This is a genomic window from Actinoplanes sp. NPDC024001 (assembly GCF_040638955.1).
Classification (GTDB): domain Bacteria; phylum Actinomycetota; class Actinomycetes; order Mycobacteriales; family Micromonosporaceae; genus Actinoplanes.
Genome location: NZ_JBEZZB010000057.1, coordinates 1 through 55,743 on the forward strand (window position 1 = coordinate 1; position 55,743 = coordinate 55,743).

General features: G+C 71.9%; 47 protein-coding genes and 1 pseudogene. 30 read left to right on the plus strand and 18 right to left on the minus strand.

Annotation, left to right across the window (positions count from 1 at the left end; genetic code table 11):
- Nucleotides 1-41: 41 nt before the first annotated feature.
- Together AB0F81_RS22640 and AB0F81_RS22645 are read right to left on the minus strand one after the other, a co-directional pair.
- Complete coding sequence (locus AB0F81_RS22640; RefSeq protein WP_360200304.1) at nt 42-1,613, minus strand: right-handed parallel beta-helix repeat-containing protein; 1,572 nt, start codon at nt 1,611-1,613, stop codon at nt 42-44.
- Nucleotides 1,610-3,184, minus strand: a complete 1,575-nt coding sequence (locus AB0F81_RS22645; RefSeq protein ID WP_360200306.1) for a pectate lyase — start codon at nt 3,182-3,184, stop codon at nt 1,610-1,612. Before AB0F81_RS22645 ends, AB0F81_RS22640 begins: the two co-directional genes overlap by 4 nt.
- 262 nt (nt 3,185-3,446) lie before the next feature.
- Between AB0F81_RS22645 and AB0F81_RS22650 the strand changes: the two genes are divergently transcribed.
- Nucleotides 3,447-4,616: a right-handed parallel beta-helix repeat-containing protein gene (locus tag AB0F81_RS22650; RefSeq protein WP_360200308.1), complete on the plus strand. Its 1,170-nt coding sequence runs from the start codon at nt 3,447-3,449 to the stop codon at nt 4,614-4,616.
- A gap of 110 nt (nt 4,617-4,726) precedes the next feature.
- Entirely contained in the window at nt 4,727-4,999 is a 273-nt protein-coding gene (locus AB0F81_RS22655) for a hypothetical protein (RefSeq protein WP_360200310.1), read from the plus strand.
- A 2-nt stretch (nt 5,000-5,001) separates the two neighbouring features.
- Here the strand turns inward: AB0F81_RS22655 and tcuA are convergent, their stop codons facing one another.
- Entirely contained in the window at nt 5,002-6,450 is a 1,449-nt protein-coding gene (gene tcuA / locus AB0F81_RS22660) for an FAD-dependent tricarballylate dehydrogenase TcuA (protein ID WP_360200312.1), read from the minus strand.
- A gap of 71 nt (nt 6,451-6,521) precedes the next feature.
- Here tcuA and AB0F81_RS22665 point away from each other — a divergent pair, with 71 nt between their 5' ends.
- The 4 genes from AB0F81_RS22665 (at nt 6,522) to AB0F81_RS22680 (ending at nt 10,434) form a co-directional block, all read left to right on the plus strand.
- Complete coding sequence (locus tag AB0F81_RS22665) at nt 6,522-7,511, plus strand: tripartite tricarboxylate transporter substrate binding protein (RefSeq protein WP_360200314.1); 990 nt, start codon at nt 6,522-6,524, stop codon at nt 7,509-7,511.
- Nucleotides 7,512-7,740: 229 nt separating this feature from the next.
- Nucleotides 7,741-8,157 carry a tripartite tricarboxylate transporter TctB family protein gene (locus AB0F81_RS22670; RefSeq protein WP_360200316.1) on the plus strand — a complete coding sequence of 139 codons (417 nt, stop codon included), beginning with the start codon at nt 7,741-7,743 and terminating at the stop codon, nt 8,155-8,157.
- A 1-nt stretch (nt 8,158) separates the two neighbouring features.
- Entirely contained in the window at nt 8,159-9,652 is a 1,494-nt protein-coding gene (locus AB0F81_RS22675; RefSeq protein WP_360200318.1) for a tripartite tricarboxylate transporter permease, read from the plus strand.
- Entirely contained in the window at nt 9,649-10,434 is a 786-nt protein-coding gene (locus AB0F81_RS22680; protein WP_360200320.1) for an NAD(P)-dependent oxidoreductase, read from the plus strand. The genes AB0F81_RS22675 and AB0F81_RS22680 overlap by 4 nt, the downstream gene beginning before the upstream one ends.
- Nucleotide 10,435: 1 nt before the next feature.
- Here AB0F81_RS22680 and AB0F81_RS22685 read toward each other — a convergent pair whose 3' ends face one another.
- Nucleotides 10,436-12,133 carry an ABC transporter ATP-binding protein gene (locus AB0F81_RS22685; protein WP_360200322.1) on the minus strand — a complete coding sequence of 566 codons (1,698 nt, stop codon included), beginning with the start codon at nt 12,131-12,133 and terminating at the stop codon, nt 10,436-10,438.
- Between the two features lie 112 nt (nt 12,134-12,245).
- Here AB0F81_RS22685 and AB0F81_RS22690 point away from each other — a divergent pair, with 112 nt between their 5' ends.
- Nucleotides 12,246-12,806, plus strand: a complete 561-nt coding sequence (locus AB0F81_RS22690; protein ID WP_360200324.1) for a helix-turn-helix domain-containing protein — start codon at nt 12,246-12,248, stop codon at nt 12,804-12,806.
- Between the two features lie 13 nt (nt 12,807-12,819).
- Here AB0F81_RS22690 and AB0F81_RS22695 read toward each other — a convergent pair whose 3' ends face one another.
- The 4 genes from AB0F81_RS22695 to AB0F81_RS22710 are packed head-to-tail and all read right to left on the minus strand — an operon-like array spanning nt 12,820 to nt 17,480.
- Nucleotides 12,820-14,112, minus strand: coding sequence for an SGNH/GDSL hydrolase family protein (locus AB0F81_RS22695; protein ID WP_360200326.1), 1,293 nt, complete (start codon nt 14,110-14,112; stop codon nt 12,820-12,822).
- A 45-nt stretch (nt 14,113-14,157) separates the two neighbouring features.
- Nucleotides 14,158-15,930, minus strand: coding sequence for a hypothetical protein (locus tag AB0F81_RS22700; protein ID WP_360200328.1), 1,773 nt, complete (start codon nt 15,928-15,930; stop codon nt 14,158-14,160).
- Between the two features lie 54 nt (nt 15,931-15,984).
- A complete protein-coding gene (locus AB0F81_RS22705; protein ID WP_360200330.1) occupies nt 15,985-16,596 on the minus strand; it encodes a DUF5701 family protein in 612 nt (203 codons plus the stop codon).
- 14 nt (nt 16,597-16,610) lie between these two features.
- Nucleotides 16,611-17,480 carry a virginiamycin B lyase gene (locus tag AB0F81_RS22710; RefSeq protein WP_360200332.1) on the minus strand — a complete coding sequence of 290 codons (870 nt, stop codon included), beginning with the start codon at nt 17,478-17,480 and terminating at the stop codon, nt 16,611-16,613.
- Between the two features lie 62 nt (nt 17,481-17,542).
- On the opposite strand from AB0F81_RS22710, the gene AB0F81_RS22715 reads away from it, so the two are divergent.
- Nucleotides 17,543-18,178, plus strand: coding sequence for a TetR/AcrR family transcriptional regulator (locus AB0F81_RS22715; protein ID WP_360200334.1), 636 nt, complete (start codon nt 17,543-17,545; stop codon nt 18,176-18,178).
- Between the two features lie 794 nt (nt 18,179-18,972).
- On the opposite strand, the gene AB0F81_RS22720 is transcribed toward AB0F81_RS22715, so the two are convergent.
- Nucleotides 18,973-20,352: a cellulase family glycosylhydrolase gene (locus AB0F81_RS22720; protein ID WP_360200336.1), complete on the minus strand. Its 1,380-nt coding sequence runs from the start codon at nt 20,350-20,352 to the stop codon at nt 18,973-18,975.
- Between the two features lie 476 nt (nt 20,353-20,828).
- On the opposite strand from AB0F81_RS22720, the gene AB0F81_RS22725 reads away from it, so the two are divergent.
- From AB0F81_RS22725 to AB0F81_RS22745, 5 genes are read left to right on the plus strand one after another with little or no spacing between them, the layout of a single operon-like run.
- Nucleotides 20,829-22,538: an ABC transporter substrate-binding protein gene (locus AB0F81_RS22725; protein ID WP_360200338.1), complete on the plus strand. Its 1,710-nt coding sequence runs from the start codon at nt 20,829-20,831 to the stop codon at nt 22,536-22,538.
- A 3-nt stretch (nt 22,539-22,541) separates the two neighbouring features.
- Complete coding sequence (locus AB0F81_RS22730) at nt 22,542-23,528, plus strand: ABC transporter permease (RefSeq protein WP_360200340.1); 987 nt, start codon at nt 22,542-22,544, stop codon at nt 23,526-23,528.
- A gap of 13 nt (nt 23,529-23,541) precedes the next feature.
- Entirely contained in the window at nt 23,542-24,504 is a 963-nt protein-coding gene (locus AB0F81_RS22735; protein WP_360200342.1) for an ABC transporter permease, read from the plus strand.
- Nucleotides 24,501-25,385, plus strand: a complete 885-nt coding sequence (locus AB0F81_RS22740; protein ID WP_360200344.1) for an ABC transporter ATP-binding protein — start codon at nt 24,501-24,503, stop codon at nt 25,383-25,385. Before AB0F81_RS22735 ends, AB0F81_RS22740 begins: the two co-directional genes overlap by 4 nt.
- Entirely contained in the window at nt 25,382-26,188 is an 807-nt protein-coding gene (locus AB0F81_RS22745; protein WP_360200346.1) for an ATP-binding cassette domain-containing protein, read from the plus strand. The genes AB0F81_RS22740 and AB0F81_RS22745 overlap by 4 nt, the downstream gene beginning before the upstream one ends.
- Nucleotides 26,189-26,361: 173 nt before the next feature.
- On the opposite strand, the gene AB0F81_RS22750 is transcribed toward AB0F81_RS22745, so the two are convergent.
- The 4 genes from AB0F81_RS22750 to AB0F81_RS22765 all read right to left on the minus strand — a co-directional run bounded on the left by AB0F81_RS22750 (nt 26,362) and on the right by AB0F81_RS22765 (nt 31,938).
- Nucleotides 26,362-26,934 carry a hypothetical protein gene (locus tag AB0F81_RS22750; RefSeq protein WP_360200348.1) on the minus strand — a complete coding sequence of 191 codons (573 nt, stop codon included), beginning with the start codon at nt 26,932-26,934 and terminating at the stop codon, nt 26,362-26,364.
- A gap of 572 nt (nt 26,935-27,506) precedes the next feature.
- A complete protein-coding gene (locus tag AB0F81_RS22755; RefSeq protein ID WP_360200350.1) occupies nt 27,507-28,361 on the minus strand; it encodes a fructosamine kinase family protein in 855 nt (284 codons plus the stop codon).
- A 226-nt stretch (nt 28,362-28,587) separates the two neighbouring features.
- The gene (locus AB0F81_RS22760; RefSeq protein ID WP_360200352.1) at nt 28,588-29,790 is read right to left on the minus strand and encodes an ROK family transcriptional regulator; all 1,203 of its coding nucleotides are present in this window, start codon (nt 29,788-29,790) and stop codon (nt 28,588-28,590) included.
- The gene (locus AB0F81_RS22765; RefSeq protein WP_360200354.1) at nt 29,791-31,938 is read right to left on the minus strand and encodes an alpha-galactosidase; all 2,148 of its coding nucleotides are present in this window, start codon (nt 31,936-31,938) and stop codon (nt 29,791-29,793) included.
- Nucleotides 31,939-32,046: 108 nt separating this feature from the next.
- Between AB0F81_RS22765 and AB0F81_RS22770 the strand changes: the two genes are divergently transcribed.
- The 4 genes from AB0F81_RS22770 to AB0F81_RS22785 all read left to right on the plus strand — a co-directional run bounded on the left by AB0F81_RS22770 (nt 32,047) and on the right by AB0F81_RS22785 (nt 36,608).
- Complete coding sequence (locus tag AB0F81_RS22770) at nt 32,047-34,518, plus strand: glycoside hydrolase family 2 protein (protein WP_360200356.1); 2,472 nt, start codon at nt 32,047-32,049, stop codon at nt 34,516-34,518.
- A gap of 4 nt (nt 34,519-34,522) precedes the next feature.
- Nucleotides 34,523-35,368: a substrate-binding domain-containing protein gene (locus AB0F81_RS22775; RefSeq protein ID WP_360200358.1), complete on the plus strand. Its 846-nt coding sequence runs from the start codon at nt 34,523-34,525 to the stop codon at nt 35,366-35,368.
- A 79-nt stretch (nt 35,369-35,447) separates the two neighbouring features.
- Nucleotides 35,448-36,242 carry an isocitrate lyase/phosphoenolpyruvate mutase family protein gene (locus AB0F81_RS22780; RefSeq protein ID WP_360200360.1) on the plus strand — a complete coding sequence of 265 codons (795 nt, stop codon included), beginning with the start codon at nt 35,448-35,450 and terminating at the stop codon, nt 36,240-36,242.
- Nucleotides 36,243-36,326: 84 nt separating this feature from the next.
- Nucleotides 36,327-36,608 carry a hypothetical protein gene (locus AB0F81_RS22785; protein ID WP_360200362.1) on the plus strand — a complete coding sequence of 94 codons (282 nt, stop codon included), beginning with the start codon at nt 36,327-36,329 and terminating at the stop codon, nt 36,606-36,608.
- Nucleotides 36,609-36,664: 56 nt separating this feature from the next.
- Here AB0F81_RS22785 and AB0F81_RS22790 read toward each other — a convergent pair whose 3' ends face one another.
- Entirely contained in the window at nt 36,665-38,209 is a 1,545-nt protein-coding gene (locus tag AB0F81_RS22790) for a serine hydrolase domain-containing protein (RefSeq protein ID WP_360200364.1), read from the minus strand.
- Nucleotides 38,210-38,523: 314 nt separating this feature from the next.
- Between AB0F81_RS22790 and AB0F81_RS22795 the strand changes: the two genes are divergently transcribed.
- The 4 genes from AB0F81_RS22795 to AB0F81_RS22810 all read left to right on the plus strand — a co-directional run bounded on the left by AB0F81_RS22795 (nt 38,524) and on the right by AB0F81_RS22810 (nt 43,863).
- The gene (locus tag AB0F81_RS22795) at nt 38,524-39,726 is read left to right on the plus strand and encodes a hypothetical protein (protein WP_360200366.1); all 1,203 of its coding nucleotides are present in this window, start codon (nt 38,524-38,526) and stop codon (nt 39,724-39,726) included.
- A 94-nt stretch (nt 39,727-39,820) separates the two neighbouring features.
- The gene (locus AB0F81_RS22800) at nt 39,821-41,689 is read left to right on the plus strand and encodes a PAS domain-containing protein (protein ID WP_360200368.1); all 1,869 of its coding nucleotides are present in this window, start codon (nt 39,821-39,823) and stop codon (nt 41,687-41,689) included.
- 72 nt (nt 41,690-41,761) lie between these two features.
- Nucleotides 41,762-42,817 (plus strand): pectinesterase family protein, encoded by a 1,056-nt coding sequence (locus AB0F81_RS22805; protein ID WP_360200370.1) that lies wholly within the window; start codon nt 41,762-41,764, stop codon nt 42,815-42,817.
- A gap of 65 nt (nt 42,818-42,882) precedes the next feature.
- On the plus strand, nt 42,883-43,863 hold the full coding sequence (locus tag AB0F81_RS22810; RefSeq protein ID WP_360200372.1) for a lipoprotein: 981 nt from the start codon (nt 42,883-42,885) through the stop codon (nt 43,861-43,863).
- Here AB0F81_RS22810 and AB0F81_RS22815 read toward each other — a convergent pair whose 3' ends face one another.
- Nucleotides 43,864-44,526, minus strand: coding sequence for a PaaI family thioesterase (locus AB0F81_RS22815; RefSeq protein ID WP_360200374.1), 663 nt, complete (start codon nt 44,524-44,526; stop codon nt 43,864-43,866).
- Nucleotides 44,527-44,662: 136 nt separating this feature from the next.
- Here AB0F81_RS22815 and kstD point away from each other — a divergent pair, with 136 nt between their 5' ends.
- Nucleotides 44,663-46,291, plus strand: a complete 1,629-nt coding sequence (gene kstD, locus AB0F81_RS22820; protein WP_360200376.1) for a 3-oxosteroid 1-dehydrogenase — start codon at nt 44,663-44,665, stop codon at nt 46,289-46,291.
- Nucleotides 46,292-46,303: 12 nt separating this feature from the next.
- Complete coding sequence (locus tag AB0F81_RS22825; protein WP_360200378.1) at nt 46,304-46,735, plus strand: SRPBCC family protein; 432 nt, start codon at nt 46,304-46,306, stop codon at nt 46,733-46,735.
- A 3-nt stretch (nt 46,736-46,738) separates the two neighbouring features.
- Here the strand turns inward: AB0F81_RS22825 and kstR are convergent, their stop codons facing one another.
- Nucleotides 46,739-47,356 carry a cholesterol catabolism transcriptional regulator KstR gene (gene kstR, locus AB0F81_RS22830; RefSeq protein ID WP_360200380.1) on the minus strand — a complete coding sequence of 206 codons (618 nt, stop codon included), beginning with the start codon at nt 47,354-47,356 and terminating at the stop codon, nt 46,739-46,741.
- Between the two features lie 101 nt (nt 47,357-47,457).
- On the opposite strand from kstR, the gene AB0F81_RS22835 reads away from it, so the two are divergent.
- From AB0F81_RS22835 to AB0F81_RS22860, 6 genes and pseudogenes are all read left to right on the plus strand, one after another.
- The gene (locus tag AB0F81_RS22835; protein ID WP_360200382.1) at nt 47,458-48,528 is read left to right on the plus strand and encodes an acyl-CoA dehydrogenase family protein; all 1,071 of its coding nucleotides are present in this window, start codon (nt 47,458-47,460) and stop codon (nt 48,526-48,528) included.
- Complete coding sequence (locus AB0F81_RS22840) at nt 48,509-49,651, plus strand: acyl-CoA dehydrogenase family protein (RefSeq protein ID WP_360200384.1); 1,143 nt, start codon at nt 48,509-48,511, stop codon at nt 49,649-49,651. Before AB0F81_RS22835 ends, AB0F81_RS22840 begins: the two co-directional genes overlap by 20 nt.
- A gap of 6 nt (nt 49,652-49,657) precedes the next feature.
- Nucleotides 49,658-50,479 (plus strand): annotated as a pseudogene (locus tag AB0F81_RS22845) (OB-fold domain-containing protein); the annotation flags it as partial.
- A gap of 36 nt (nt 50,480-50,515) precedes the next feature.
- Nucleotides 50,516-50,866 carry a MaoC/PaaZ C-terminal domain-containing protein gene (locus AB0F81_RS22850; RefSeq protein WP_360200396.1) on the plus strand — a complete coding sequence of 117 codons (351 nt, stop codon included), beginning with the start codon at nt 50,516-50,518 and terminating at the stop codon, nt 50,864-50,866.
- Nucleotides 50,863-52,008, plus strand: a complete 1,146-nt coding sequence (locus AB0F81_RS22855) for a lipid-transfer protein (protein WP_360200386.1) — start codon at nt 50,863-50,865, stop codon at nt 52,006-52,008. The genes AB0F81_RS22850 and AB0F81_RS22855 overlap by 4 nt, the downstream gene beginning before the upstream one ends.
- A 132-nt stretch (nt 52,009-52,140) precedes the next feature.
- A complete protein-coding gene (locus tag AB0F81_RS22860) occupies nt 52,141-52,719 on the plus strand; it encodes a hypothetical protein (RefSeq protein WP_360200388.1) in 579 nt (192 codons plus the stop codon).
- A gap of 46 nt (nt 52,720-52,765) precedes the next feature.
- On the opposite strand, the gene AB0F81_RS22865 is transcribed toward AB0F81_RS22860, so the two are convergent.
- Entirely contained in the window at nt 52,766-53,953 is a 1,188-nt protein-coding gene (locus tag AB0F81_RS22865) for a macrolide family glycosyltransferase (protein WP_360200390.1), read from the minus strand.
- A 102-nt stretch (nt 53,954-54,055) separates the two neighbouring features.
- Between AB0F81_RS22865 and AB0F81_RS22870 the strand changes: the two genes are divergently transcribed.
- A complete protein-coding gene (locus AB0F81_RS22870) occupies nt 54,056-54,628 on the plus strand; it encodes a TetR/AcrR family transcriptional regulator (RefSeq protein WP_360200392.1) in 573 nt (190 codons plus the stop codon).
- Nucleotides 54,629-54,699: 71 nt separating this feature from the next.
- Here the strand turns inward: AB0F81_RS22870 and AB0F81_RS22875 are convergent.
- Nucleotides 54,700-55,743: FAD-binding protein (locus AB0F81_RS22875; RefSeq protein WP_360200394.1), on the minus strand; the 1,044-nt coding region annotated here is incomplete at its 5' end.

Here is a 55,743-nt window from a genome sequence, read left to right on the forward strand (position 1 = left end):
GGAGCGGGCGGGGCGGCCGCGGCCACCCCGCCCGCTCGCGATCAGCCGCTGATCCGGCCCGCGCCGGCCTGCGCCGTCACGGTCGCCTTCACCTGCGAGCACGCCTGAGCCGAGTACGGGTAGGAGACCGCCGGTACGCTGCCGCCGCTCTGCCCGGTCCCGGAGTTGACGAAGCAGTTGTTCCGGGCGACCAGCCGCCCGTCGGAGGACGAGCCCTCACCGAGGTGGAACGGGTCCTCGACGTTCTCGAACGAGTTGCCCTCGACGATCACGCCGGCGTTCTCGGTGGACGCGATCCCGTAGTTGCCGGTGTCGTTGTAGTGGTTGTTGTAGACGTGCACCTGGTCGCCGAAGCGCACCCGCGGGTTGCGCTGCTCGGTCGCGTCGAACCAGTTGTGGTGGTAGGTGACCTTGAGCCGCCCGATGTCCTGGGCGCCGTTGTCGTCGTCGTGCCCGAGCAGCATGTTCTTGTCGGTGCCGTCGGCGTGGTTGTAGGAGATCGTCACGTACGACGAGCCGCGTTTGACGTCCACGCCGCCGTCCGAGCCGGTCGTCCAGGTGTTGTGGTCGATCCAGATGTGGTGGCTGAACATCTGCACGTTGATCGCGTCGTCCGGCCAGCCGCTGAATCGCAGGTTCCGGATGATCACGTTGTGCACCGCGTTCGCCGGCGGGCTCGTCACCGAGGAGATCGGCAGGCCGATGTTCAGGCCGCCGCCGGTGATGGTGGCGCCCGAGCCCGCCCCGATGATCGTCTTGTCCGAGCTGACGTCGTGCATCGGCCCCGGCAGTGAGATCGTGCCCTGCACCCGCACCACCAGCGGGCCGCTGCGGGCGATCGCCTCGATGAAGGCGGCCGCGCTGCTCACCGTGACCGTCGGCCCGCCCGCGCCGCCGGAGGTGCCGTTCTGGTCCCAGGCGTTCACCGAGGCCCAGCCGTCGGCGACGTTCGGCTGCGGCGGCGGCTCCTCCGAAGGCGTGGCCGACGGTGTTCCGGAGGGGCCGGGCCCGGCCCCGGTGGTCACCAGCACGTCGTCGAAGTTGGCGCTGGTGTAGAAGGTGGCGAGGCCGACCCGGCCGCTGGCCCACCGGGCGTCGGAGGCCTCGGTGAACAGCGTGCCGTTGACGTATCCGCGCAGCGCGGACCCGGCCACCTCGAGCTTGAGCGTGTACCAGGTGCCGGCTGACACGGTCACCGGCGCGGTGTCCAGCGTGGCCGACGATCCGTTGTCGAGGCGCTTGAGCTCGACGGTGTTGTTGGAGCGCAGCGCCAGGTAGTAGTAGCTGGTGCTGCTCTGCACCCGGGCCAGGACGGCCGCGAAGCGGTTGCTGCCGTTGAAGGCGGTCGGCTTGACCCGGGCCTGCACCGCGTAGTCGGTCCAGCCCGGCGTCCCGGTCAGCGCCCGGGCGTCGCTGCTGGTCCCGCCCTGGCGGTAGACGGCGGAGCCGTCGGTGGTGACCGACCAGCTGCCCCCGTTGGTGGTCCAGCCGGACGCGTTGCCGTCCTCGAAGTCGTCGCCGAGCAGGGTGGCGGCCCGCGCCCCGGTGGCGGTCAGGCCGAGCACCAGCACGGCCGCGGCCAGCAGTGCCCACAGTGCGTGTCGTCGTTTCATCGGAACACCCCCGCGCCGGCCGTGACGATGGACTTGATCTGGTTCGGGTCGTCGAGCGTGTAGCTGTAGTAAGCCGACGCCTCCTGCACGGTTCCGCTGCAGTCCGGTGCTCCCGACTCACCCGCGAAGACGTTGTTGCGGGCCACGCACCGCCCGGCCGGACCGGCGTACGTGTTGGTCACCGGCTCCTCGACGTCTTCGAAGTAGTTGCCCTCGACCAGGCAGCCGGCGTTGTTCTGGCAGGCCACGCCGGTGTCGGTGTTGTAGACGAAGTAGTTGTTCCAGACGTGCACCGGCTCGCCGAAGCGGACCCGCGGGTTGCGCTGCGGGGTGCGGTCGAACCAGTTGTGGTGATAGCTGACCTTGAGCCGCCCGGTGTCCTGCGCGCCGTTGTTGTCGTCGTGCCCGAGCAGCATGTTCTTCGTGTGGTGATGCGTGTGGTTCCAGGACACGGTCACGTACGACGAGCCGCGCTTCACGTCGATCAGCCCGTCGTAGCCCTGGGCCAGGTCGTTGTGGTCGATCCACACGTGGTGCGAGAACATCTGCACGTTGATCGAGTCGTCGGTGGCGCCGCGGAACGTCAGGTTCTGGATGATCACGTTGTGCACGGCGTCGGCCGGCGGGCTCGTCACCGACGAGACCGGCAGCCCGATGTTGAAGCCGCCCCCGGTGATCCCGGCGGTCGAGCCCACCCCGACGATCGACTTGTCGCTGGTCACGTCGTGCATGCCGGCGGGCAGCGCGATGGTGCCGCTGACGCAGACGGTGAGCGGCCCGGGCGTCGCGATCGCGGCCAGCAGCTCGGCGGCGGTGTCGACGGCCACCCGCGGTCCGCTCGCGCCGCCGGTGGTGCCGTTCTGGCCCCAGGCGTTCACCGTGGCGAAGCCGGTGGGTGTGCCGGTGACCCGGCAGTCGCCGGGCGGGGGCGGGGTGGTCGGCGACGGGCTGGGACCGGGGCCCGGCGCCGTGGTGTCCACCACCACGTCGTCGTACGACGCGCTGGCGTACCCGGTGACCAGCCCGATCCGGCCGGAGCCGAACGTGGCGTCGGTGGCCTGGAGCACCTGCGCGCCGTCCACGAACCCGGTCAGCGTGGCGCCCCGCACGCTCAGCGCGAGCACCCGCCAGCTGCCGGTGGCGCCGCCGGTCGCGGCGGTGCCGAGGACCGTCGCCGTGCCGCCGGAGACCCGCTGGAGCTGGGCCGTGCCGCCGCCGGTGAGGACCAGCGCGTAGTACTGGCTCGTCGAGGTGGCGCGAGCCGCGATGCCCACCGTGCGGTCGGCCGCGGCGTACGCGATCGGCCGCACCCGGGCCTGGACGGTGTAGTCGGTCCACCCGGTGCTGCCGGCCAGCGCGCGGGCGTTGGCGCCGGTGCTGGACTGGCGGTAGGCGGGGGAGCCGTCGGTGACGATCGACCAGGTGCCGCCGTTGCGGGACCAGCCGGTGGCGTTGCCGTCGTTGAAGTCGTCGCCGAAGAGGGTTTCGGCGTGTGCCGGGCCGGCGGCCGCGAGAGCGGCCGCCACCATCGCGCCGGTGGCGGCGACGGCGATCCATCCGATGCGTCTCATGGGGTCTCCATGCGAGAAAAGGCGGAAAGGAAGCGCGCGATAAATGATCGCTTAATGGCGCTGTAACCTGGGGCCGACGATAAATTCGTGCATCAAACAGCGTCAATGCTTTTCGTTTGCAGGATTGTTGCAGTGAGGTGGCGTTGACACCGCCCGGCGTCCCGGCGTAGGTTGCGGCGGAAAGCGCATTCCCCCATGTAAGAGCGCCGTCCCCCAAGCCAGGAGTCAGCTCATCATGATTACCCGCGGCGGACGCCGTAAAATGCTGCCCACAGCACTGATCGGCGCGGTATTGCTGGCAATGATCCCCACGCCGGCGACCGCTGCCGAGACGACCGTCTACGTCGCCACCAATGGCAACGACGCGAACTCCGGAACCCTCTCCGCGCCGCTCGCGACGATCCAGAAGGCGATCAGTGTGGTCCCGGCCGGTGGCACCGTCGCGGTCCGCGGCGGCACCTACGCGCTGAGCGCCAACATCCAGATCACCCGCAGCGGGACCGCCGGCGCGCCGCTCACCCTCACCAGCCACGCCGGCGAGAAGGTGATCATCGACGGCGAGGCGCTGGCCTACACGCCCGGCGCGGTCGGCTCCACCATCCCCAGCGCCCAGCGCGGCGCGATCCACATGCGGGCGTCGCACTGGCGGCTGATCGGCCTGGAGATCGTCCACGGGCCGTACGGCGTCTACTGCAACGGCTGCAACAACAACACCTTCGAGCGGCTGACCACCCGGGACAACTACGAGACCGGCTTCCAGTTGCAGGGCGCCTCGGCGAACAACCTGATCCTCAACCTGGACAGCTACGGCAACCGGGACCCGCGCAAGAACGGCGAGAGCGCCGACGGCCTCGGCATCAAGGAGGGCAGCGGCACCGGCAACGTGGTGCGCGGCGCCCGGCTGTGGAACAACGTCGACGACGGCTTCGACGCCTGGGCGTTCAGCTCACCGGTCACCATCCAGAACACCGTCGCGTACGGCAACGGCTACAACCGCTGGGGCATCCCGAACTTCTCCGGCGACGGCAACGGCCTGAAACTCGGCGGCAGCGGGGGCACCGGCCCGGCCGCGAGCCACGCCGTCACCAACACCATGGCCTTCGGCAACGCGGCACACGGGTTCACCGACAACGGCAACACCGGCAGCATCACGATCAACCGCAGCACCGCGTACCAGAACGCCAAGACCGGCTTCGACGTCGACGGTGGCTCCACCTCCCGGCTCACCGCCAACCTCGCTGTCGGGAACAAGACGGCGGTGGCGCTCGGCTCCTCGACCGCCTCCGGCAACTCCTGGAACCTCGGCGGCACGTGGACGCTGCGCAGCACCGACCCCGCCGTTGTCACTGGTCCGCGCGCCGCGGACGGCTCGATCCGGTCCTCGGACTACCTGGTGCCGGCCAACGGCGCCGCGGTCGGAGCCAAGATCTGACACCTAGGGGTCTCCCCGATTCGGGCCGTCCGTCGGAATCCCGGAGGCGATCTGTGGTGCGGGTGGTTCACGCTGAGGCGGTAATCACCCATAGATCGGAGTTGATCGTCATGCGAAGCCAGATGCTCGCCGCCCGCGCCTCCGCCCTGTTCGCCAGCACCCTGCAGAGCGGCTCCCGCCCCACCGGCTCGGCCGTCGACGCCGCCATCGCCGAGGCCGTGCGCGCCTGCGGTGGCACACGCGGATGCGTGGCCGCGATGGCCGCGGCCTACGGCGACTGCCCGGAGACGGCGGCACCCCGGATGCGGTGGGCGCGCAGCGTCGTGATGACCGTCTACGGGTCTCGCCGGCCCGAACCGGAGAGGGAACTGGTCGCGGCTTGACCTCAGGCCAGTGTTCCGGCCCGGCGGCCGAACACGGCGCCCGCGGTCAAGCCGGTGCCACCGGGATAGTTGCCGCTGAACAGCCCGCCCAGCATCTCCCCGCAGACGAACAGGCCCGCAAGGGCAGACCCCGATCCGGTCAGCACCCGGCCGTGCTCGTCGGCCCGCAACCCGCCGAACGTGAACGTGATCCCGCAGGTCACCGGGAAGGCGTAGAACGGCGGCGTCCGGATCGGCAGCGCCCAGTTGCTCTTCGGCGGCTCGGCCCGCGAGGCCCGGCCGTCCTTCACCGACGCCTGGAACGGCACCGACTCGTCGATCCCGGCGTTGAACTCCTCGACGGTGCGCGCCAGCTCAGGTGTCTCCAGCGCCGCGGCCAGCTCGTCGATCGACTGCGCGATCACCACGCTCGTGCCGGGCGCGTCGTACTCCTCGGTCCGCAGCATCGGCCGGATCCCGGCGTCGAAGATCTGGAACGCCAGGCCGCGCGGCTGGCGCAGGATCTCCCCGCCGTACTTCGCGTAGGTGTAGTTGCGGAAATCGGCGCCCTCGTCCAGGAACCGCCGCCCGTCCACGTTGACCACGATGCCCAGCGGGTAACTCTGCCGGGTCAGCCGGTTGGTCAGCTCGCGGTCGCCGGAGGCCGCGGCATTCGCGTCCCACGCCACCGCGTGACACGACGACCAGTCGCCGCCGCGTGCCGCACCCGCCGCCAGCGCCGCGCGCAGCATGTCCCCGGTGTTCAGCGGGGTGCCGCGGACCAGCGCCCGCTCCCATCCGGCGCCCAGGTGCTCGCGCCGCCACTGCGGGTTCGCCTCGAAACCACCGGCCGCCAGCACCACCGACTCGGCCTCGGTCACCCCGGCCGTGCCGTCCGGGCCGGTCCAGTGCACACCGCGCACGTGGCCGTTGTCGATCAGCAGGTCACCGCAGCGGTAGCCGTACCGCACGTCGACGCCGGCCGCCGCTGCCGCGCGGGTGTGCTGCTCGATCAGCCCTTTCCCGCCGCCGGTGCTGCCCACCGCCAGCCCGCCGAAGAACACGTGCCGGCCGTGCTCGTCCGGATAGGACTGCCGCTCGTACATCAACCGGAACCGCAGCCCCAGCCCGTGCAGCCAGTGCAGCGCCGGCCCGCTCTCCGCCGCCAGCGCGGCGGACAACCCGCGGTCCGCGCGCCCGCCGGTCACCTCACGCAGATCCCGCACAAACTGCTCTTCCGGGTACGGCGCAAGCACCGTCTCCGCCAACCGCGGGTCGGGGTCGAGCATCCCCGCCACGTCGTCCAGCCCCTGATGGGCGATCCGGAACGCGCCCGCCGTGTAGTAGCTGTTCCCGCCCGCCTCGTCCGGCAGCCCTCGCTCCAGCAGCACCACGTCGCGTCCCCGGGCCGCGGCCGCGTGCGCCGCACTGAACCCGGCGTTGCCTCCTCCGACCACCACGACGTGCGCCATCTGCCCTCCGGGTCAACAATGCGAATGTAAAGGGGGCTCGGCTGTACCGCACTCGGAAGCGGGGTGGACCGATGCAGCGCTGGCGACCGGCCGCGGTGGCGCCCTGGGTGGCGGCGGCGGTGAGCACCCTGCTGCTGCTCCTGACCACACCGTGGAGCGACGAGACCACCGACTTCCTCGACGGACGGCAGCTGCGGCTGATGGCGCCCGCCGCGCCCGGCGGCGGCTGGGACCAGACCTCCCGCGAGATGCAGACCGCGCTGCGCGAGGTGGCCGGCCGCACCGAGGTCTACAACGTCGCCGGCGCCGGCGGCACCATCGGGCTCAGCCAGTTCGCCCGCTACGACGGCGACCCCACCCAGCTCATGGTGATGGGCCTGATCATGCTCGGCGCGATCGAGAGCAACGACTCGCCGGTCACCCTGGACAGCACCACTCCGCTGGCCCGGCTCACCACCGACTACGAGGTGGTCGTGGTGCCCGCCGACTCCCCGGTGAAGAACCTGAACGACCTGGTCGCCCGGATGAAGCAGGACCTCGGCGCGGTGTCGTTCGCCGGTGGCTCGGCGGGCGGCGTCGAGCAGATCCTGGCCGGGCTGATCGCCGACGCGATCGGCGCCGACCCCGGCGGCGTCAACTACGTGGCCCACTCCGGCGGCGGCGAGGCGCTGTCCACGCTGCTCTCCGGCCGGGCCACCGCCGGCGTCTCCGGCGTCTCCGAGCTGGAGGGCCAGATCGAGGCGGGCACGGTCCGGCCGGTCGCGGTCTCCAGCGCCGAGCGGTTGCCCGCCCTGCCGGACGTGCCGACGCTCAAGGAGTCCGGCGTGGACGTGGAGCTGGCCAACTGGCGCGGCGTGGTCGCCCCGGCCGGGATCAGCGCCGCCGACGAGCAGGCCCTGGAGGACCTGGTGCTGCGGATGACCCGCAGCGAGGCCTGGCGCGAGACCCTGGAACGCCGCGGCTGGGGCGACGCTACCCTGACCGGGCCCGAGTTCGACACGTTCCTCCAGACCGAACGCCAGACCGTCACCGACGTCCTGGTCAAGATGGGCCTGGCATGACGACCGACAACGCCGGCCGCCCCGCGCCCGACCCCGCCACGCCACGCCCGATCCCGCTACACCCGGCGTCACCGCACCCGATCCCGCTACACCCGGCGTCACCGCACCCGATCCCGCCGCACCCGGCGTCACCGCACCCGATCCCGCCGCGCCTGATACCGGCGCGCCCGACCCCGCCGCGCCGGAGACGCTCAGGCAGGCGCGAGCGTCCGCGCTGCTGGGCCTGCTCATGGTGCTCGCGGCGGTCGTGGTCCTCATCGACGCCGCCAATCTGCGCGAGTCCGACGACGCCCTCGGGCCGGCCGCCGCGCCCACCCTGATCGGGATCCTGCTCGGCGTGCTCGGCGCCGGTCTGGGTTGGCAGGGGGCGCGCGCCCTGCGTACGCCGCAAGCCTTTGACCTTGACCGGCGGCGCCTCTGGCGCCTTGCCGCGATGGTGGCCCTGCTGATCGCGTTCGCCCTGGTCCTGCCGCTTCTGGGGTACGTGGTGAGCTCCGCGGCCCTGTTCACCGGGGCGGCGCTGCTGCTCGGCGCCCCGCATCCGGCGCGGGCTGCCGCCTACGGGTGGACCCTCGCCGCGCTCGTGTTCCTGATCTTCGACGTGGTGATCGGGCTCAGCCTGCCCGCCGGACCGTGGGGGTTCTGAGATGGACGCCCTGCTGACCGGTTTCGCCGACGCCCTGACCCCGGCGAACCTGATGTGGGCACTGATCGGCGTCACCATCGGCACCGCCGTCGGCGTGCTGCCCGGCATCGGCCCGGCGCTCACCGTGGCCCTGCTGCTGCCGATCACTTTCCGCCTCGAACCGGCCGCCGCGCTGATCATGTTCGCCGGCATCTACTACGGCGGCATGTATGGCGGCTCCACCACCTCGATCCTGCTCAACACACCCGGCGAGAGCGCGTCCGTGGCAACCGCCCTGGAAGGCAACCGGATGGCCCGCGCCGGCCGGGGCGCCGCCGCCCTCGCCACCGCCGCGCTCGGCAGCTTCGTCGCCGGCACCATCGGCACCGTCGCGCTCACCGTCGCCGCACCCGCGGTCGCCGACATCGCGATCGGTTTCGGTCCTCCCGAGTACGTCGCGCTGATGGCCGTCGCGTTCGTGACGGTCAGCGCGCTGCTCGGCCCGAGCCTGCTCAAGGGCGCGTCGAGCCTGGTCGTCGGCGCCGCGATCGGGCTGGTCGGCATCGACACGCTGACCGGTCAGGCCCGGCTCGCGTTCGGCCTGCCGTCGCTGCTCGACGGCATCGACGTGGTGATCGTCGTGGTGGCCCTCTTCGCGCTCGGCGAGACCTTCGGGCACCTGGTCGCCGGCACCGGCGCGAGCCGCGTCGAACCGGTCCGCGGCGCCGCCGTGCTCTCCCGCGCCGACTTCCGCCGCTCCTGGCCGGCCTGGCTGCGCGGCACCGCCATCGGCTTCCCGATCGGCAGCCTCCCCGCCGGCGGCGCCGACGTGCCCACGTTCCTCAGCTACAGCCTGGAGAAACGCCTCTCGAAGCACCGGCACGAGTTCGGTCACGGCGCCATCGAGGGCGTCGCCGGCCCGGAGTCGGCCAACAACGCGGCGGCGGCCGGCGTGCTGGTCCCGCTGCTCACCATCGGCCTGCCCACCTCGGCCACCGCGGCGGTCATCCTCACCGCCTTCCAGTCCTACGGCCTGCAGCCCGGCCCGCAGCTGTTCACCGAGTCCGGGGAACTGGTGTGGGCGCTGATCGCCAGCCTGTACATCGGCAACGTCCTGCTGCTGGTCCTCAACCTGCCGCTGGTCCGGGTGTGGGTGCGGCTGCTCACCATCCCCGCCTACGGCATCTACGCCGGGGTGCTGCTCTTCGCCTGCCTGGGCACCTACGCGGCCGGCGGCACCATCGCCGACCTGCTGGTCCTCACCGTGCTGGGCCTGGTCGGCCTGCTGATGCGCCTGGCCGACGTCCCGGTCGCGCCGGCCGTGGTCGGGCTGATCCTGGCGCCGCTGTTCGAGCAGCAGCTGCGGCGGGCGCTGGCCCTCTCCGAGGGCGACTGGTCGGTCCTGGTCTCGACGCCGCTCACCGTCGTCCTCTGGATCGTGGTGCTGCTCGCCCTGGTCGCGCCGGGGGTCTTCGCCGTCTATCGCCGGCGCCGCCGCGAGACGGTCCAGGTGTGACCGGGTGCCGGCTGGGCAACACGGTTCGCATGGCGGTGATCCTGATGACCGGCGCGTCCGGCGCCCTCGGCACCATGCTGCGCACCCGGCTCACCCAGCACACCCTGCGCCTGACCGACCTGCGGCCGGCCGACGGTGTCGACGCCCTGGACGTCACCGACGGTGCGGCGGTCGAGCGCGCCGCCCGGGGCGTCGACGCTATCGTGCACCTCGGTGGGCTCGCCGACGAGAGCGCCTTCGACGACGTGCTCGACGTGAACGTGCGCGGCAGCGAACGGGTGCTGCAGGCCGCCTACCGCCTCGGTGTGCCGCGGGTCGTGCTCGCCTCCAGCAACCACGCCGCCGGCCTGCACGAACGCTGCGCCTCGCTGCCGGACGACGTGGCGCCGCGCCCGGACACCTATTACGGCTGGAGCAAGGCGGCGCTGGAGAGCCTCGGCCGGCTCTACCACGACCGGCACGGGATGCACGTGATCTGCCTGCGCATCGGCGCCTGCAAGGACCAGCCCGCCACCCCGCGCGACCTGTCGGTGTGGTTGTCGCCGGACGACCTGGCGCGGCTCGTGGAGGCGTCGCTGACCGCCACCGGCTGGCGGCTGGTGTGGGGCGTGTCGGCGAACACCCGCCGCTGGTGGTCGACGGCCGGGGGAGAGGCGATCGGTTACCACCCGCACGACGACGCCGAGAAGTGGGCGGCCGAGGTCGGCGAACCCGACCCCGGCGCGCCCGAGCAGCGCACGGTCGGCGGCACGATGGCCACCGGCCCGCTCGGCGCGGGCTGACTCAGACGGCGGCGGGCGCGGACTGGTCGGCAGCGATCCGCAGCGCCTCCACGAGCCGGCGGTACAGGTCGTCCGAGGCGTACAGCTCGGCGTGCGTGCCCTGCCCCCGGATCCGGCCGTCCTCCATCACCACGATCCGGTCCGCGTCGAGAACCGTCGAGAGCCGGTGCGCGATCGTCACGACCGCCCCGGTCGCCGCCCGCTCGCGGATGCAGTCCTGCACCGCCGCCTCGGTCAGCCCGTCGACCTGGGCGGTCGCCTCGTCGAGCAGCAGCACGTCGGGGGTGCGCAGCAGCGCCCGGGCCAGCGCGATCCGCTGCCGCTGACCGCCGGACACATCCGTGGAGCTCAGCGACGTGTCCAGCCCGTCCGGCAGCTCGTCGATCTTGTCGTCGAGGCGGACCGAGCGCAGGACCTCCCGCAGCTCCGCGTCGGTGGCGTCCGGATGGGTGAACCGCAGGTTGTCACCGATCGTGCCGGGCACCACCGGCGTCTCCTGCTCCACGTACGCCAGCCGGGCGCGCACCTCCTCGTGGCTCCACGCCGGATAGGGCCGGCCGTCGAGCAGGATCTGCCCGGCCTCCGGCTCCAGGAAGCGCAGCAGCAGCGAGAACAGCGTGGTCTTGCCGGCGCCGGACGGCCCCACCACCGCGGTGTGCCCGCGGCGCGGAATCTCCAGGTCGACACCACGGACCGCGGGCGGGGCGTCCGGCCCGTAACGCGCGGTCACGTCCTGCAGCACCAGCACCGGCCCGTCCACCTCGTGCGGCGTGCCCGCGGGACCCGGTGTGCCGCCCTCGCTGTGCGGCTCCAGGCCGATGCTCTGCAGCTCGTTGATCCGCCCGGCGGCCGCGATGCCGGCCTGCAACGCCGTCAGGTTCTGGGTCAGCTCGCTGATCGGCCCCATCAGCTGGAACACGTAGAGCAGGAACGCCACCAGGGTGGAGACCTCGAGCAGCCCCAGGTGCGCGCGCCACGCGCCGATGGCGAGGATCATGATGACCGCCAGGTTGAGGCCGGTCCACGAGATCGTCCAGACGGTGGCCGCGACCTTGGCGGCGCGCACGCTGTGCGCCGCGGCGTCGCGGGCGTTGCCCACGATCTGCTCACTCTGGCGCGTCTCGGCGCGGCTGGCCTTGACCGTACGGATCGCCCGCAGCGACCCCTCCAGACTCGCCCCGAGTTTCCCGACGGAGTCCTGCGCCGCGGTCTGCGCGGTGCCGATCTTCGGCAGCAGGGTGGCCATCAGCCCGCTGACGACCACCACCGCGGCAAGGGTGCAGCCGAGCAGGGTCAGGTCGAGCACCGCCATCAGCACCAGCGTGCCGACCAGCCCGATGCCGGCGTTGATCAGCCCGATGATGCTGCTCGACGCCTCGTGCAGCAGCCCGGTGTCCGAGGTGACCCGGGTGACCAGCTCCCCGGTGGGCCGCCGCTGCAGATCCCCCACCCGGGCCCGGAAGTAACGCTTGATGATCGACGTCCGGGCGTCCAGCACGATCCGCTCGGCGAGCGTGCCGAGCAGGATCCACTGCCACAACGTGATGGCGGCCCCCACGACCACCAGGGCGAGCAGGACCGCGACCGGCCGGACCAGATCCACCCCATCACTGAACGTGTCCAGCACCCACTTGGTGACCATCGGTGTGGCCAGCCCGGCCGCGTTGCCGATGAGCCCGAGCACCAGCCCGAGCAGCATGGTGCGGCGGTGCGGTCGGAGAACGGCGAACAGAGTCCTCAATCTCGTGGCATCCGGCATACCCATAATGGAACACAGCTGTTCCAGAATGGGCAACTGTTATTCTGCGCCGGTGAGTACCGTCCGCGCCGGCAGCCGCGCCCGAACCCGGCAGGCGATCATCGAGGCCGCCATCGAGGTTCTGTCCCGCAACCCCGCCGCCTCCCTGGGCGACGTGGCCGCCGCCGCCGACGTGGGCCGCACCACGCTGCACCGCTATTTCCCCGAGCGCAGCGACCTGCTCTCCGCCCTGCGCACCGAGGCGCTGGACCGCCTGGAGCAGGCCCGCGCCCGGGCCCGCACCACCGAGGACACCGGCTCCGCCGCCGTCCGCCGCCTCTGCCAGGAGTACTTCGATCTCGGCGATCTGCTCTCCCTGCTCTTCCACGAGCAGATCGCGCTGGAGGACGAGGAGGACCCCGCCGGCAGCGACGCCTGGTTCGAGGAGCTGGTCCAGCGAGGCCACGCCGACGGCACCATCGATCCGGAGCTGCCCGCCGTCTGGGTGCAGAGCCTGATCTGGTCCCAGCTCTACGTGGGCTGGAGCTTCCTGGCCGAGAACAACCCGTCCCGGCACGAGACCCTCCGCCTGCTCCTGCGCTGTGTGGAAGGTGCGATCCGCCCCCTGCGCTGACCGCCGCGGGGGATCAGAACCAGCTCAGCTCGACCGCGTCGGCGATCGCCCGCATGCCGGCGTCGCCCGGGTGCAGGTGGTCGCCGGAGTCGTAGCGGCGCTGGAAACGACTCGGCGAGCCGGGGTCGCGGGTGGCGCGGTCCAGGTCGAGGACGGCGTCGCAGCCGCTGTCACGGGAGCGGATGAAGGCGTTGATCTCACCGCGGCCGCGTTCGCCGCGCTCGGTCCAGTAGCCGGCGCCGCGGAACGGGGTCAGTGTCGAGCAGATCACCTTGATGCCGGCGTCGTGCCCGCGAGCGATCAGGGTGCGCAGGGCGGTGATCAGCTGCGGCGCCGGGGTGTCTGACTTGCCCAGGTCGTTGATGGCGTCGTCGGAGATGATGACCCAGCGGACGCCGGGTTGCCGCAGCACGTCGCGGTCGAATCGTTTGGCGGCGCTCGCCCCGTGGGTGTCGGCGGTGAGGCGGTTGCCGCTGATGCCGGTGTTGAGGACTCCGATGGTGCGGCCGGCGGAGCGCAGCCGGTCGGAGAGCAGGTCGGGCCAGCGGCGGTCGGCGTTGAACTTCGAACCGACGCCGTCGGTGATGGAGGCGCCGAAGGCGACCACCGAGCCGGTCGCCGCGGGGTTCTGGACGTCCACGCCGGCCAGGAAGAAGTAGCTGCTGGTCGTGGTCGAGCCGGCCAGGGTGGCGGCGGCGCTCTGGTCGCCGGCGGCGATGTAGTTGTGCCGGCCGCCGACGGCGTGCCGGGTACTGGCCCCGGTGCTCTCCGGCAGGTAGGCGCTGACCGCGATGTCGCTGTCGGCCGGCACCGCGAAGGCGACCGGGTCGCTGACCGCCGAGCCGCCGGCCGGGATGATCACCGTGCTCGCGCCGCCGAAGGTCACCGGGCGGTCGGTCTTCGCGTCGATGGCACTGCCGCGGAGCCGCCGGGCCACGTAGACGCTGTTCACGGTCAGTGGGGTGGTGCCGTAGGCGTTCGACAGCCGTACCCGGGCCGCGCTGCCACCGATGCTGGTGTGCACGATCTGCCGCAGCGTCTCCCGCTGGAAGGACCGCCCGCGCGGCTGCACGGCGACAGCCCACGTGCCGGTCCACGGCGTTGCGGCTTCCGGCGTTGCGGCTTCCGGCGTCGCGGCTTCCCGCCTCGCGGCTTCCGGCGAGGCGGCCGCAGCCGAAGAAGAGGGAAAGGGGGACGGGGAAGCCGGCGAACCACCGGAATCGGCCGGCCACGACTCCGGCACCTGGGTGCAGCCGGCGACGCCCATCGCCATCGTCGCCACGACGGCTTTTCTGGCCCACTTCATCCCGTGCGTCCCCCGAGGTCGTGCCCTACCGAGCAGGCAAGATCCTCACACCCGGGAGCCGTCCGGCGGGGGAACTGTGGTCAGGAACTCGTCGAGCCGCCGCTGCCGGCGCTCCCGTTCCGCGGTCAGGTGCGAGCGGGTGAACACCTCCGGCTGGCGGCGCCGCAGCATCCGGCCGGTCGGCGTACGGAACTCCTGCTCCGGCACCTCGGTGCCGTCGTCCGGAATCAGGGCCAGCAATTCGTCGCAGACCGCCACCGAGCGGGCGAGCGCCTCCGGTGTGCCGTCCTCCTCGCCGGCCGCCCAGAACTCGCCGGCGTCGAGCAACGCGGACGGCCCATCACCGGGCCGGCTGAAACCCGGGCCGGCCGGGGCGTCGCGCGGCACGGTGAAGACGAACTCGCGCTTGCGCCGGCACATCAGGCAGACCCCGAAGAACCGGACCTCCCGCCGCACCGCGTCACCGGCCAGCTCCCGCTCGCGCCGGTGCAGCTCGGTCTCCCCGCACACGCACCGCCGCCGCTCCATGAAGAGAACAGCCTCGTCAACCGTGCGCGCCGGCAGCGAACCGCCCGGATCCTCCGCCCCGGAAGCCGCCAGATACGCGTCCCGCGCCGCCAGCAGCTGCGCCCACCGGAACCGCTCCGGCGCCGCCGAGTACAGCGCCTTCCCCCGCCGGCCACGCACCTCCGACTCCGGGATCGCCTCCGCGCCGGGCGGCACGAACAGCATCGCCTCCTCCACCGACGACGCGGCCAGCTTCATGTTCATGGCGTGCATCTGCGGATCCCCGCCGGCGAACCCCTCCGCCGCCACCAGCCACTCACCGGGATCCACCACGTGCGACGGCTCCCGCCGCCCGGACATCTCCCAGTGCGGCGTCTCCGGCGCACCCGCCGCGACGGTGAACCGGTAGCGGTACCGATGCCAGGTCCGGCGGTTGCAGCGCGCCTTGACGGTCAGCACCGCCCACTCGTCGCCCGGCGCGGTGCGCTCGGCCACCGAGATCAGCCGGCCACCGCACCGGCACTCCTGAAAGTCCAGGTACATGCTGGCGTCGAAACCCGAGCGCGCCAGCGGCGGCGTCATGGCGACGGTGCGTTCCGCCTGCGGCGGACCGAACACCGCCGCGAACTCGGCGAGAGCTCGGCGGTGCCGCGCCAGGTCACGATCAAGGCGGGGTACGCGGAAGCGCTCCGGGCTGGTCCGCCAAGCCTGTAGACCCGCAGCGGTCCACAGATGGCGTACGGGAACGGCGGGCTCGCCGTCCGGAACGAGGGCGAGCACCTCACCCGCGTAGTCGATGGCCCGGATCAGCAGGTCTTCGGCCCGGGAGTATTCGGCCCGGGTGGGCCGGTGCGCCTGAAGATCCCGGATGAGGTCGGCGGCCTGCCCGGCGGAGCGGTCGGCGAGCGACTGCCACTGGCTCGCGTCCAGCAGCGAGGGGCCGGGCGCGACCAGCACGCTGCGCTCGCCGTGCCGCACCCGGTCGCCGTGGGTCTCCACCGCCTCGTCCGGGTCGCCGGTCAGGAACAGCGTGGCCTCGGCGACGGACCGGGCGGTCGGCTCCTCCTCCGCCTCCGCGGTCCAGGTCAGGTCGGTGTGGCTGAGCCCGGTGTCGGCGAGGAACTCGGCGACGACCTCGCGGGCGGGCCGGTCGCCGTGGTGCGCCACCCGCCCGTCGGGGTCGATGCTGATCAGCTCGCCGGTGGCGAGCCGGGCAACCGCCGGGAGGGCCGGCCCGAGCTCCAGGCCCGGCCGCAGCCGGGCCAGCGGCACGGCGTGGCCCCGTGGGATGTCGGCGTCCACGATTTCCATCGCGCCGGCTCCTCCCGGACGGTCACCGATCGATGACCTTCATCCTACTGAGCGTCACGCGCCGGCGCGGCCCGCGGCCGAGGCCATGCCGAGCCAGGTGTGCGGGTTGCCGGCCCAGCACCAGCCGAGTTTCGGCGCCCGCTGGCTGATCCACAGCGCCGGCACCCGGCGGTCGGTGGAGCGGGACCCGCCCAGCGAGAAGCACTTGTTCTTCACCAGGATCTGCGGGAACTGGGTGATCAGCGCGATGCCCTCCTCGATGGTCAGCAGGGTGCGGTCGCGGCCGGCGATGACGTCCATCGCGTCGTTGGGCACCACGCCGCAGAACTCCTCGCCGCGCTCGACGCCGAACAGCACATAGGCCTCGTGGCCGGGCAGCGCGGCGGCCGGGGTGGTGACGAAACGCTCCAGCGAGCCCGGCTCGAAGGTGCGGTCGACGAAGCCGGGTCTGCCTTTGCCGGTCAGGCTGGTGCGCGGCATCATCTCCTCGATCGGGACCAGCGCCCGGGTGACGACCAGCAGGAACGGCACCCGGCCGGCCTCGGAGTCGGCGGGGGTGTCGCCGGCGCGGGTGGCGACCTCGCGCAGCGGCTCCAGCTGTGTCTCGAGCTGTGCCGGGTAGCCCAGCTCGATCAGGTTGCGGACTTGACGGTCGAACTCGGTCATCGGGTCCTTTCGTCTCAGCGGGTGACGCGGGCCAGGCTGCCGGTCTCCAGAGCGGTCCAGATCGCCCCGTCGGGACCGACGGCGATGCCGTGCGGCTCCGAGCCGGGAGTGGGCAGGTCATAGCCGGTGACCTGGCCGTCCTCGGCGATGCGGGCGACCCGGTTGGCGCCCCACTCGGTGAACCACGGGGTGCCGTCACCGTCGACGGTGATCGCGTGCGGCCGGGCGGCCCGGTCGGGCAGCGGGAACTCCTTGATGGTGCCGTCGGTGGTGATCCGGCCGATCTGGCCGGCCCCGATCTCGACGAACCAGAGCGCGCCGTCGGCGCCGGCGGTGATGCCGACGGGCGCGGCGCCCTCGGTGGGCAGCGGACAGGTGGTGATCTCGCCGTCGGTGCCGATGCGGCCGATCGCATTCGCCATGTTCATGGTGAACCAGAGCGCGCCGTCGCTGCCGGCGGTGATCGCGGACGGGAAGGCGCCGGCGGACGGCAGCGGGAACTCGGTGATCTCGCCGTCGGTGGTGATGCGGCCGATCCGGTCGGCGGCGCTCATCGTGAACCAGAGCGCCCCGTCCGGCCCGGCACAGATGCCGAACGGCCCGGACTCCGGCGTGGGCGGCGCGAACGCGGTCACCTCGCCGGTGGTGGTGACGCGCCCGATGCGGTGCGCCTTGAACTCGGTGAACCAGAGCGCGCCGTCGGGCCCGTTGGTGATGATCGTCGGCCCGTTGCCGGCCGGGTGGACGGTCACCGGCTCGCCGGGCACGAAACGCCCGACCTGCCCGCTGTGCACCAGGGTGAACCAGAGGGCGTTGTCGGGCCCGGTGACCAGGGCGTAGGGACCGGCGTGGGCGCCGGCCACGGAGAACTCTTCGACTGTCACCCGTCAAACTTAGACTCGACCTAAAAATATGTCAAGCCTATTTTCTGCTATGGTGACGGGCCATGAGCGAAGCACCGCCCGGCCTGCGCGCGCGCAAGAAGCAGCAGACCCGCGCGCACATCTCCGAGCAGGCCACCCGGCTCTTCCTGGAGCGCGGCTTCGACAACGTGACGATCGCCGACGTGGCCGCCGCGGCCCAGGTGGCGAAGATGACCGTCACCAATTACTTCCCGCGCAAGGAGGATCTGGCCCTCGACCTGCAGGAGGCGTTCGTGCAGGGTCCGGCCGCCGCGGTCCGCGACCGGGCGGTGGGGGAGTCCGCGCTGGCGGCGGTGCGCCGCTCCCTGCTGATCGCGATCGCCGCCCACGACCCGGTGATCGGCTTCTCCGGGCCGGCTTTCGCCCGCATGATCGCCGCGAGCTCGGCGCTGACCGCCCGGGTCCGCGAGTTCCACGACCAGCGGGAGCGGGCGCTGGCCCGCGCGCTGGCGGAGGAGACCGGTGCGGCGCCCGGCGCGATCGGCCCGCGCGTCGCGGCGGTGCAGCTGGGCGGCGTGCTGCGCCTGCTCTTCGACGAGATCCTGTGGCGCACGCTCGACGGCCACCCCGACGAGGAGATCGCCCGGGTGGTGTCGGCCCAGGCGCGGGAGGCGTTCACCCTGCTGGAGCCGGCCCTCCAGAACTACGCCATCCGCTGAGAACCCACCGCGCCACGTGGCGAGTCGCGATCCCCGCGCGCCCCCGGCCCGGCTGGCACTGACCGTCGCGTCCCGCCGCCTGAGACCGCACTTGCCGCCAGCCGCCCGGCCCGGCTGGCGCCGAGTGTCGTGTGCGGTCGCGTGAGGCAGCTCTTGCTGCCAGCCGCCCGGTCCGGCTGGCGCTGGGTGTCGTGTCCCGCCGCGTGAGGCAGCCCTTGTTGGCGGCCGGGCGGTCGGGCTGCTGCTGGGTGTTGTGTGCGGTCGCGTGAGGCAGCTCTTGCCGCCGGCCGGGCGGTTGGGCTGGCGCTGGGTGTCGTGTCCCGCCGCGTGAGGCCGCTCTTGTTGGCGGCCGGGCGGTCGGGCTGGTGCTGGGTGTTGTGTGCGGTTGCGCGAGGCGGCACCTGCTGCCGGCCGGGCGGTTGGGCTGGCGCTGGGTGTCGTGTCCCGCCGCGTGAGGCCGCTCTTGTTGGCGGCCGGGCGGTCCGGCTGGCGCTGAGTGTCGTGTTCCGTTGCGTGAGGCCGCTCTTGTTGGCGGCTGGGTGGTTCGGCTGGGGCTGGGTGTCGCGGGTTCGGGGATGTGGTTGCGCGGGTGGGAGGCGCGGCGAGGCCATCCGGTGCGGGGGCTTTGTGGGGGCGGGGGTGGGTCCGGTGAGGGACTGCTTACGCCCGGCGGTCGCGTGGGGACCGGGACGGCCCGCTGCCTCGCGTCGCTGGGCGGGGCTGTCCGTCACCCGTACATCTGAGGGAGCCGGTGCCGCGGCAGGCGAGCCCGCGGCACCGGCCGGTGGGGATGCTCAGCTCGCGGCGCAGGTGACCGGGGCCGGAGCGGTGTTGCTCGCGCCTCGCGAGGCGGTGAAGCCGAAGCTGGCCTCGCCGCCGGCGGAGAGCTTGCCGTTGTAGCCGGCGTTGCGGGCCGTGACCGTGTCGCCGGAGCTGGTCACGGTCGCGTTCCAGGTGTTGGTGAAGCGCTGCCCGTCGGGCCAGGTCCAGGTGACGGTCCAGCCGTTGATGGCGGCCGAGCCGGCCTTGACCGTGACCGTGCCCTGGAAGCCGCCCGGCCAGGAGTTGTTCACCGTGTAGGTCGCGGTGCACGCCCCGCCGCCGCCCGGGTTGCTGGGCGAGACGGAGACCGACGGCGACGGTGACGGCGATGACGAGCTGGACGACGGCGACGGCTGCACGCCGCCGAAGACGGTGGCCTCCTTCGAGGTCGCCTTGATGCCGTTCGCGCCGTTGAAGATCCGCTGGCCCCAGGTGGTCAGCTGCGACGCGTTGAAGCCGGTGACCATGTCGAGGTACTCGACGCCGCCGCCGTTGCCGGACCAGGACCAGCCCAGGTAACCGATGCCGCGCTGCTGCGCGGTGGCGAAGATGGTGTCCTCGTCGGGGTTGCCGTCGGAGTGGTCGAAGCCGAACTCGCCGACCACGATCGGGAGGTTGGCGCTCTGGAACCGGCCCAGGTAGTCGGTGATCTCGGCGGCGGTGTCGAAGACGCCGTACATGTGGATCGAGAACACCGTGTTCTTCTGCGGGTCGGCGGCGAACACCGAGGCGGCGTTGTCGCGCATGATGAACTGCCAGTCCTGGCCCCAGTTCGGCGCGTCCACCATGATCTGGTGCTGGAAGCCGGCGGAGCGCAGCCGGGTGATCGCGGTCTTCGTGTCGGCGGTCCAGTTGGTGGCGGTGGAGCCGTTGCCGTACGGCTCGTTGCCGATGTTGAGGATGACGAAGTTCTCCTGGCCGTCCAGGGCGCTCTTGATCGAGATCCAGTAGTCGACGGCCTGGGCCAGGGTGGCGGCGCCGGACTGCTCGCCGTACCCGGTGGTGTCGTGGACCTCGAGCACGCAGATCAGCCGGTTGGCCTTGCACTGGCTGATCACGGCGGACACGTTGGCGGCGCTGTCCGGTCCCCAGCGCTGTCCGCTGCCGAGCACCACCCGGACGGTGTTGGCGCCCAGGGCCTTGATGTCCGCGAGGGCCTGCGGGGTGCGGTCCTGGTACCAGGTGTGTGCGTGGTTGACGCCGCGCATCACGAAGGTGTTGCCGTTGGCGTCGAGGATGCGGCTGCCGGAGACGGTGAATCCTGCGGCGGCCTGGGCGGGCTGGGCCAGTGTGAGCGCCGCGGCACCGGCGGTCAGCACGGCCGCGAGGCCGCCCCACCATTTCGATTTCATGGGTTCCTCCCTGTCCGCCGGGTGCGTGGCGGACGGTCGTGGGGTGCTCCCGGGGGACGGGTGAGCTGGGAGCGCTCCCACGATGCGCTGAAGATTTCATGATTGTCAATGGCCGTTTTTGCTCGCCCGCCGGGGTCGCAGGGACGCCGCGGACCGGACGGCCGCAGTGGTGGCCATCCTGGGTATCCGCAGAATCTAAAATGAGTTAACTAAGGGGTCAAGGGTCTGTGCCGGGTTTTCCGCCCAGGGGCACGGAGACCGTGATCGGGGTCGATGGGCGAGACATCGACGGTTCTCCACGTTTCGCGCCGGGTCGCGAACTGACGTACTGAGCGACGACCGGAAACCTGCTCTTGACAGAGCAAACTTAAGCGACTTAATAATGGCCGTCGAAGGTGATCCGCGCCGCACTTCCGCGGTGCACTGAACCGCTTCACTCGCCGCCCCCGGTGGCGATCCGAACGAGGGATTCGCTGATGTATGACCTCTTCACCCGCCGCGGCCGCCGGGCCGGCGCGGTCGTCGCGGCCACGGCCGCGGTGGCGCTCGCCATGACCGGCTGTTCCGACTCCTCCGGCGGCAACAAATCAGGGACCAACGGCGCCAACAGCACGGTTACCGTCTTCAACGGAGCAACCGGCACGATCGTGGAGAACTGGAACCCGTTCTCCCCGACGTTCCTGCAGCCCACCCAGGGGCTCATCTACGAGCCGCTCTACTACTTCAACTTCGCCACCGAGGCGCAGCCCACCCCGATGCTGGCCACCGGGCACTCGTGGAGCCCGGACGGCAAGCAGCTGACCATCAACGTCCGGGAGGGCGTGAAGTGGACCGACGGTCAGCCGTTCACCGCCAAGGACGTGGCCTTCACCTTCGACCTGATCCGTCGCACCCCGGCGATCAACGCGACGGGCCTGAAGCTGACGTCGGCCGAGGCCAAGGACGACAAGACCGTCGTGCTGACGTTCCCCGCGACCTCGTACACCGAAGAGGCGTCGATCGTCGGTAACACCGCGATCATTCCGGAGCACATCTGGAGCAAGGTCGACGACCCGGCGAAGACCATCAACCAGAACCCGGTCGGCACCGGGCCGTACAAGCTCAAGCAGTTCACCGCGCAGAGCTACATGATGGAGAAGAACCCGGGCTACTGGCAGCCGGACAAGCCGCAGATCCAGAACGTCCGGTACATCTCGCTGGCCACCGCCGACGCCGCGAGCGCCGCGCTGACCGCCGGCCAGGTCGACTGGATGAGCTCCTTCCTGCCCGGCCTCGACCAGCTGATCGCCAGCAACAAGAACCTGACGTACGTCAACACCCCGGCGATGACCACGTCGATCTTCACCTGCGCCAACGCGGCCCTCGGCTGCAAGGGCCCGCAGACGGACGTCGCCGTACGGCAGGCCATCTACCACGCGCTCAACCGCGACCAGCTGAACAAGCTGGCCGGTGGTGGCTTCGCGAAGACCGCGTCCCCGACGATGCTGCCGCCGGAGCGGGACAAGAAGTGGATCGCCGACCCGGCGAACCTCACCATCCCGGGCGCCCCGGACGCCGCCAAGGCGAACCAGGTCCTCGACGCGGCCGGCTGGGTCAAGGGCAGCGACGGCATCCGGGCCAAGGGCGGCGAGCGCCTCTCGCTGACCATCCAGACCGTCACCGGCTGGAGCGACTACATCTCGCTGAACGACGCGATGTCCCAGCAGCTCAAGGAGGTCGGCATCGAGCTCAAGCCGTCCCAGCTGTCCTGGAACGAGTGGAACAACAACCAGGTGCAGGGCAAGTACCAGCTGTCGCTGGACTCGATCGGCCTGGGCGCGTCCACCAACCCGTTCGCGACCTACAGCCTGAAGTACGTCACCAAGACCACCGCCAAGGTGGGCGAGGCGGCCGGCACCAGCGGCAACTACTCCCGCTACAGCAACGCGATCGTGGACAAGGCCATCGAGGCGGCGTCGGCCACCAACGACGAGAACGCGCAGAAGGCCGAATACGCCAAGATCCAGACCGAGATCGTACGGGACCTGCCGTACATCCCGATCTACCTGAACTCGATGCTGACCGAGTTCAGCACCGCCAACGCCACCGGCTGGCCCACCGACGACAACAAGTACGCGCTGCCCGCCACCTGGAAGGCGTGGGACAACGGCATCGTCCTGTCCAACCTGAAGCCGGCGGCGAAGTAACCCATGTTCCTGCTCCGGAAGGTCGGGTTCTACCTGGCCGCCCTCTGGGCCGCGCTCACGGTCAACTTCTTCATCCCGCGACTCATGCCGGGCGACCCGGTCGAGATCATGATCTCGAAACTCGGCCAGAAGGGGCCGGTCAGCCCGGAAACCCGGGCGTCGATCGAGGCGATGCTCGGCACCGACTCCAGCCAGCCGCTCTGGGGCCAGTACCTGGACTACCTGTCCGGGCTGGCCACCGGTGACCTGGGTGTGTCGGTGACGTTCTTCCCCGCCTCGGTCATCGACATCATCGGGCAGACCCTGCCCTGGACCATCGGCCTGATCGGACTGGCCACGATCATCTCGTTTCTGGCCGGCGTGGGTCTCGGCACCCTCGCCGGCTGGAAACGGGGGTCCTGGCTGGACAACCTGATCCCGGTCACCACGATGTTCCAGTCGGTGCCGTACTTCTGGCTGGCACTGATCCTGCTCTTCCTGTTCGGCAGCGTCTGGCCGCTGTTCCCGCTCAACGGCGGGTACGACGTCTACAACGTCACTCCCGGCTGGAACGGCGCGTTCATCGGCTCGGTGATCTACTACGGCACCCTGCCGGCGCTGACCATCATCATCAGCTCGGTCGGCGGCTGGATGCTCGGCATGCGCAACATGATGGTGTCCACCCTCTCCGAGGACTACATGGTCACCGCCGAGGCGAAGGGCCTGCGCAACGGCCGGATCATGCGCCGGTACGCGGCCCGCAACGCGGTCCTGCCGTCCATCTCCGGGTTCGCCATCTCGCTCGGCTTCGTGGTGGCCGGGTCCATCGTCACCGAGGCGGTCTTCTCCTACCCGGGCATCGGCTCGGCGCTGCTGCAGGCCGTCGGCGGCAACGACTACGCCCTCATGCAGGGCATCTTCCTGATCATCACGTTGTCGGTACTGGGCGCGAACCTGCTGGTCGACCTCCTGTACTCGGTGATCGACCCGCGCACCCGGGCGCGGAGCTGAGAGGAGCCGACCCATGACTCTCACCACGCAGACCGCCGAGGCCGTACCGGCGGACACCCCGGTCCCCAGCCGCAAGCGCCGGTTCGCCCTGCCGCCGATGACCGGCAAACTGGCCGCCGGCCTGATCATCGGCGGGGTCATCCTGCTCTTCGGGCTGCTCGGCCCGCTGTTCGTCCAGGACCCGTCGCGGGTCAGCGACATCGGCCTGGCCGGGCCGAGCAGCGAGCACCTGCTCGGCACCACCCAGACCGGTCAGGACGTGCTGGCCCAGCTCGCGTACGCCACCCGCGGCTCGCTGCTGGTCGGCCTGATCGTCGGCGTGCTGACCCTGATCCTGTCCGCCTTCTTCGGCATCGTCGGCGCCTACGCCGGTGGCTGGGTCGACGAGGCGTTCTCCCTGTTCACCAACATCATGCTGGTCATCCCCGGCCTGCCCGTGGTGATCGTGATCAGCGCGTACGTGCCGGACAAGAGCATCCTGCTGGTCTCGGTGGTCCTCGCGATCACCAGCTGGGCCGGCTCGGCCCGGGTGCTGCGCGGGTCCACGCTCAGCCTGCGCAGCCGCGACTACGTGCTGGCCTGCCGGGTGGCGGGGGAGAAGCGCTGGCGGATCCTGTTCGTCGAGATCCTGCCCAACCTGGTTCCGCTGCTCGCCTCCCAGGTGGTCTTCGCGGTCATCTTCGCGATCCTCGGCGAGGCCGGCCTCTCCTACCTGGGCCTGGGCGCCAGCGGGTCGTTCACCTGGGGCACCATGCTCTACTACGCGCAGAACGGCCTGGCCCTGCGGCTCGGCGCCTGGTGGTGGTTCGTGCCGCCGGGTCTCATGCTGGCCCTGTTCGGCGCCGCCCTGTCGCTGATCAACTTCTCGATCGACGAGATCATCAACCCGAAGCTGCGCAACCAGACCCGGGCCGCCCGCCGCGGCTGGCGGATGTCTCGCGACCAGCTGCGCAAGGCCAAGGAGTCCACGCTGTGAGCCATCCTGTGTTGACGGTCGAGAACTTCAGCGTCGACTATCTCGTCGATCCGGTCGTGCACGCGGTCAAGGACGTGAGCTTCGAGCTCAAGCGCGGCGAAGTCCTCGGTCTGGCCGGGGAGAGCGGCTGCGGCAAGAGCACCCTGGCGTACGGGATCGTCCGCCTCCTCAAGCCGCCGGCCATGATCACGCGTGGGCACGCGGTGTTCCACTCCCGTGAGGGTTACGACATCGACTGGGGCGACCTCTCGCCCGAGGACCTGCGGGCGGCCCGCTGGGACAAGATCTCCATGGTCTTCCAGGGCGCGATGAACTCGCTGAACCCGGTCATCTCGATCCGCGACCAGTTCGAGGACATCTTCGAGACCCACCGGCCGGAGCTGGGCAAGCGCGAACGCCGGCAGCGCTGCGGCGACCTGCTGGAACGCGTCGGCGTGGACCGGGCGCGGCTCGCCGCCTATCCGCACGAGCTCTCCGGCGGCATGCGGCAGCGCGTGATGATCGCGATGGCGATGGCCCTCGAACCGCAGATCATGATCATGGACGAGCCGACCACCGCGCTGGACGTGGTGGTGCAGCGGGAGATCCTGCGCGAGATCACCCGGCTGCGCGACGAACTCGGCTTCGCGGTCATCTTCATCACCCACGACCTGCCGCTGCTGCTGGAGATCAGCGACCGGATCGCGGTGATGCGCGAGGGATCGATCGTCGAGCTCGGCGACGCCGTGGACCTCTACACCAACCCTCAGCACGACTACACCCGGCAGCTGCTGGCGTCGTTCCCGAGCCTCACCGGGGACCGCGGCTCGTTCGTCCGCGGGGCGATCGACGACCGTCTGCTCGCCCTGGACGCCGTCTCCGTCGCCGAGGAGGCGTCATGACCACCCTGGAAGTGCGCAACCTGGTCAAGGACTACCGGCTGCGCGACGGCCTGCGCATGAGCACGCTGCGCGCGGTGAACGACGTCAGCTTCACCCTCGACCACAGCCGCACCGTGGCGCTGGTCGGCCAGAGCGGCAGCGGCAAGTCCACCATCGCGAAGCTGCTGCTCCAACTGGAACAGCCCACCTCCGGCGAGATCCTGCTCGACGGCAAACCGGTGGCCCGCCGCGGTTCCGGCCTGGCCGAATACCGGCGGACCGTGCAGATGGTCTTCCAGGACCCGTTCGCCTCGCTGAACCCGTTCCACAGCGTCGCCCACCACCTGGAACGCCCGATCCGCCTGCACCATCCGAAGATGACCGACGCCGAAGTCCACCGCCGCGTCCTGCACCTGCTGGAACGCGTACGGCTGACCCCCGCCGAGAACGTCGCCAAGCGCCGCCCGCACGAACTCTCCGGCGGCCAGCGCCAGCGGGTGGCCATCGCCCGGGCCCTGGCCCCCGAGCCCGGCGTGCTCATCGCCGACGAGCCGGTGTCGATGCTGGACGTCTCCATCCGCCTGGGCGTGCTCAACCTGCTGGCGACCCTGCAGCGCGAGGAGGACCTGGGTGTCCTTTACATCACCCACGACCTGGCGACGGCCCGGCACTTCTCCGACGAGATCCTGGTGATGTACAAGGGCGAGATCGTCGAACGAGGCCCCGCCGACGACGTGATCCTCAACCCGCGGCACGAGTACACCAAGACGCTGGCCGACGCCGCCCCCAACCCGGAGCGCCGGCTGGGCGAACTACGCCGCTGACCGGCACCGCCCGGGGCGCGCAGGCCCTCGCGCACCCCGGGCGGCCTCACCGCCGCCCGTCAGGCGGGCGTCAGCTTCCGGGATTGGCGTGCCACGCGCACCGCCACCGTTGCCCGTCAGGCGGGCGTCAGCTTCCGGGATTGGCGTGCCACGCGCACCGCCACCGTTGCCCGTCAGGCGGGCGTCAGCTCCCGGGATTGGCGTGCTACGCGCAGGGCCACCGCCACCGTCGCGAACAGCGCCACTCCTGATCCCACGCCGGCGATCAGTTCGATGGTCGCCGCCGAAGCGCCCAGGGCGTAGGCGAGGAAGCCACCGAGGCCCAGCACGGTCATCGCTGCGCCCAGCCAGTGGTAGAGCGGCATCCGCCACACCCACGCCAGCCCGAAGAAGTGCACGCCCACCACCAGGGCCACCCAGGCGATCGTCACCTCCGGCCACTCCAGCACCTGGTTGATCACCGCGAGACCGCCGAACAGCGCAACCACCTCGACCGCGACGATCGCCAGATACCGGCGGTCGCCATACCCGCCCCCGGGCGGCGGGGTCTCCTGCGCCACCCGCGCCGTGCGGAACAGCTCGAGAAGCAGTCCGACCGCGACCACCGCAGCCGCCACCCGCAACACCAGCGGCCAGGGCGCCGGCAGGCCACCGCTGTTGGTCATCACGAACACCGTGCCGAACGAGATCGCGATCAGCGACCCCACCACCAGCCCGCTCGGGCGTCGCCCATTCATCCCCGTCATATCGCCGAGCATAAGTTTCCCCGAGCCGCCCCGCGCCCCCGGTCGCCCGCCCAGGCCGTCAGCCGCTTCGCCCAGCTGCCCGCCAGTGTCGTATCCGAAGCATGTCCGGTGTCCTGGCTGCCAGCCGGTTCACCCGGCTGCCTGCCAGTGTCGTGTCCGGAGCGCGTTGGCTGTCCTGGCTGTCAGCCGGTTTGCTCGGCTGCCTGCCAGTGTTGTGTCCGGAGCGTGTTGGCTGTCCTGGCTGTCAGCCGGTTTGCTCGGCTGCCTGCCAGTGTTGTGTTCGGAGCGTGTTGGCTGTCCTGGCTGTCAGCCGGTTTGCTCGGCTGTCCGCCAGTGTCGTGTCGGGCTGGCCGAGGCAGCTCCAGGGCGCAGCTGGTTGGGCGGGCTGGCTGTCAGTGTCGTGTTCTGGGCGTGCAGGCCGCCCTGAGCGTCAGCCCAGTCACCGGGCTGACGGTCAGGGCTGTCTCAAGGGCGAGAAGGCAGCACTGGCGGTCAGCCGTGATTGCTCGGCCAGGCGGCGAGCCGGTGGCGGCGAGCGGTCACCGGGGCGGCCTGCGAAGCGGGAGGGACTGTCAGCGGCGGGCGAAGGGCGCTATGACCTCGCGGACCGCGGCGACCGCCCCCCAGTCATCATCACCGTGGGCGATGATGCTCAGCAGCTCGCGCAGATGCAGGATCGGCATCCGCTCCCGCCACCCCGCCCGCAGGGGCGCGACCTCGGCACACGCCGGGAAGAACCGGTCTGACTCCGGCGGCCGGTTCGCTGACCACATCATCGACAGATCCGACTCGGCCCAGGTGTAGGAGACCGCCGGGTCGATGAAGGCGGGCGAGCCGTCCGCCGTGGACAGCACGTTGCCCGGCCACAGGTCGCCGTGGTTCAGGACCGGCGGCTGCGGCGGGATGATCTCCGGCAGTGCCGTGCACAGTCGCTCCAGGGCGGCCCGGTCGGCCGCGTCGAAGGCTGACGAGACCAGCGGCTCGGTCAACCAGCGCAGGATGCGGTGGCGTGCGAAGAATTCGTACCCGTCGGTGGTCCACGTGTTGTGCTGCCGCAACCGGCCCAGCCAGCCGTCGGTGTGCCAGCCGAAGCGGTCGGAGACCGCGCTGGTGTGAACGCCGGCGAGCATGCGGCCGGCCCGTTCCCAGAAGTCCTCGCCGTTCAGCGCGGGGTGCAGTGCCTCCAGGACCAGCAGGTCCGGCGCGGTCAGCAGCACGCGCGGGGTGGTCGCGCCGCCCAGCGTGGCCAGCGCTCGCAGCCCGTCGGCTTCCGCGGTGAAGACGTCGGCGCCGTCGAGGGTCTTGGCGAAGACCCGGCTGCCGTCGGCGAGCGTGACCAGCGCCGCCGACGCGATCACCCCGCCTGGCGCGGTGGCCAGCGCGGTCGGCTCGTAGCCGACGGCCCGCAGCCGCTGGGCGAGTGACATCAGCGCCACAGCCGCTGGGCGAGTGACATCAGCGCCGCGCGTGGCCGGGTGGGTGACAACGGAGCCGCGGGCGGCGGGGTGGGTGACATCAGCGCCGCGCGTGGCCGGGTGGGTGACAACGGAGCCGCGGGCGGCGGGGTGGGTGACATCGGAGCCGCGGGCGGCGGGGTGGGTGAGATCAGCGCCGCAGGTGGCCGGGTGAGTGAGATCAGCGCCGCTGGTGGCATCAACGCCGCAGGTGGGACTGGAGGACCAGGGCCGCCGCGCCGGTGGCCGAGGCCGTTGCGGCGGCCAGCGACACCGTCACGGTCACCGAGCGCCGCCACGTGCGCGTGTCGGCCGCCGACACCCGGCGCATGATCGCCGGGCCGTAGACGAACGACGCGGCCGCGAAGCCCGGCCCGGTGAGCACCACCAGGTCGATGTCGAGCAGGTTCACCACCGACTCGGCGGCGGCCGCCACATAGCGGGCGGAATCCTCCAGCAGCGCCAGGCAGCGGGGCGCGCCGGCCCGCGCGGCCCGGGCGATCGCGGCGAAGTCGGCGGCGACGCTGCGCCCGGCGGACGGGTCCAGACCCGCCTCGGCGACCGCTGCCGGGTCGGCGCGGGCCGTGGTCACCACGGTCCGCGGCCCGGCCAGGATCTCCAGGCAGCCGCGGCTGCCGCACCAGCATTCCGGCCCGTCCACCTGCACGCAGACGTGCCCGAACTCCCCGGCCGCCCCGTGCCCGCCGCGCATCGCCCGGCCCTCGACGACGATGCCGGAGCCGATGCCACTGCCCATGTAGAGCGCGGCGAACGCCTGTTCCGGCCCGACCCGGGCCACCCAGTACTCACCGACCGCCGCGGCGGTCGCGTCGTTCTCCACCAGCACCGGCCAGCCGGTCGATGCGGCGAGCCGCCGGCCGAGTTCCTCGCTGTCCCAGCCGCGCAGGTGCGGCGGGGCGTCGTCGAAGCGGGCCATGCTGCCGCGCGGCCCCGGCCAGACGACGCCGACGCCGAGGCAGCGGGCCCGGTCGACGCCGGATCCGGCGAGCAGGGTGCCGATCTCGCTGGTCAGCTGGGGGAGCAGGTCGCCGGTCGGTGCGGGCCGGGCGAGCCGGGAGATGACGCCGCCGGTCTGGCCGGTCAGCACGTACGTGGTGACGTCCCGGTCCAGGTAGACGCCGACCGCGAGCCGGGCCGCCGGGTCGAGCCGCAGCAGCGTCCGCGGCTTGCCGCCGGTCGGGGTGCGCCCGGTCTCGACGACCAGGCCCTCCTCCAGCAGTCGGCGCACGGTCATCGACACCGCCGCCTCGGTGAGCCCGGTCATCGCGGCCAGCTCGACCCGGCTCAGTGGTTCGGAGGCGCGGATGGCGTCGAGGATGCTCTCCCGGGCTGCCGGACGGCGCCCACGGCCCGGCCGGGCGTCTCCGACCGTTTCTCTCACTCAGTCACCGCCTTGGGAAGGATCAACCGTGGCGCGCACGAGCAGAACGCGGTCGGGGTACATCACCGGGAGCCGCAGCCCGGAGGAGCCGAGCACACGCCCGGTCAGACGGACGCCCTGCGGCGTGCACCAGGGTAACGCAGCGCCCCACGCCAGGGCGTTGCCGTCCGGCACGTCACCGGGTGGCTGCGCGCGCACGTGGTAGACCCGGTCCGGGTCGAGTCCGGGCAGGGCGACCGCGCCAGGCGGGTAGGCGTCGCTGGTCGCGGTGGCGGTGAGCGCGAAGAAGGCGTCGGTCTCCCCGACGACACCGGTGACCGAATATGCCGGGTCGGCCACGTCGCCGTGCACCAGCGTGCCGGTGTGCAGCAGCCCGCGGATCTCCTTGTAGAGGGCGACCCACTCGGCCAGCCGGTCGCGGTCGCCGGGGGACGCCGAGGTCAGATCCCACTCGATGCCGAAATGTCCGAACAGAGCCTGGCCGGCCCGCATGTCCAGCGGCAGCGAGCGGTGGGTGGTGTGCGAGACCGGCGCGCCGACGTGCGAGCCGATCAGTTCGAGCGGCACGAGCAGCGACGTCCACCGCTGGATCGCCACCCGCTCGTGCGCGTCGATGCAGTCGGACGCCCAGATCCGGTCGGTGCGCGCCAGGATCTCCAGGTCGACCCGTCCGCCGCCGGAGGAGCACGACTCGATCTCCACGCCCGGGTGCCGTTCGCGCAGCTCGTCGAGGAGCCGGTAGACGGCGTGGGTCTGGTCGTGCACCCCGGCCCGCCCGCTCGCCGGGTGGCCGGCGTCGACCAGGTCCCGGTTGTGGTCCCACTTCAGGTAGGCGATGTCGTACTCGGTGAGCAGGGCGTCGAGGCGGGCGCGCAGGTATGCGTACGCCGAGGGGTTTGCCAGATCGAGCACCTGCTGAGAGCGAGCGGCCGGCGGGAGCCGGTCCCCGGCGGCCATGATCCAGTCCGGGTGGGCGCGGGCCAGGTCCGAGTCGGGGTTGATCATCTCGGGTTCGACCCAGAGCCCGAACTCCATGCCCAGCTCGCGGACCACGCTGATCAGCGGGCCGAGGCCGTCCGGCCAGACCTCGGGGGAGACCACCCAGTCGCCCAGGCCGGAGGTGTCGTCGCGGCGCGAGCCGAACCAGCCGTCGTCGAGCACGAACCGTTCCGCGCCGACGGCCGCGGCCGCCTTCGCCAGCTCGGTGAGCCGGCCCAGGTCGTGGTCGAAGTAGACCGCCTCCCAGGTGTTCACCACGACCGGCCGGGGCGTGCGCGGATGCTGTGGCCGCGAGCGCAGGTAGGTGTGGAACCGCCCGGACAGCTCGTCGAGCCCGGCCGCGCCGAACGAGCCGTAGAGCCAGGGTGTCGTGTAGGTCTCGCCCTCGCCGAGGCCCACCTCGCCGGGCAGCAGCAGCTCACCGCCGCCGAGCGCGGAGTGTCCGTGGTAGTTGCGCTCGGCGACCGTTCTCGCCCCGCCGGAGAAGGCGGTGTGCAGGCCCCAGACCCGCCCGTGCCGGTTGGCGAACCCGGCGGTGCCGGCGCACAGCACGAACGCCGAGTCGTATCCGGTGCGGCCGGTCCGGTTCTCGCGCACCCGCAGCCCGTGCATGAACGCGGTCCGCTGCGGCGAGCGTTCCCGCAGGTGGTGGCCGGTGAAGTCGAGCAACTCGGCGGTCTCGGCGGGCACCGGCAGGAAGAGCATCAGGTGCTCCAGCCAGTAGGTTCCGGGCGCGGTGCTGGTCAGGTGGGCGCGGGTGCGCAGCACGCCTGCGGCGTGCAGTTCCAGTTCGATCTCCAGGTCCAGGCCGGCTGCCTGGTCACGCGCCTTCGTCCGTACGCGGGAAGCAGCCGTCTCGACCTCGGTCAGGGTGAAGGCGCTGGACCACGCCCGGCCGTCGCGGTGCCCGGCGAGACCGGGGTGCCCGAGCCATCCGGCGGACTGCTCGGGCAGCATCGAGACCCGGACCGGCGTGTCGGCGGAGAACCCGATCGGCTGTGGCGCCGCGGCCAGCGCGAGGTCGCTGAGCTGCTCGTTCGTGAGGTCGCCGAGGGCCTCGCCCCAGTGCACGATCACGGGCAGCGTGGTGCCCCGGCAGTCCAGCACCAGGCTCACTCCCGCAGCGGTCAAGTGCACCAGATCGGCCATCGTTCCTCCGGGTTCACCAGCGTTGACGGACTTCGTTCAGTAGCTTAAGAATGTGGGAGCCCCAGCGCGGCGGCAACCCTCTTTTGAAATGACAGGGAGCACTCCGACATGCTCAAGACCGACCTTCATGCGGGCTGGACCGTCCGTGCCGCCGGTGGCCCGGTCCCGCCGGAGATCGCCGCGTCACCGCTGCCCGCCGCCGTGCCCGGGACCGTGCACACCGACCTGCTCGCCGCCGGGCTGATCCCCGACCCGTACCTGGAGGCCAACGAGGCCGCCCTCGCCTGGTTCCACCGCACGGCCTGGCTCTACGAGACCACGCTGACCGCCGCCCCGGCCGCACCGGGCGAGCGTGTCGACCTGGTTTTCGACGGACTGGACACGGTGGCGACGATCGAGGTCGACGGGGCCGAGCTGGGCCGGACCTTCAACATGCACCGCGGGTACCGGTTCGACGTGCGGCACCTGCTGCGCGACGGGCAGATCCCGCTGAGCGTGCGCTTCGACTCCGCCCTCGAATACGCCGAGCAGGTCCAGAAGCAGATCGGCGAGCGGCCCCGGCCGTACCCGCACCCGTTCAACGCGGTGCGCAAGATGGCCTGCTCGTTCGGCTGGGACTGGGGTCCCGACCTGCAGACCGCCGGCATCTGGAAGCCGGTGCGGCTGGAGCGCTGGCGCACCGCCCGGCTCGCGTCGGTCCGCCCGCTGGCCACCCGCTCCCAGCTCACCGTGCACGTCGCGGTGGAGCGTGACTCGGCGGCTGAACTCACCGTCGAAGTGGTGGTCGGTGACCGGACCAGCCGGGTCGCTGTGGTCGGCGACGATGTAACGATAGATGTGGACGTTCCGGATGCACCGCTCTGGTGGCCGGTCGGCCACGGCGACCAGCCGCTGGTCCCGGTCACCGTGACGCTGCTCGCCGGCGAGGAGAAACTCGACGAGCACCACAGCCGGGTCGGTTTCCGTGACGTGCACCTCGACGAGACCCCCGACGCCGACGGCAGCAGGTTCACGCTGAGCGTCAACGGCAAGGAGATCTTCGTCCTCGGCCTCAACTGGATCCCCGAGGACCACCTGCTCACCCGGATCACCCGCGCCGACCTCTCCGCCGCCGTCGACCGGGCCATTCGGGGAAATGCGAACCTGCTGCGCATCTGGGGCGGCGGCATCTGGGAGACCGACGACTTCTACGACGTCTGCGACGAGAAGGGCGTGCTGGTCTGGCAGGACTTCCCGCTCGCCTGCGCCGCCTACGCCGAGGAGGAGCCGATCCGCTCGGAGATCCTCGCCGAGGCCCGGGAGAACGTCACCCGCCTCGCCCCGCACCCGTCGCTGATCCTGTGGAACGGCGGCAACGAGAACATCTGGGGCCACGAGGACTGGCAGTGGAAGGAAGCCCTGCAGGGCGCCACCTGGGGCGCCCGCTACTACTACGAGGACTTCCCGGCGCTGCTCGCCGAGCTCGACCCGACCCGGCCGTACCACCCGGGCAGCCCGTCGAGCCCCGGCCACGACCCGTCAGTGGTCCACCCCAACGACGACCGGTACGGCACCCGCCACGAGTGGGAGGCGTGGAACCGGCAGGACTACACCTTCCACGACAACTTCGTGCCCCGGTTCTGCTCCGAGTTCGGCTGGCAGGCCCCGCCGGCCTGGTCGACCCTGACCAGCACCCTCGCACCCGAGGACCTGCGCAAGGACTCGCCCGCGTTCCTGCTGCACCAGAAGGCCGAGGACGGCAACGGCAAGCTGGACCGCGGACTGGCCCACCACATGCCGGTGCCGGAGGACTTCAGCGCCTGGCACTGGGCCACCCAGCTGAATCAGGCGCGGGCCACCACGTATGCGATCAACCACCTGCGTGGGCACGCGCCGCGCACCATGGGCAGCATCCTCTGGCAGCTCAACGACTGCTGGCCGGTGACCTCGTGGGCGGTCGTGGACGGGGCGGGCCGGCTCAAGCCCGCCTGGTACGCGCTGCGCCGGGCGTACGCCCCCCGGGTGCTCACGTTCCAGAAACAGCAGCTCGTCGCGATCAACGACAGCGACGAGCCGTGGCGCGGCACGGTCACGCTGCGGCGGGTCCGCTTCGACGGAACCGGGCTCGCCGCCACGACCGCCGACCTCGACGTGCCGGCCCGCGCGGTCGCCCGGCTCGACCTCGACCCGAGCCTGCTCGCGGCCGCCGAGATCGACCAGGAGGTGCTGGTCGCCGACGCCGACGGCCTGCGCGCCACCCACCTGTTCGCCGAGGACTACGACCTGCGTTACGACCCGGCCGCGGTCCGGGCCCACACGGTCGCGACCGAGGGCGGATACTCGATCACCGTGACCGCCGCATCGTTCGCCCGGGACGTGGCCGTGCTCGCCGACCGGGTCGCCCCCGACGCCGTCGTCGACGACATGCTCGTCGACCTGCTGCCCGGGGAGACCCGCACGTTCACCGTCACCACGGCGGCGACCGTCGACCTGGAGGCGTTCTCCGCCCCCGAGGTGCTGCGCTCGGCGAACTCACTGAGCCTGCCCGCGGCGGAAAACCGAGGCAACCCCGTCGAAGACCTCCCGGCCAAGGTGGGCTGACGGCGTGACCTCCCCGGGTGGCCTGATCGGCCTCGTCCTGACCGGCAGCGCCGCCCGGGTCGGCGTCGAGCCGTTCTTCATGGAGCTCATCGCCGGCATGGAGGAGGCCCTGGCCCCGCACGGCGCCACCGTCCTGCTGCTGGTGGTGCCCGACCTGGAGGCCGAGCTGGCCACCTACCGCCGGTGGGCCGGCGACCACACCGTCCGGGCCGTCGTCGTGGTCAACCTGGTCCACGACGACACCCGGCCGGCGCACCTGGCGTCGCTGGGCCTGCCCGCGGTGCTGGCCGGGCGTGCCGACGCCCCGGCGTTCTCCCGGGTCGTCACCGACGACGCCGGGGCGATGACCGCCGCGGTGGAGATGCTGGTGTCGCTCGGGCACCGGGTGATCGGCCGGGTCAGCGGCCCCGCCGATCTGGTGCACACGGCCGAACGCTCGGCCGCCATGCACACCGCCGCGGCGAAGCTCGGCGTGCGGGTGGAGATCGTCGAGGGCGACTACGGCGCGGAGTCGGGCGTCCGGGGCGTGCAGCAGCTGCTGGCCGCCTCGCCGTCGCCGACCGCTGTCGTCTTCGACAACGACGTCATGGCGGTCGCGGCCGAGCAGGAGCTGATCCGCACCGGCGTGCCGGTGCCCGGCCAGGTGAGCCTGCTGGTCTACGACGACTCGCCGCTGTGCGAGCTGGCGGTGCCGCCACTGTCCGCGCTGAGCATCGACGTCCACGACCACGGCCTCACCCTGGCCCGCGCGGTGCTGGCCGCGCTCGACGGCGCGGCGCCGGTCGAGCACCCCGGCCCACCCATCCGGGTCCTGCGCCGCGAGAGCACCGGCCCGGCCCGGGTCGGCTGAGGCCGTCCGCCGGGGAACCGGCCACGACCCGGCGATTGGCCTACCCGCGCGGCGCCGCTCCTGTGCCAGGGTGAGGGACATGGATTCCCTCCGCGATCGCTTCCGCGCCCTGCACGACTCCGGCACGTTCCTGCTGCCCAACCCGTGGGACGTCGGCTCCGGCCGGCTGTTCGAGTCCCTCGGTTTCGTCGCGCTGGCCACCACCTCGTCCGGCCTGGCCGCCAGCCTCGGCAAACGGGACCAGCAGGTGACCCGCGACGAGCTGGTGGCCCACGTCGCCGCGCTGACCGCCGCCGTGGACGTGCCGGTCAACGTCGATGCGGAGCGGCTGTTCGCCGACACCACCGACGGCATCATCGAGAGCGTGGAGCTGCTCGCCGCGGCGGGCGCGTCCGGCATCTCGATCGAGGACTACGACCCGTCGGAGGACTGCATCGAGACCGTCGCCGCCGGCGCGGAGCGGGTGGCCGCGGCCGCCGAGGCGTGCGGCCGGCACGGCATCGTGCTCACCGCCCGTGCCGAGAACCACCTCTACGGGCGGACCGACCTGGACGACACGATCACCCGGCTGCTGGCGTACCGGGATGCCGGCGCCGACGTGCTCTACGCGCCCGGCCTGACCGGCCGGGCTGAGATCGCGCGGCTGGTCGACGCCGTGAAGGCCCCGGTCAACGTGCTCGCGATGGGCGCCGGGCCGAGCGTCGCGGAACTGGCCGAGCTCGGTGTCCGGCGGGTCTCCACCGGCGGCGCGCTGGCCTGGGCGGCGTACGGCGCGGCCCGCGACGCCGCCCGCGAGCTGCTGGAGTCCGGCACCACGACGTTCCGCTCCCGCTCGCTCACCGGCGAGGAGATCAGGGCCGCCTTCGGCGCGTGATCTTCGTCGTCAAGATCTTGACAGCGGCGGCCTCCGCGACCATGGTGAACGGCTCCTGACCTGCGGATTTCGGAGGCGCCACCCATGGACCTGCACCCGGACGACCACGCCGACCTCGCCACCGGCGGCTCGGTCCTGGAGCGGTGGCGGCGCAGCGATCACGCCGCCGCGGTGGCCGCCGAGCTGATGCGCCTCAACGGCGGCACCGTGCCGATGAGCGACCTGCTGTGGCTCGGCGCCGAGTCGTTCCTGCCCCGCCCGTGGGAGGCCGGCCGCGCCCCGGATCCCATCGAGGCCGCCGTGGACGTCTACAACCGCTGGCGCCGCCTGGAGCAGCGCCGCATGGAACGCCGCGAACAGGCCTGAGACCCGCGGGTGAGGTTCGGGCGCGGACCGCGCCCGAACCTCACCCACAGAGAGCGCTAGGACAGCAGGGGGCGGGGGAGAGCAGCCGGCGCCGTGGAGCGGAGCTGCGAGGCGGCGGCTTCCTCGCCCCGCCGGTGCAGCCGCCCGCCGAAGCGCAGCCACCCGATCGACCCGTCCCTGTCGCGGACGAAGTTGGCCCGCTGGTTCTGCACGGTGCCGTCCAGCGCCAGCATCACCACGTAGTCCTTGCGGTAGAACGCCAGCCGCAGCCGCTCGGTCCCGAGGTAGCGGACGAGCAGCTGACCCGCGTCCGGGATCAACTCGACCGGGATGCTCTCCACGGTCCCGTCGAAGCCGATCTGCTCAGCCGTGTACACCCCCCGGTAGGCCTCCAGCTCAGCCGCGGGCAGCGCCCGCGGCCGGGCCGGCAGGTTGTGCACCCCGGCGAACCGGCTCAGCGCCCAGTCCCCGACGAACAGGTCGTCCAGCAGGGCGGTCCCGGTGTCGCTGTTGGTCAGCACGGTCAGCGCGAAGTCCCGCTCGGGCACCATCAGGAAACCGGAGTGCTGCCCCGTCCAGTCCCCACCGTGCTGCACCACTGTCGGGCCCTCGGCGGTCGGCCGCAGCATCCAGGTCACCCCGGCGCCGTCCAGCTCGACGAAGAGCGTGCCACCCGGCCCCGGGTTCGACTGCATGGCGTGCATGGATCGCCGGCCCAGCAGCCTGCGGCTGCTGCCCGGCACCCGCCCGTCGCCGAGGCTGAACCGGGCCCAGCGCAACTGGTCCCGGGCGCTGGAGATCAGGCCGCCGGCCGGGTTGATGCTGCGCGGCATGGCCCATGCCGCGCGCAGCGGCACGATCTCGGTCTGGGCCTCGTTCAGCACATGGGGTACGGCCCAGCGCACCCCCGGGATCTCGTCGAGGGTGAAGGCGCTGTGCCGCTGCCCGAGCGGCGCGGTCAGCAACTCGCGGATCGCCTGCTCGTAGGTCCGGCCGGTGGCCACCTCGATCAGCCGCCCGGCCAGCGAGATCGCCGCGTTGTTGTACGAGAAGTACTTCCCCGGCCGGGTCAGCTGCGGCAACCGGGACATCTCAGCCACATACCGCGCGAGGGCCTCGTCGTCGCTGCCGGTGTCGAGGAAGAAGTCGCCCAGCCACCCGGCGCTGTGGTTGAGCGCCTGCCGCACCGTCACCCGCGCCGACTGGGCCGGGTCGGCGGTGCGGAAGCCGGGCAGATAGCTGCGCACGGTGCGGTCCAGGTCGAGCCGCCCACGCTCGACCAGCCGCATGATCGCCGTACCGGTGAAGGGTTTGGTGGTGGAAGCCACCCGGAAGACCGTGTCGGCGTCGACCGGCTGCGGGTCGTCGAGGCTGGTCACGCCGAATCCGCGGACGTAGTCGACACCGCGGTAGTGCAGTCCGTAGGCGACGCCGGGCACCGCGTACGCCGCCATCTCCTGCTGGATCTTCTCGTCCAGCTCGCGCACGGCTCTCGGCACACGCGTGCGGGCGGCGGTCGCCGGGGACGGCAGCAGAGTCGCGGCGGCCGCGGCGCCCGCGGTGGCGCCCAGCAGTGTGCGGCGGGACATCGGCTCGGACATCGGTTACCCCCTGTCTCTCGCGCCCGATTGGCGCGGCCGGAAGCCACTGTATAAACCGCCGTCACTTTCTGGCCCGCCTGTCGCATTCGTCCCCGTCACCGGCTCAACAGCCGAACGTGCGGTGGGTGCGATTCACCACACTCATCGTCGGCGTGCCGCGGCCGAAGGGACGGATAGGAGTCCCGGAGGTGATTTACCGGATGGTTCCGGAACAGGTCGGCGAGTGGGTACTGACCGAACTTCCCCGTCTCAATCGGGTGATCCTCAATGACCACGCCCCACCGGAGTTACTCGTCACGGAGCTAGAGGAGCACGTGCTGAGTCACCTCCCGGAGGTCACTCAGCTCAGCCCGCGGCAGGCCCAGCGCCTGGTCGTGCTGCTCGGTTTCGTCGGCGCCTCGGTGGCCCGGCACTACCAGGAGCACGTCACGGGCGGCATCGAGCACCCGGAGCACGCTTTCGACCGGTTGACCGTGGGTGCGGCGGAGATCCCGTTCCGGGCGTATTTCGCGGCGCTCGCCAAGCACACCGGCACCGGCCACTACGACCGGGACAGCTACGCCTCGCTGGTGCGCTGGAACGTCGGCACGATCCGGGTGCGCCTGCACGGCGAGGTGGTGGCCGAGCTGCCCGGACTGTTCGACGACGGCCGGATCCGCAGCTACACCGGCACGGTCGGCGAGGAACGCTTCTTCCTGCTGGTCAAGCAGGGCGAAGCGGTCGAGCTGGCGGTCAACGAGCTGCTGTGCCCGCTCACCCGGGAACGCGCCAGCCTGATCGGCGAGGACGCCCGCCATCGGGTACGCGAGGCGACCGTGCTGCTGGCCACCCTGCGCAAGCTGATGGTCGACTTCGCCGCCCTGCCGCCGGAGGAAACCATGCCGCCGGAGATGTTCATGGACGTGTTCCGGCAGTTCGCCGCGCACTGGACGCCGGACGACATCCCGCCCAGCGGCGCCCTCGACCCGGAGGCGCTGAAACGCGACTTCCTGCTGGGGCTCGCCATCGACGGCTACGACCAGCAGGCGCGGCGGCTCTTCCCGGCGCTGCTCGACCACGAGCGCGCCGAACTCGACGAGCTGATGAGCGGCCCCACCCTGCCGCAGCGGCTGCTCGCCGAGATCGGCACCGACGAGCACGAGCTGCGCCTGTCCGACGACGGTGACCTGCGCCGGCTGGTCGCGCACCACCCGGCCCTGATCGACTGGTACCGGCTGCTGGCGATGCACGCCCGGGCGTCCGGCGCGCACCTGATGCTGAGCAAGAAGTTCCTGTTCAAGCCGCAGCGCCGGCGGGACGAGGAGGGGATCGGGGATCGGCTGCTGGTCTCCAACCGGGCCGGCACCACGGGGATGACCGAGACCTTCCTGGAACGGGTGACCCGAGCGCGCCAGAATCACGCTCTCGCCCTGCTGCGCCCGGTGCTGATCGCCGAAAGCCCGGACAGCGGACCGGCGACGGCGGTACGTTCCGGTCGGGATGCGGGCACACCGGTCCTGGTGGAGCTGGCCGGCTGAGTTGACCGGGGGTGGGGTGAGACCACGTACCGGCGCCGGGGGGCGCCCGGATCGAAGCGACGGGCCGCTGCCGGAACTCGGCCGCGATCAGTTGATGGCGCTGATCGACCACACCTCCGCGGTCATCTACATGCGCGACGCCGACGGGCGCTACATGCTCGTCAACCGCGAGTACGAGCGCCTGTTCGGCCTGCGCCGCGAGGACATCGTCGGCCTGACCGACCACGACCTGTTCCCGGTGGACGTGGCGGACGCCTTCCGCACCAACGACCTGCAGGCGCTGGCCGGTGGGGTGCCGGTGCAGATGGAGGAGCATGCGCCCGGCGAGGACGACGACGTCCGCACCTACCTCACGGTCAAGTTCCCGCTGATCGACGAGGCGGGCACGGCGTACGCGGTGGCCGGCATCTCGACCGACATCACCGAGCGCAGCCGGGCCGAGGCCGCCCTGCGCGACAGCGAGGAGCGGTTCCGGCTGCTCGCCGAGCACGCGCAGGACATCATCTTCCGATACCGGCTGGAGCCGGAGCCGGCGATGGAGTACCTGAGCCGGGCCGTGGAGTCGATCACCGGGCACACCGCGGAGGAGTTCTACGCCGACCCGCGGCTGATCTTCCACTGCGTCGACCCGGAGGACCGGCCGATCTTCGAGCAGTCGTGGCGCAATCCGCGGCCGGGGACGATCACCGTACGCCTGCACCGCGGCAATGATCAGGCCTGGATCGAGCAGCGGGCCAGCACGGTCGTCGACGAGACCGGCCGGGTGGTCGCGGTGGAGGGCATCCTGCGCGACGTCACCGAGCGGCTGGCCGCCGAGCGCGAGCGCGCCGAGCTGGAGCAGCAGCTGCGCCAGGCGGAACGACTGGACTCGCTGGGCCAGCTGGCCGGCGGCATCGCGCACGACTTCAACAACATCCTGGCGGTGATCGCCGGCTATGCCGACATGCTGGTCGAGGAGCTGGGTGAGGATCACCCCAGCGCACCGGACGCGGCCGGGATCAAGCAGGCCGCGGCCCGCGGCGGCGCGCTCACCCGCCAGCTGCTGATCTTCAGCCGGTCCGAGCCGTCGCAGCCGGAGATGCTCGACCTGAACGCGGTGGCCGTCGACATGCAACGGCTGCTGGGCCGGACCCTCGGCGAGGACATCGAGGTGAGCACGGTGCTCGCGCCGGATCTGCCGGCGATCGTGATGGACCGCAGCAAGCTGGAGCAGGTGCTGATGAACGCGGCGCTCAACGCGCGGGCGGCGATGCCCTCCGGCGGGCGCCTGACGATCAGCACGGCGCTGGAGCACGACGGCGGCGGCGACGACCTGGTCTGTCTCGCGGTCACCGACACCGGTGTGGGGATGCCGCCGGAGGTGCTGGCCCGGGCGTTCGAGCCGTTCTACACCACGCGCGGGCGGGGCAGCGGCACCGGTCTGGGCCTGGCCACCGCGTACGGGGTGGTGACCGACGCGGGCGGCACGATCAGCCTGGAGTCGGAGCCGGGCCGGGGCACGACGCTGCGGGTGCGCCTGCCCGCCGGCACGTCCTCCACCCAGGCGGTGAGCCCGGCGGCCCCGACCGCGCCGGTGCTGGCCGGTGACGGCTGGCGGATCCTGGTGGTCGAGGACGAGGAGGCGGTCCGCGACATCGTCTGCCGGCTGCTGCGCAAGTCCGGTTACCAGGTGTTCGCGGCCGCCAACCCGGCCGAGGCGCTGCGGTTGTGCCGCGACGAGGACCTGGCCTACGACGTGCTGCTCACCGACGTGATCATGCCGGGGATGTCGGGCACCCAGCTCGCCGCGGAGTTGCGGCGGGACCGGCCCGGCCTGCCGGTGCTGTTCATGTCGGGATACACCAGCGGTCCCGCGCCCGGTGGCCAGGAGCTGCCGGCCGACGCGCCGCTGATCCGCAAGCCGTTCGAGACGCAGACCCTGCTGAACGAGGTGCACCGGCTGGTCAGTTCCCGGGTGCACTGACGTTCATTGACGCCGCTGGATGATTGTCCTACGGTGCTCCAGGAAAGCCCTTTCCTGCAGCTAAGGATCCCCATGCGTCGTCGCACCTTCCTGCATGTCTCGACCAGCATCAGCGCCGTCGCCGCCACCGGCATGATCGGCGCCCGTCCCGCCGTGGCCGGTCCGCGCCCCCACCTGATCGTCGCCGCCGACGGCACCGGCGATCACACCGGCATCCAGGCCGCGATCGACGCCGTGCCCAGCGGCAACGCGCGGCCCTTCGTGATCGGCGTGCGCCCCGGCACGTACCTCGGTCAGGTGATCATCGGGAAGGACAAGCCGCTGATCGAGCTGCGCGGTCTCGGCCGCCGGCCCGACGACGTGCTGATCGCCGACAACCGCGCCAACGGCACCCCGAAACCGGAGGGCGGCACCTGGGGCACCTCCGGCAGCGCCTCGGTCACCGTCGACGGCGCCGGGCTGCGAGCCGTCAACCTGACCTTCGCGAACCTCTTCGACGAGGCGGCCCACCCGGAGATCACCAACCGGCAGGCGGTGGCCGTCCTGACCCGCGCCGACCGCCTCGTCTTCGACCGGGTCCGCTTCCTCGGCAACCAGGACACGCTCTATGTCAACAGCAGCGCCGCCGGTGTGGTCGCCCGGGCGTACTTCCGCGACTGCTACGTCGAGGGCGACGTCGACTTCATCTTCGGCCGCGCGACCGCGGTCTTCGACCGCTGCCGCATCCACTCGCTCGACCGCGCCGGCACGCCGGCCGGCTACGTCACGGCCCCCAGCACGGACATCACCAATCCGTACGGGCTGCTGTTCACCCGTTGCCGCTTCACCTCGGACGCGCCCGCCGGCAGTGTCTTCCTCGGCCGGCCGTGGCATCCGGGCAACGACCCCGGCGCCATCGGGCAGACGATCATCCGCGAGTCGTCGATCGGCGCCCACATCCCGCCCACCGCCTGGTCCGACTTCGGCACGTGGCCCTGGGCCGACGCCCGCTTCGCCGAATACCGCAACTACGGCCCCGGCGCCCACCGCTGCGCCGACCGCCCCCAGCTGACCGCCGCCGAGGCCGCCGGGTACACCGCGACGACTTTCCTGCGCGGTGCCGACGACTGGGCCCCTCACCTGTGTTGATTCCCATAGGCATATTGATGGCGGCCACAGTCGGCACGGTCTAAGCTCCGGACCTCGTGAACATCGTGACGAAGCACGCACGGGGGCGTGGTGCCGTGATAGCGGCCGCAGCCTCGTCCATCCTCTTTCTGACCGGCTGCAACAACGCCGAACCGGCGACCCGGACCGAGGCCGGCGCGCCCGCCTCGGCGGCCGCCACGGGTGACCTGACCGCGGACTGCACCACCGCGGTCGGCGCGTTCCGGGAGCTGTTCAAGGACCTGATCACCGGGGCCGCCGGCGACAACGAGAAGGAGGGCGTCCGCAAGGCGCTCACCGACTATGCCGCCAAGGCCCGCGAGCATGCCGCCACGGTGTCCGACCCGGCGCTGAAGGCCGCCATCGAGAAGAACGCCGCGGGCGCCGAGAAGGTGGCCCAGTCCGCGGATCCCAGCGAGCTGGAGGACCCCGAGTTCGACGCGGCCACCGCCGAGCTGGAAAAGGTCTGCGAGGACGCGCTCACGCCGAGCGCCGACCCCAGCGCGCCCACCGAGACCATCGGCGCCGCCGGCAGCGCCTGCGAGATGCCGGTCAGCTTCGACCTGGTCGCGCTCTGGAAGCCCAAGGCGGTCGACCTCGCCGAGCTGGGTGAGGCGGCGGACCTGTTCCGGGTCGGCCCGTTCGAGGTGGTGTGCGAGGTGGACGCCAAGCCGGCCGGCGAGGTCGGCTTCGTGCGGGTCTACCTGTCGAAGAAGACCGCCGGAACCCCGCGCGAGCACCTGGAGAAGTTCGTCGCCGCCGACGGCAAGGAGGCCCGGGACGCCGGCAACGCCGAGGTGCGCAAGACCACGTACTCCAAGATCACGGTCGACGGGAAGCCGGCCGCCGAGGTCACCTGGGAGCCGTACAACAAGTCGCTGGACCATGCGAGCAAGTACTCGGCGTTCGCGGTGAAGACGCCGAAGGGTGTGGTCGTGGTGAAGCTGTCGCCGTTCGGCGCCGACGAGCACGCCAACGTGCTGCCCGCCTACGAGCTGGCCAAGAAGACCCTGAAGATCAACAAGTAGTCAGTCGGTGTGGTATCGGCTCGTGGCGATGACCGGGCCGAACAGCCGCCGGGCCTGATCGGCCCGCAGGGCGACGAAGACGCCGGTCGCCTCGACCAGGGTCGTGCCGGGATCGTCGGCGGTCGTGATGCGACCGCCGGCGGTCACCCGGCGCCCGTCGATCCCCTGGACCGAGGCGGTCAGCCGCAGCGGGGTGCGCAGCGGGACCGGCTTGCGGTACGTCATGTCCAGCCGCACCGTCATGCCGGGGTGGCCGGACAGCCCCACCGCGTAGCCCAGGATCTGGTCGAGCAGCATCGCGCTCACCCCACCGTGCGCGTAGGTCGGCGGGCCCTCGAAGGCCATGCCCAGCGTGCAGGCGCCGACCGCCGTGCCGTCCTCGGCCTCGATATGCAGCGGCGGCGCCAGGGCGCTGCCCTTGCCGGTGACCGGGTTGTACATCCGCACGCCGCGGCGCAGGTCGTCGGCGGTCGAGGGCACCGAGCGGTCGCGGGTGCGCTCGGCCAGCGGCGCGGTGGCCTGCCGGATGAGCTCGGCGGCGCGCAGCAGCTCCTCGGCCGGCGCCTCGGTGGTCGTCGCGCTGTCCACGAGCAGCCGCAGGGCGTCGCCCAGTTCGCTGATCGCCGCACGGCGCTGTAGCAGTCCGTCCACAACCTCGGTCACTGAAACCCCTGCCCGCAGATGGCTGAACAGAATCAGGTTCTACCAAGGCTGCGGCCGCCAGCCCTCGCGCACCTAGTGAATCTTCTCACACTGCTATAACCTGTTCTAGTTATTGCACCCGGCGGATGGGGCAACCATGGCGGTCACCGTGGAGTACGACGCGGTCGTGGTGGGCGCCGGTGCGGCCGGCATGACGGCGGCGCTGGCGACGGCCCGCAGCGGGCTGAGCACCCTGGTGATCGAGAAAGCCCCCGTCTACGGCGGATCCACCGCCCGCTCCGGCGCCGGCATCTGGATCCCGAACAACGAGGTGATCCTGGCCGCCGGGGTGCCCGACACCCCGGCCAAGGCGGACACCTACCTGGCGGCCGTGGTCGGTCCCGAGGTCCCCGCCGCCCGCCGGCAGGCGTTCCTGGCCAACGGCCCGCGCGCGATCTCGTTCCTGCTGCGCCACACCCCGCTGCGGTTCTCCTGGATGCAGGGCTACCCCGACTACTACCCGGAGCTGCCCGGCGGGATGCCGCAGGGCCGGTCCATCGAGCCGCAGGCCCTCGACGCGAACATCCTCGGCGCCGAGTACGCCAAGCTGAACCCCTCCTACGTGCCCACCCCGCCCGGCACGGTCGTCTACGACGTCGACTACAAGTGGCTGTCCCTGATCGCCCGCCACCCGCGCGGCGTCGCCACCGCCACCGAGATCGTCTGGCGTTACCTGCAGCTGTCCGCGCAGGGGCAGAAACCGATCAGCATGGGCCAGGCCCTGGCCGGCGGGCTGCGGGCCGGCCTGCTCGCCGCCGGCGTGCCGGTCTGGCTGGACACCCCGCTGCTCGACCTGCACGTGGAGAACGGCCGGGTGGCCGGGGTGGTGGCCCGCCGCGACGGCCAGGAGATCCTGATCCGGGCCCGGCGCGGCACCGTCATCGGCAGCGGCGGGTTCGAGCACAACGAGCGGATGCGCAAGCAGTACCAGCAGGCGCCGATCGGTACGGACTGGACGGTCGGCGCGGCGAGCAACACCGGCGACGGCATCGAGGCGGGGGAGCGAGCCGGCGCCGCGCTCGGCCTGATGGACGACGCCTGGTGGGGCCCGATGATCCCGCTGCCGGACGGCCCCTGGTTCTGCCTGTCCGAGCGCACCCTGCCCGGCACGATCTTCGTCAACCAGGCCGGGCAGCGGTTCGTCAACGAGGCCGCCCCGTACAGCGACGTGGTCCACGTGATGTACGAGAAGGGCCACATCCCGTGCTGGATGATCACCGACCAGGAGTACCGCAACCGCTACCTGTTCAAGGACCTGGCCCCGCTGCTGCCCTACCCCGAGGGCTGGTACCGGGCCAAGGACTGGACCATCGGCGGGCTGGCCGCCAAGATCGGCGTGCCGGCGGCCGCGCTGCGGGCCACGGTCGAGCGGTTCAACGCCCAGGCCAGAGCCGGGCGTGACCCCGACCACCGCCGCGGCGACAGCGCCTACGACGCGTACTTCGCCGACCCCACCAACCAGCCCAGCCCGTGCCTGACGCCGATCTGGCTGCCGCCGTTCTACGCCTTCACCATCGTGCCCGGCGATCTGGGCACCAAGGGTGGCCTGGTCACCGACGCGCGGGCCCGGGTGCTGCGCCCGGACGGCTCGGTGATCCCGGGCCTGTACGCGGCGGGCAACGCCAGCGCGGCCGTGATGGGGCGCAGTTACGCCGGCGCCGGTTCCACCCTCGGCCCCGCGATGACCTTCGGCTACGTCGCCGGAATGGATCTTGTCAGCGGATAAAGGAGGACAGCGATGCCCAAGGTCAGCGTCACGACCGTCACCACGGCCGACCCGGAACGGGTGTACCAGGTTCTGGCCGACCCGGCCCGGACCCCTGAGTGGAACGACATGCACCAGGGCTTCACCGGCGACGTGCCGGCCACCCTCACCGAGGGCGCCACGTACAAGCAGAAGGTGAAGCTGATGGGCATGCCCGCCGAGATGGCCTGGAAGGTCGTGGCGGCGGACGCCGGGAAGGTGCTCGAGCAGGCCGGCGACGGCCCGATGGGCGTGAAGTCGAAGAACCGCTTCCTGCTCGAACCGTCCGGGGGCGGCACCCAGATCACCTACGACATGGAGTTCGCCGGCCCGGCCCTGAACGGCCCGATGGCCGCCATGCTGGAGAAGCAGGCAGCGCCCGCCGCGAAGCAGGCGCTGGAGAAGTTGAAAGGCTTGGTGGAATAGACCTCAGTGGAGTAGCAGCCGGGTCGCCAGCTCCAGGTGGTTGACCACGTCGTTCGCCGAGGCGCGGCGGGTCACCCAGGCCACCAGGTTGGACAGCCAGACGTCACCGATCACCCGCGCTTTCGCCCGGTCGTCCGCGGTCGGCTCGCCGTCGTGGACGGCGCGGGTGACCATCTCCTCCATCAGGCGGGCCACCGCGTTGACCTCGGCGCTGGCCGACGGGTCGGCGAACATGAAGGCGCGGGTCATCGCCTCGGCCAGCAGCGGATCGCGCTGCAGCGACCGGGTCATCAGGCCCAGCACGTAGATGGTCCGCTCGTAGGGCGTGTCACCGGGCAGCGGCTTGCGGGTCAGCTTGTCCTGGATCGCCTCCAGCTCCAGGGCGAGCGCCGACACCAGCAGGTGGATCTTCGAGGGGAAATAGCGATAGAGGGTGCCGAGGGCGACCTCGGCCTTCTCCGCGACGGTGCGCATCTGCACCGCGTCATAGCCGCCCTTGGACGCCAGCGCCAGGGTGGCCTCCAGAATCCGCCGCCGCCGGTCGCGCTGCGCCGCCGAGCCCTGCTCGACCTCCGCGCCGGAGAGAGCGCCCCGGTTGGTACTCGTTCTCGCTGTCGCCATGGTTGCCCTTTCGCCTCTGAATCAAGCCTAGCAACGGCGCGTTGCGTACCCGTGTCACCCATCGGTGGCGCGCCGAAACTGAAACATGTTCTAATCGCTGCATGGATTTCCGGCCGGACGAGACGCAGCAGGCGATCATCCGGCTCGCCGGCGAGGTTCTCGACGGCGGCGCCGACTCCCCGGAGAAGGCCTGGGCCGGCCTCGGGCAGGCCGGGCTGCTCACCCTCGCGGCGCCCAGCCGGCTCGGCGGCGCCGGCCTCGGTGCGCTGGAGACGGCGCTCGTGCTCACCGAGATCGGCCGCCGCGCCCTCGACGTCCCGCTGCCCCGGCTGCTCGGCCTCGGCCTGCTGCCGGTGACCCGCTGGGGCACCGAGCAGCAGCAGGACGAACTGCTCGCCGACGGGCGCACCCTGACCGCGGCCATCGCCGAGCCCGGCGACCCGCTGCCGGGCACACCCCGGACCGTCGCCACCGCGGACTGGCGGGTCACCGGCGTCAAGACCGGCGTGGGCGAGGCCGACCGCATTCTGGTCACGGTCAGCGCCGGCCCGGTCCCGGCCGTCGCGATTATCGATCCGGCGACGCCCGGCGTCACCCGCGACGGCTCCCTCCTGCGCCTCGACCAGGCCCAGGCCCAGCCGCTGGGCGAGGCCCGGCCGCCGGCGCGGCCGCAGGACGAGGGCCGGCCGCAAGCCCGGCACGACGCCGCCGGCGGGGCGGACTGCTATGCCGACCTGCATCGGTACGCGGTGAGCGCCGCCTGTGCCCTCGGCGACGGGGCGGTGGCCGGCGCCCTCACGCTGACCGCCGGGCACGTGCGCACGCGCCACCAGTTCGGCCGTCCGCTCGCCACCTTCCAGGCCGTCGCCCAGCAGATCGCCGACGTCTACGTCACCAGCCGCACCCTGCACCTGGCCGCCCTGGCCGCCGCCTGGAACCTGAGCACCGGCCGCCCCGCCGACGACGACCTGCAGGTGGCCGCGCAGTGGCTCACCGCCGAGGCGCCACCGGCCACCCGCACCTGCCACCACCTGCACGGCGGGCTCGGGCTGTCCGCCGACTACCCGCTGCACCGGTACACCGCCCTGATCCGCGACCTGGTGCGGTTCCTCGGCGGCAGCGAGTACCGGCTCCAGACGCTGGGGGAGCGCCTTGTTCATCGACGTGACTGACGAGCAACGGGCGCTGCGCGACGAGCTCCGGGCGTACCTGAAAGCGGTGTTGACCCCGGCGCAGCGCGCCGTGCTCCTGCGCGAACGGCACGGACGCGCCCATCGTGACCTGGTGTCGCGCCTGGGCCGCGACGGCTGGCTCGGCCTCGGCTTCCCGGTGGAGTACGGCGGCCGCGGCCTAGGCCCGGCCGAGCAGCAGATCCTGGTCAACGAGGCGGCCCGCGCCGACGTGCCGCTGCCCGCCGTCACCCTGCAGACCGTCGCGCCCACCCTGCTGGCGCACGGCACCGACGAGCAGAAGGACCACTTCCTGCCGCGCATCCTCGCCGGCGAGGTGCACTTCGCGATCGGCTACACCGAGCCGGAGGCCGGCACCGACCTGGCCGCGCTGCGCACCCGCGCCGTCCGGCAGGGCGACGAATACCTGGTCAACGGGCAGAAGACGTTCACCACCGGGGCGCACGACGCCGACTACCTGTGGCTGGCCTGCCGCACCGATCCGGACGCGCCCCGCCACCGCGGCCTGTCCGTGCTGATCGTCGACACCAGCGACCCCGGCTACTCGTGGACACCGATCATCACCTGCGACGGGGCGCACCACGTCAACGCCACCTACCTGGTCGACGTGCGGGTGCCGGTCAGCCGGCGGGTCGGCCCGGAGAACGGCGGCTGGCGGCTGCTCACCGCGCAGCTCAACCACGAGCGCGTCATGCTCGGCCCGGCCGGCCGGCTCGGCGCCCTCTTCGACCGGGTGCGCGAGTGGGCGTACGCCACCGGGACCGACGGCAATGCCGACGTCCGCCGCGCTCTGGCCCGGACCGGCGCTGCGCTCCGCGTGAACGAACTGCTCAACTGGCAGGTCGCCGGCGCCGACCCGGGCCCGGCCGACGCCTCCGCCACCAAGGTCTTCGCCTCCGAGCGGCTGCTGCGGCTGGGCAGCGAGCTCGAAGAGCTCGTGGACCGCTACGGCGACCCGGCCGACCCGGACACCGCGGCCCTGCGCGACTGGCTGGACCTGCAGGCCAAGCGCAACCTGGTGCTGACCTTCGGCGGCGGTGTCAACGAGATCCAGCGCGAGATCATCGCGAGCGCGGGCCTCGGCCTGCCCCGAGTGCCGAGGTAGGTGCAGATGATCACCGAGACCGCCGAGCGTCTGCGGCAGGCCGGCCAGACCGGCCCGCGGGCCGGCCGTGACCCGGTCAACCTGCCGATGATCCGCAGCTGGCTGGAGGCGATGGGCGACACCAACCCCGCCTACGAGCGTGACGGGCTCGCCCCGCCCGCGATGATCCAGGTCTGGACCATGCGCGGCCTGCGTCCCGCGCCGGACGAGCAGGATCCGCTCGGCGTGATGTCGGACCTGCTGGACGCGCAGGGGTTCTCCGCCGTCGTCGCCACCGACTCCGAACAGACCTACCACCGCTACCTGCGGGTCGGTGAGGAGGTGACGGTCCGCAGCCGCCTGGAGTCGGTGACCGGGCCGAAACGGACCGCGCTGGGTGAGGGGTGGTTCGTCACCACGATCAGCACCTGGTTCGTGGGCGACGAGCCCGTGGCCGACATGCGGTTCCGGATCCTGCGCTATCGGCCCGCTCCTGTGGTGCGCGAACCGGACTCGACGACGCTGCGGCCGGTGATCACCGCGGACACCGCGTTCTTCTGGGACGGCGTGGAGGCCGGTGAGCTGCGCATCCAGCGCTGCGGCGAGTGCCGCGCGCTGCGCCACCCACCCGGTCCGGCCTGCCCGGCCTGCGGCGCCACCAAGCCGGAGTACGCGGTTGCGGCCGGCACCGGGCGGGTGCACAGCTTCGTGGTGCACCACCATCCGCCGATCCCGGGCCGGCGGGGTCCGTTCGTGGTGGCCCTGGTCGACCTTCCCGAGGGGGTCCGGATGGTCGGCGAGTTCCGCGGGCCGCGGCCGGCCATCGGCGACGCGGTGCGGGTCTTCTTCGACCAGGGCCTGCCGGTCTGGCGGCCGGACCGGCCGGTGCTGCCCACCTGGGAGCTGCCGGTCACGCCGACGCTGATCATCAGCACCGCGCTGGCGACCCGCGACTTCCAGAACGTGCACCACGATCGGGACGCCGCGGTCCGGCTCGGCGGGAAGGACATCTTCCTGAACATCCTCAGCACCACCGGGCTGGTCCAGCGCTACGTCACCGACTGGGCCGGGCCGGGCGCCGTGGTGCGGTCCATCGCGATCCGGCTCGGCACGCCGTGCCACGCCTACGACACGCTCACCTTCACCGGGCAGGTCGCCGGCGACGGTGAGGTGGAGGTCGCCGGGCGTACCGCCACCGGCGTGCACGTGACCGGAACAGTGCGGGTGACCTCGTGATCAGCGGGTCCGCCGCGATCGCGGGAATCGGCGCCACCGAGTTCTCCAAGGACTCCGGCCGCAGCGAACTGCGCCTGGCCGCCGAGGCCGTGCGCGCCGCCCTCGACGACGCCGGCCTGCGGCCCGGCGACGTCTCCGGCCTGGTCACCTTCACCATGGACAGCAACGCCGAGATCGCCGTCGCGCGCGAGCTGGGCATCGGCGAGCTGACCTTCATGAGCCGCATTCCGTACGGCGGAGGCGCCGCCTGCGCCGTCGTGCAGCAGGCCGTGCTCGCCGTCACCGCCGGGATCGCCGACGTGGTGGTCTGCTACCGCGCCCTCAACGAGCGGTCCGGCCGCCGGTTCGGGCAGGCCGTCGCCTCCCCGGACGTCGACTCCGGCTGGCACCACCCGATGGGGCTGGCCACGCCCGCCGCGATGGTCGCCATGATCGCCCAGCGGTACCTGCACGACTACGGCGCCACCACCGACGACTTCGGCCGGGTCACCGTCGCTGCCCGCCGGCACGCGGCGACCAACCCGTACGCGTGGTTCCACGGCCGGCCGATCACCCTCGACGAGCACCGCTCCTCCCGGTGGATCGCCGAGCCGCTGCGGCTGCTCGACTGCTGCCAGGAGAGCGACGGCGCGGTCGCCCTCGTGGTCACCTCGCTCGACCGGGCCCGCGACCTGGCCCGGCCACCGGCCGTGATCGCGGCCGCCGCCCAGGGCAGTGGCGCCGGGCAGTTCGTGATGACCAGCTACTACCGCGACGACGTGGCAGCCCTGCCGGAGATGGGCGTGGTGGCCCGCCAGCTGTGGGACCAGTCCGGATACGTCCCGCAGGACGTGCGCACCGCGGTGCTCTACGACCACTTCACCCCGTACGTGCTGATGCAGCTGGAGGAACTGGGGTTCTGCGGCCGGGGCGAGGCCCGGCACCTGATCGCCGGCGGCGGGATCGAACTCGGCGGGCGGCTGCCGGTCAACCCGCACGGCGGGCAGCTGGGGGAGGCCTACATCCACGGCATGAACGGCATCGCCGAAGGGGTCCGGCAGGTCCGCGGCACCGCCGTCAACCAGGTCCCCGGCGACGGTCCGGTGCTGGTCACCGCCGGCACCGGCGTGCCCACCAGCGGCCTGATCCTCACCGCTGCCTGATCGGTCAGACTCGGCCGTCCGTTCCGGCAGCGGGTGGGTCCGGGGTTCCGTACCGCTGGACGATCTTTCATATGCTGTGGCGCGATGCGGCCCGGCAGGGGCGGCCGCCGGTGCCGTACGGGGAATACAGTCTTGTCGAAACGAGCCGTTCTGCTCACCACCGTCCCGATGATGGCGATCGCGCTCGTCGCCGGCTGCACCTCGGACTCCGAGCCCGAGCCGCAGCCCACCACCGCCGTCGAGGGCGGCGCCGCGGCCGTGGACAAGCCCAACACGGTCGCGTCGATCGGCGACAAGGTCACGTGGGAGCGCTTCGTCGAGCCCTGCAAGTCCGGCGAGCTGGTCGTCGTGCAGGACGTCGCCGCCGGTGACCTGACCGGCGACGGCGCGGCCGACGCCGCCGTGGCGCGCGCGTGCGAGGGCGTCGACGAGTACGGCCCCTCGACCGTCGAGGTCTTCGACGGCGCCTCCTCGGTCGACCAGCCCAAGCGCGTCGGCACCCTGCTCAGCGACGCCGGCACCGACAAGCCGTATGTGGACTCGGTCGCCTTCACCGGCGGCGCCCTGGTGATCAAGGCCAACGGCGTCGACGAGACCAGCGACGCGGCGTGCCCCGAGGTGGTCTTCACCTACCAGTACAAGTTCGCCGACGGCGCCTTCAAGCAGGAGAAGCGCGAGACCGTCCCGGACGAGACCTGCGGCCCCGAGTGAACCCACGGTGAGATGGGGGACGCGGCGCGCGCCGCGTCCCCCCATCTCACACGGTCGTGGCGGCGGGCAGCGCTGCCTCGATCAGGTCGGCGGCGCGGTCGGCGCCCCCGTTCGTCCGCAACTCCTCCCTGATCTCCGCGCATCGCGCGGCGACCGCCGGGTCGCTCGTGAGCTGCAGCAACGCCTTCCGCAGCTCGTCGGCGGTGACCGTCGCCGAGTCCACCACCCGGCCGACGCCGAGGGCGGCCAACTGCTCGGCGTTGGCGAACTGGTCGGCCGCCTGCGGCGCCGCGATCATCGGGACCCCGCAGTAGAGGCCCTCGCTGCTGCCGCCCATCCCGGCGTGCGTGAGGAAGGCGTCAGCCTGCTCCAGGATCGCCAGCTGCGGCACCCACGAATGCACCTCGACGCTCTCCGGCACCTCACCCAGCTCGGCCGGGTCGACCTGGCTGCCGATCTGCAGCACGGTGTGCCAGCCGGGCAGCGAGCCGAAGGCCGCGACGGCCCGCCGGTAGAAGTCCGGATGCTTCGTGAACGCCGACCCGAGCGAGACGAGCAGCACCTTCTCCGCCCCGGCCGGCCGGCTCCAGGTGCCCTGCGCGGACCGGTCGCCGAGGATCGGGCCGACGAAGTCGTAGACGGCCGGATCCACCCGGTCCGCGTTCATCTGCAGGGCGCGCGGGATCAGGGCCAGGCTGCGCTCGGGCCGCCCCATGAAGGCCGGACCGTCGATGACCGACGAACCGGACTCGGTCAGCCAGGCGGTGAACCGCCGGTAGTACTCGGCGCCTCGGGGATCGGCCCGCATGGCCTCGATCATCGGTGCCATGTCCTGCTCGTAGCCGTCCCACGCGACGAACGTGGGTGACAGCTGGATGGCCGGAACGCCCCACTCCTCGGCGAGGATCCGCGCCGGCGCCCCGGCGATGTCGTAGAGGAACAGGTCGGGCCGATCGTCCTGATAGGCGGCGCGCAGCTGCGGCAGCATCGCGATCGCGTCGTCCAGAAAGAGCGTGACCTGGTCGATGTCGTCACCCGCCCACCCGTCGTTGGTGGTCGGCAGCGTCGACTCGTAGGGCTTCAGCTCGGCCCCGGCGCCCTGGACCGTGCCGGCGAACGAGGTGGCGTTGGCGTAGGTGACCCGATGACCGCGCGCGACCAGCGTGCGCACGATCTCCAGGCTCGGGTTGACGTGCCCGTGGGCGGGGATGCTGACCATGGCGATGTGCGGCACGGAAAATCCTCTCGTTTGAACGAGACGCTACGTCTCGTCTCGAAAGAAGGTAGCACATCGAGAGACGCAACGTCTCGTCTCATTTCCGGTACGCTCACCGTCGTGACCACCACCCCACGCCGCAACGAGCGCTCGCGCCGCGCGATCCTCGACGCCGCCCTGCAGCTGCTCTCCGAGACCGGCTACCCGGATCTGACCATCGAGGCCATCGCCGCCCGCGCCGGCGTCGGCAAGCAGACGATCTACCGCTGGTGGCGCGGCAAGGGCGCGGTCATCCTCGAGGCGCTGACCGACACCGCCGCCGAGCCGGCGGCCCTGCCCGACACCGGCGACCTGCGCGCCGACCTGCGCACCGTCATCCGGGCCACGGTCGCCGAGTTCGCCGACCCGAAGCTGTCGGCCACCACCCGGGCCATCACCATCGAGACGCTCTCCGACGAGGCCCTCGCCGAGCAGGTCCGCGACCAGCTCCTGCGGCCCCAGCTCGACTCGGTCAAGGACCGGCTGCGCGCCGGCCAGGCCGCCGGCCAGGCCCGGCCCGGCCTCGATCTCGACCTGACGGTCGAGCTTCTCTTCGGCCCCCTCTATCACCGCTGGTTGCTGCGCAACGGTCCGCTCACCGAGGCGTACGCCGACGACCTCGTCGACCTGGCGATGTCCGCCATCGCCCCGTGAGCGGTGCCGGCTCGGGGTGCTGAGCTGCAAGATCCTGGCGGGCTACGGCCCGGCCGGCGACCTCGGCGAGGTCAGCCGCTGGTGACGGTCACGTCGGCCATGTCCAGGGCGGCCAGGTAGCCGAAGGTCATCGCCGGGCCGAGGGTGGCCCCGGCGCCGGCGTAACCGCGGCCCATCACGGTGGCGCTGGCGTTGCCGGCCGCATAGAGGCCGGCGATCGCGGTGCCGTCGTCGCGCAGCACCCGGGCGTGCTCGTCGGTGCGCAGCCCGCCCTTGGTGCCCAGGTCGCCCGGCACCAGCGAGAACGCGTAGAACGGCGGCTTGCGCAGGGCGCCGAGGCACGGGTTCGGCCGCTGCCGCGGGTCGCCGTAGTAGCGGTCGTACGCCGAGACGCCCCGGCCGAAGTCGTCGTCCGTACCCCGGTCGGCGAAGCCGTTGAACCGCTCGACCGTGGCGCGCAGCGCCGCGGCCGGGACCGCGATGCGCTGAGCGAGGTCGTCGAGGGTGTCCGCCCGGTGGGCGATGCCCGCGTCGAACCAGCGGCGCGGCAGCGGCGCCCGCGGCGCCCGCCCGGCGAACAGGTACCGATCGCGGTAGGACTGGTCGGTGACCAGCCAGGACGGCAGGTGCGACCCGGTGCCGTCGCGGCCGAGCATCGCGTGCACGGCCTCCAGATAGGGCGCCGCCTCGTTGACGAACCGGCGGCCGGTGCCGTCCACGATCAGGCTGCCCGGCAGGTTGCGTTCGGCCAGGCAGAAGTACGCCCCGCCGGTGAGCGGCAGCGACGGCCCCCACCACGCCTCGTCCATCAGATCGAGCGCTGCCCCGAGCCGTTGCCCGGCCTCGATGCCGTCGCCGGTGTTGCCGCCGGCGCCGACCGTCCAGGCGGCCCCGAGCCCCTGGTGGCGGCGGCGCATCGCCTCGTTCTGCTCGAACCCGCCGCTGGCCAGCAGCACCCCGCGCCGCGCGGTGATCACCCGGTCGCCGCACCGGATCCCGGTGACCCGGTCCTGCTCGACGACCAGATCGGTGAGCGCGGTGTCCAGCAGCACCGGCACCCCGGCGCGCCGCAGCCCGGCCCGCAGCCCCGCCGCGAGGGCCTGCCCCATGGTCAG

Excerpts from the sequence above, each read along its gene's own strand:
- AB0F81_RS22825 (WP_360200378.1), top strand. The coding sequence starts at position 46,304 with ATGCCCAAGGTCAGCGTCACGACCGTCACCACGGCCGACCCGGAACGG.
- AB0F81_RS22805 (WP_360200370.1), top strand. The coding sequence starts at position 41,762 with ATGCGTCGTCGCACCTTCCTGCATGTCTCGACCAGCATCAGCGCCGTC.
- kstD (WP_360200376.1), top strand. The coding sequence starts at position 44,663 with ATGGCGGTCACCGTGGAGTACGACGCGGTCGTGGTGGGCGCCGGTGCG.
- AB0F81_RS22755 (WP_360200350.1), bottom strand. The coding sequence starts at position 28,361 with ATGTCACTCGCCCAGCGGCTGCGGGCCGTCGGCTACGAGCCGACCGCG.
- tcuA (WP_360200312.1), bottom strand. The coding sequence starts at position 6,450 with ATGGCGCACGTCGTGGTGGTCGGAGGAGGCAACGCCGGGTTCAGTGCG.
- AB0F81_RS22750 (WP_360200348.1), bottom strand. The coding sequence starts at position 26,934 with ATGACGGGGATGAATGGGCGACGCCCGAGCGGGCTGGTGGTGGGGTCG.
- AB0F81_RS22765 (WP_360200354.1), bottom strand. The coding sequence starts at position 31,938 with ATGGCCGATCTGGTGCACTTGACCGCTGCGGGAGTGAGCCTGGTGCTG.
- AB0F81_RS22730 (WP_360200340.1), top strand. The coding sequence starts at position 22,542 with ATGTTCCTGCTCCGGAAGGTCGGGTTCTACCTGGCCGCCCTCTGGGCC.
- AB0F81_RS22645 (WP_360200306.1), bottom strand. The coding sequence starts at position 3,184 with ATGAGACGCATCGGATGGATCGCCGTCGCCGCCACCGGCGCGATGGTG.
- AB0F81_RS22835 (WP_360200382.1), top strand. The coding sequence starts at position 47,458 with ATGGATTTCCGGCCGGACGAGACGCAGCAGGCGATCATCCGGCTCGCC.
- AB0F81_RS22735 (WP_360200342.1), top strand. The coding sequence starts at position 23,542 with ATGACTCTCACCACGCAGACCGCCGAGGCCGTACCGGCGGACACCCCG.
- AB0F81_RS22790 (WP_360200364.1), bottom strand. The coding sequence starts at position 38,209 with ATGTCCGAGCCGATGTCCCGCCGCACACTGCTGGGCGCCACCGCGGGC.
- AB0F81_RS22705 (WP_360200330.1), bottom strand. The coding sequence starts at position 16,596 with ATGACCGAGTTCGACCGTCAAGTCCGCAACCTGATCGAGCTGGGCTAC.
- kstR (WP_360200380.1), bottom strand. The coding sequence starts at position 47,356 with ATGGCGACAGCGAGAACGAGTACCAACCGGGGCGCTCTCTCCGGCGCG.
- AB0F81_RS22665 (WP_360200314.1), top strand. The coding sequence starts at position 6,522 with ATGCAGCGCTGGCGACCGGCCGCGGTGGCGCCCTGGGTGGCGGCGGCG.
- AB0F81_RS22770 (WP_360200356.1), top strand. The coding sequence starts at position 32,047 with ATGCTCAAGACCGACCTTCATGCGGGCTGGACCGTCCGTGCCGCCGGT.
- AB0F81_RS22780 (WP_360200360.1), top strand. The coding sequence starts at position 35,448 with ATGGATTCCCTCCGCGATCGCTTCCGCGCCCTGCACGACTCCGGCACG.
- AB0F81_RS22675 (WP_360200318.1), top strand. The coding sequence starts at position 8,159 with ATGGACGCCCTGCTGACCGGTTTCGCCGACGCCCTGACCCCGGCGAAC.
- AB0F81_RS22715 (WP_360200334.1), top strand. The coding sequence starts at position 17,543 with ATGAGCGAAGCACCGCCCGGCCTGCGCGCGCGCAAGAAGCAGCAGACC.
- AB0F81_RS22720 (WP_360200336.1), bottom strand. The coding sequence starts at position 20,352 with ATGAAATCGAAATGGTGGGGCGGCCTCGCGGCCGTGCTGACCGCCGGT.
- AB0F81_RS22725 (WP_360200338.1), top strand. The coding sequence starts at position 20,829 with ATGTATGACCTCTTCACCCGCCGCGGCCGCCGGGCCGGCGCGGTCGTC.
- AB0F81_RS22800 (WP_360200368.1), top strand. The coding sequence starts at position 39,821 with ATGGCGCTGATCGACCACACCTCCGCGGTCATCTACATGCGCGACGCC.
- AB0F81_RS22745 (WP_360200346.1), top strand. The coding sequence starts at position 25,382 with ATGACCACCCTGGAAGTGCGCAACCTGGTCAAGGACTACCGGCTGCGC.
- AB0F81_RS22685 (WP_360200322.1), bottom strand. The coding sequence starts at position 12,133 with ATGCTGCTCGGGCTGGTGCTCGGGCTCATCGGCAACGCGGCCGGGCTG.
- AB0F81_RS22670 (WP_360200316.1), top strand. The coding sequence starts at position 7,741 with ATGGTGCTCGCGGCGGTCGTGGTCCTCATCGACGCCGCCAATCTGCGC.
- AB0F81_RS22655 (WP_360200310.1), top strand. The coding sequence starts at position 4,727 with ATGCGAAGCCAGATGCTCGCCGCCCGCGCCTCCGCCCTGTTCGCCAGC.
- AB0F81_RS22695 (WP_360200326.1), bottom strand. The coding sequence starts at position 14,112 with ATGAAGTGGGCCAGAAAAGCCGTCGTGGCGACGATGGCGATGGGCGTC.
- AB0F81_RS22700 (WP_360200328.1), bottom strand. The coding sequence starts at position 15,930 with ATGGAAATCGTGGACGCCGACATCCCACGGGGCCACGCCGTGCCGCTG.
- AB0F81_RS22785 (WP_360200362.1), top strand. The coding sequence starts at position 36,327 with ATGGACCTGCACCCGGACGACCACGCCGACCTCGCCACCGGCGGCTCG.
- AB0F81_RS22650 (WP_360200308.1), top strand. The coding sequence starts at position 3,447 with ATGCTGCCCACAGCACTGATCGGCGCGGTATTGCTGGCAATGATCCCC.
- AB0F81_RS22640 (WP_360200304.1), bottom strand. The coding sequence starts at position 1,613 with ATGAAACGACGACACGCACTGTGGGCACTGCTGGCCGCGGCCGTGCTG.